This is a genomic window from Pseudomonas sp. P7758 (genome assembly GCF_013386485.1).
Classification (GTDB): domain Bacteria; phylum Pseudomonadota; class Gammaproteobacteria; order Pseudomonadales; family Pseudomonadaceae; genus Aquipseudomonas.
In genome coordinates this window covers 1-42,545 of the sequence record NZ_JACARS010000013.1, presented here as the reverse complement: position 1 = coordinate 42,545, position 42,545 = coordinate 1, and the positions used below count along the sequence as shown (strand labels likewise).

The window sequence follows — 42,545 nt, the reverse complement described above, 5'->3', positions numbered from 1 at the left end:
CCAACTACCCCGACCGCATGCTCCTGGCTGAAGCCAATCAATGGCCGGAAGACACCCAGCTGTACTTCGGGGACAAAAAGGGCGACGACGGCGATGAGTGCCACATGGCGTTCCACTTCCCGCTGATGCCGCGCATGTACATGGCGCTGGCCCAGGAAGACCGTTTCCCGATCACCGACATCCTGCGCCAGACCCCGGAGATCCCGGCCAATTGCCAATGGGCAATCTTCCTGCGCAACCACGATGAACTGACCCTGGAAATGGTCACCGACAAAGAGCGCGACTACCTCTGGAACTATTACGCTGCCGACCGCCGTGCACGTATCAACCTGGGGATTCGCCGCCGCCTGGCGCCGCTGATGGAACGCGACCGCCGGCGCATCGAGCTGCTCAACAGCCTGCTGTTGTCGATGCCGGGCACGCCGACCCTGTATTACGGCGATGAAATCGGCATGGGCGACAACATCTACCTCGGTGACCGCGACGGGGTGCGTACGCCGATGCAATGGTCCATCGACCGCAACGGCGGCTTCTCCCGCGCCGACCCGGCCAGCCTGGTATTGCCGCCAATCATGGACCCGCAATACGGCTACCAGTCGGTCAACGTCGAAACCCAGACCCAGGACCCGCACTCGTTGCTGAACTGGACGCGGCGCATGCTCGCGGTGCGTAAACAGTCCAAGGCGTTCGGTCGCGGCAGCCTGAAAATGCTCTCGCCCAGCAACCGCCGCATCCTGGCGTATACCCGCGAATACGCAGGCGCCGATGGCAAGAATGAAATCATCCTGTGCGTGGCCAACGTGTCCCGCAGTGCCCAGGCCGCAGAACTGGACCTCTCGGCGTTTGCCGGCATGGTTCCGGTGGAGATGCTCGGTGGCAATGCCTTCCCACCGATTGGCCAGCTGAATTTCCTGCTGACCCTGGCGCCGTATGGCTTCTACTGGTTCGTACTGGCTGCGGAAAACCAGATGCCAAGCTGGCACGTGGAACCGGCGCAAAGCATCCCGGACTTCACCACCCTGGTGCTGAAGAAACGCATGGAAGAATTGCTCGAAGCACCGTGCCGCACCACCCTGGAACAGAATGCGTTGCCGGCGTGGCTGCCCAAGCGCCGCTGGTTTGCCAGCAAGGATACGGCGATCGACGGCGTGCACATCGCTTATGGCGTGCGCTTCGGCGACCCGCAGCATCCGGTGCTGCTCAGTGAAATCGAAGTCACCAGCGCCGGCCAGGTCAGCCGCTATCAACTGCCGTTCGGCTTCCTTGGCGAAGACCAGTTCACCAGCGCCTTGCCGCAGCAACTGGCGCTTGCCCGTGTACGGCGAGTGCGTCAGGTAGGTTTGGTGACCGATGCCTTCAGCCTCGACACTTATATCCGCGGCGTGATCCAAGGCCTGCAGGCCAAAACCGTCCTCGACTCCACCGATGGCGAGATTCGCTTCGAGCCCACGGCGCAGTTGGCCAAACTGGAATTGAACGACGAGTCGGAAGTGCGCTACCTCGCGGCGGAGCAGTCCAACAGTTCCGTGGTGGTGGGCGGCAGCCTGGTGCTCAAGTTGATCCGAAAAGTCAGCGCCGGGGTTCACCCCGAGCTGGAAATGGGCGCCTACCTGACCGAAGCCGGCTACGAGCATATCTCGCCGCTGCTGGGCTCGGTGATCCGCCACGACGCCGATGGCCAGGACAACCTGCTGATGATCGCCCAGGGTTACCTGAGCAACCAGGGCGACGCGTGGGGCTGGACCCAGAATAACCTGGAGCGAGCGATTCGCGACGAACTGGCCGAAGCCATGTCCGAGCAGGAACAGCACTACAACGCCCTTGGCGAGCTGGCGGATTTCGCCGGCTTGCTCGGCCAGCGCCTGGGCGAGATGCACCTGGTGCTGGCGGCGCCCACCACTAACAAGGCGTTCAAGCCCGAGGTCACAACCCTCAAGGACAGCCAGGGCTGGGCCAGGCACGTAGGCGCACAAATCGACCACGCCTTGCAGTTGCTCAAACAGCATCAAACCAAGTTGAACCCTGCCGATCAGGCGTTGGTCAGTGCTTTACTGGAGCAGAAAAAGGCCATCACCAGTCACGTTCAGGACCTGGCGAAAGCCACGGTGGGCGGGTTGCGCATTCGCGTGCACGGCGACCTGCACCTGGGCCAGGTACTGGTGGTCAAGGGCGATGCCTACCTCATCGACTTCGAGGGCGAACCGGCGCGGCCGTTGCCTGAGCGTCGCGGCAAACACAGCCCGTACAAGGATGTGAGCGGGGTGCTGCGCTCGTTTGATTACGCGGCGGCCATGGCGGTGAATGTGCAGGGCGTCGACCAGTCGCTCGAGGCCAATGCGTCCCGGCAACGTGTGGCGGATCGCTACTTGCATGAGGCCAGGCAGGCATTTATCCAGGCCTATCACGCTGCCACGACTACACTGGCCCATGACTGGCAGGATGCCAAAGGCCAGGACGCAGCGCTGGCGTTGTTCAGCCTGGAGAAGGCCGCGTACGAAGTGGCCTACGAAGCAGAGAATCGCCCGAGCTGGTTGCCGGTGCCGTTGCAAGGTTTGCACGGGCTGCTCAGCGGGTTGAAACCAATATCGAAAACTGCACGCGGTGGGGAGACGTCATGAGTTTTACAAGCAAAGAACCGCTGCAGGAAAAGTTGAGTGTGATGCCCAAGCCTGCTGATATCGAAGCCCTGGTGCGGGCCGAGCACCATGATCCATTCTCGATCCTGGGTCCCCATGACGACGAGCAGGGCGGCCAGTTCATTCGTGCCTTCCTGCCGGAAGCACTGAGTGTCCAGGTCCTGGCCCGCGACAGCGGCGAGCACATCGGCAGCCTCGATGCGACCCAGGTACCGGGCTTGTTTGTCGGGCATTTCGGCAGCCGTCAGGCGTACTTGCTGAAGATCCAGTGGGCCGGTGGCGAACAGATCACCGAAGACCCTTACAGCTTCCAGCAACTGCTGCTGGGGGAGATGGACCTGTACCTGTTTGCCGAAGGCAATCACCGCGACCTGAGCAGTTGCCTCGGGGCACAAGTGACCAGCGTCGACGGTGTCCAGGGCGTGCGTTTTGCGGTATGGGCACCGAATGCCCGCCGGGTCTCGGTGGTGGGCGACTTCAATATCTGGGACGGGCGCCGTCATCCGATGCGCCTGCGCCATCCGTCCGGTGTGTGGGAGATTTTCATCCCGCGCCTGCAACCCGGCGCGGCCTACAAGTATGAAATCCTCGGTGCCCACGGGATTCTGCCGCTCAAGGCCGACCCCATGGCCCTGGCCACGCAGTTGCCGCCGGATACTGCGTCCAAGGTCGCTTCGCCGCTGCAGGTCGACTGGCAGGACCACGACTGGATGCAATCGCGCAGCGAGCGACAAAAGCCCAGCGCACCCTTGTCGATCTACGAGTTGCATGCCGGTTCCTGGCAGTGCGAGCTGGATGAAGTCGGCGAGGTGTCCCGCCAGTACAGTTGGCGCGAGCTGACCGAACGGTTGATCCCTTATGTACAGCAGTTGGGCTTCACCCATATCGAACTGATGCCGATCATGGAGCACCCGTTCGGCGGCTCATGGGGTTATCAGGCGCTGTCGCAATTTGCCCCGACGGCACGTTTCGGCTCGCCGGAGGATTTCGCGTTTTTCGTCAACGCCTGCCATCAGGCCGACATCGGCGTGATCCTGGATTGGGTGCCGGCGCATTTCCCCACCGACACCCACGGCCTGGCGCAATTCGACGGCACCGCGCTGTACGAATACGCCAACCCGCTGGAAGGCTTCCACCAGGATTGGGACACCCTGATCTACAACCTCGGCCGCACCGAAGTCCACGGCTTCATGCTGGCGTCGGCTTTGCACTGGCTCAAGCATTTCCATATCGATGGCCTGCGGGTGGATGCGGTGGCCTCGATGCTGTACCGCGACTATTCGCGCAAGGCCGGTGAATGGGTACCCAACCGCCACGGCGGGCGGGAAAACCTCGAGGCCATCGACTTCCTGCGCCACCTCAACGATGTCGTTGCCCTTGAGGCCCCCGGCGCGCTGGTGATCGCCGAGGAGTCCACCGCATGGCCGGGCGTAAGCCAGCCGACCCAACAGGGCGGCCTGGGGTTCAACTACAAGTGGAACATGGGCTGGATGCACGATTCGCTGCACTACATCCAGCAGGACCCGGTGTACCGTGCCCATCACCACAACGAGCTGAGTTTCGGCCTGGTGTATGCCTGGTCCGAGCGTTTTATCCTGCCGATTTCCCACGATGAAGTGGTGCACGGCAAACACTCGTTGATCGACAAGATGCCCGGCGACCGCTGGCAGAAATTTGCCAACCTGCGGGCGTACCTGAGCTTCATGTGGATGCACCCGGGCAAGAAGCTGCTGTTCATGGGCTGCGAGTTCGGCCAATGGCGCGAGTGGAACCACGATCAGCAACTGGACTGGTACCTGCTGCAATACCCCGAACACCGGGGCGTGCAGAAACTGGTGGGCGACCTCAACCGTCTGTACCGCGAAGAGCCGGCGCTGCATGACCAGGACGACGCACCACAGGGCTTCCAGTGGTTGATTGGGGATGACGCGATCAACAGCGTCTACGCCTGGTTGCGCTGGAGCAAGGATGGCAGGCCGGTGCTGGTGGTGGCCAACTTCACGCCGGTGCCGCGTGAGGCCTACAAGGTCGGCGTGCCGTTTGCCGGGCGCTGGAGCGAGGTGATCAACAGCGATGCCGACACCTATGCCGGTTCCAACTTCGGCAACGGTGGCGGGGCGTTTACGGAGGAGGAGCCCAGGCATGGGCAGCCGTTGTCGCTGTCGTTGAACCTGCCGCCATTGGGCGTGCTGATCCTGCGACCGGACGCCTGACTTCCAGCCGATGAAGACCCCATGTGGGAGCGGGCTTGCTCGCGAATGCGCAGTACCAGTGCCAGATTTTTTGGCTGACACACTGCATTCGCGAGCAAGCCCGCTCCCACAGTGGGGATGTGTTGTGGCTTAGAAGTCGACCCTTATGCCAATCGTGCCTTTTCGCCCATTCAGCTGATTACTGTCCAGATTGCTGTTGTACCCCACCTCGCCATACACACTGACCGTACTCGATACCTGCAGCGTTGCCCCGGTGCTGACGTCCAGCGTGGTGGACTTCTGTTCGGTGTTGATGTCCGTGCTGTCATTGAACGTGACGGTGTTATTCCCGGCGCTGGCGTGCCACACGTTGATACGCACGTAAGGCTGCAGGGGCATGCCGCTCACGCTGTAGCTGCCCTTGAGGCGGACACCGAGACGGGTGACGACGTTAGTGTCGGCGCGGAATGAGACATCCGAGATTCCGTCATTCTGGCTGTCCACATAGCTTCGATCGACAATCACCTGGGCCTGCGGCTCGACCTCCCACTGTTCAGACACCGCAAACGGCATTCCCACCTCCACAGACCCCAGCACGTTGTGGCCCTTGGTTGGGAGTTTGACGCCCCGGTCGGATTCACTGTGGCCATCGAACCGCGTGCCCATCAGCACGACATCGATATAGGCGCGGTTGGCGCCGATTAGCGTCCAATACGCGCCCAGGCTGTCACCGCGCAGGGTGGTGTTGCCGGCGTCCTTGCCCTGAAAACCGCCATTGAAACCCGCCACATTGCCGGTCAGGCGGCTGTGGCCGACAAAGAAGCCGAAGCGTTGGGTCAGGCCAGCGTCGTTGGTCCAGGCATACAGGTCAGTGCCAACCTGGAAACCGGACAGGGAGCTGTCCAGCGACGGGCTGACGGTGCCGGCGAATGATTGCCGCGTGCTGCTGCCATACACCCGGCCCCAACCGGCCGCTAGTGCACCAGGTTGGCGTTGCAGGCTTTGGTCGCCCATGCGTTCGTGGTAGGTGCCCAGCATGCCCTGGACCATCTGCTGCACGGCGGGAAACAACACGGCATATACCGGGACTTCCGGGCGATAGATGGGTATGGGGTCTTCTCCCGGGAAAATCCCCGGGAGGTCCGGCGTGCCATCGGCGGGGACGGGGGGGAGAATGCCCACTGGGTCGTCAGGATCCTCAGGGTTGGGCAGCGGCGGCGCCACCACCGAGGACCGCAGGAACCAGTTTTGCCCGGTGTCCGGCGTTACGCCTCCTTTGAACAGGTAGTACTCATAGGCGCCTGCGGAAACGGATCCACCGCGCAGGGTAAACGCCAGGTCGCTGCTCGTGGCACCGTTAAGCGCTTCAACCACCTGGATGCCGTTCTGCAGCGTCATGGCGCCGGGGCCGGCAAGGTTGGTGACGGTGATGGTAGTGCCGCCTTGCAGCGTGCCCTGGCTGACTACCAGCTTGTCACTGGCCGAGCCGTCGGCGCCGAGTACCGATTGCAGCGCGAGTTCGCCACCATTGCCGGTGTAGTTGCCGTTGACGGTCAGGCTGTCGGTGGCGCTGGAACTGCCGGTGGTCATGTCGATCAGGCCGCCGTTGTTCAGGTTGGCTTGTTGCCCGGCCGCGAAGGGGCTGATGCTGCCCTGTGTTACCTGCAGGGCGGCACTGCCAAAAATATTCAGGGTACCGGTGGCTGTAGCGCTGTCACCGAGCTTGAAGTCGCCGCCCAGGGTCAGGCGCGAATTGTTGTCCAGGTTGACGGTTTCCCAGTTGACATAGCGGGTTGGCGTGGCGGATCGGGTGTTGTCGAAGGTCAGGGTGTCGTTACCCAAACCACCGTCCAGAAGTGGTGTGGAGGCCAGGGTGGTTTCGGTCAGGTTGAGCAGGAAACCCCTGTCAGCGCCATCACCCATGAGGATTTCCTTATGGATCAGACCGCCGCCTTCCCAAGTGAACTCATCGTTGCCAAAGCTGGCGAGGATCTGCCCACTTATTTCCCCTCCGCTGACGTTGATGATGTCGTCGCCGCCGCTGACGCTGATGTTGCCACCAACCGTTCCTCCGGAAACCAGGATGGTGTCGTTTCCGAAGCCAGTAACGAGGTTGCCGATGATCGCTCCACCCCGCAGGTCAAACAGGTTGTTGTCGAGCTTCATGTCGACCCGCCCGATGCTGCCACCGGTCATCAGCGCTACATCTCCATCTTCAAAAGCACCGACAATCCTGCCACTGCTCATGGTGAACTCGTCACGGCCGTCGCCCTGAGCCAGTGAGGCGACGGTGCCACCGCTCTGGAAGTACTGGTCTACCCCGTCACCCTGGGAGATTGCACCGGAGCTGCCGCCGCTGATTTGCGCAATATCACCGCCCGCGCCTTGCGTCACCGTGCCGGAGATATTGCCATTGAACAGCTGGAAAATATTTCTTCCGTCACCTTGATTGATCGCACCGTTGATCGCGCCGGAATCCATCGTGACCCGATCATCTCCCGCTCCATAAGTCACGTTGCCGACGATGATGCCGGTGCCGCCGACGGGGAACTCCAGGACGTTGCTTCCTTGTAAATCCGTCAGCGCGCCAGCACTGCCATCGCTGCACAGGGTGGTGTCGTTGCCTGCGGTTATGACCAGCGTACAGGCTGCCTGCGCGGGGAGGGGCCAATTGAGCAACAGCGTCGTCACGCTGCAGACGCTCAGATACGTCACTGATGAAAACCGCGTGCTCATGATTCGCCCTCCCTGCAAGCCGGTGTTCCAAGCTAGCCACACAGAAAGAGCGTTCGCTACTGTCAGAAGTTACAGGTATAGACGAGTGGGTGCGCCTACAAAAATACAATCTCATAGGGCTCGCGCATGCGCTCCAGCAGCACCTGCGCCAGGATCGGCGCCAGGCCGATTTCCGGGTCGCCTGCCAGTTGGCTGGCATAGGCGTGGGCGGCGTGCAGCTTGCGGGCGACGCTCCAGGTGTCGAGCCGCACCTTGCGCGCGCGCTGCCAGGGGATGGCGGCGGTTTCCCGAAGCGGCCAGTGCCACGCCCAGATCGGCAGTTCGTGCAAGCGCACGCCCTTGACTGCGCAGGCTTTGGCAGCGGCACGGCCGACGGCGTCGTGGTCGTCATTGCCGTCGTTGCGCCAGGTGGTGAACACCACGTCGCCGGGTTGCAGGTAGCGCGCAATGAACTGGCTCATTTGCTGTTCCCGCGCGGCCAGGGCGTTGTCGGCGAAACCGCCGCGGATCCATTTCAGGCTGTGCAGGGGCACGCCCAGGCGGCGCAGGGCTTCGACACTTTCCTGGGGCCGCACCACGCTCAAGCGTTTGGCCGGCCACACGGCAGACCCCGGATGGCTGGCGCTGCCGTCGGTGATGGAGATCAGTTGCAGGGAGTATTCAAGGGTGCTGAGCAATTGCAGCAGACCGCCGCAGGCGATCACTTCATCGCCGGGATGCGGGGCGATGATCACCACGCGGGCGCCCTTGGGCACCAGGGTTGCGGGGTTGATGGCAGGGATTTGCGCGAGTTGCGGGGCGCTGTTCCAGATTTGCGCGGGGCCCCGGCGGTTGTCACTTAACAGTGCAGGCTTCATGGGTGTCACGTCCTTGTTTATCGGTGGTGCAGGCCGTACCCCGTTGACGGGACGGCTCTTGTGGTACGCGAGCGTCAGGTACTGCACGCTCGCGGCGCGACGGCGTTCCAACCCTGGATTGCCGTGCAAGGAACAGTGATGATAGTTATGAATTGCCGCTTTAACACCGCCGGGTGTCGCAATTTTTTCAGGAGGCCTGCATCAGGCTCTTCAGGTAATCACCGAAGCCGCCCTGGGCGCGACAATCCAGGCGGGCACTGGTAATCACCTGGGGCGAGTGGCTCCAGGCAATGGAAGCCCCGCAGCGCTCCAACTGGCGCACCAGCTCCACGTCTTCATGGCAGGGCAGGGGCTCGAAACCGCCGGCCCGCACGTAGGCGCCGGCACTGACGCCCAGGTTGGCGCCGTGGATATGCCGATGCCCGTCCCGGGCGGTGTAGGCCTGGTGATAGCGGATCTGCGCCGCCGGGTCGAAGCCCTCGCTCCAGGCGTCCACCGTCACCGTGCCGCACACCGCATCCACGCCCAGGGCCAGTTGCGCCACCAACCAATCGGGAGCGACGCGGCTGTCGGCGTCGGTGCAGGAAATCCAGCGCGCGCCGTTATTAAGCAGGTGCCGCGCACCCACGCCGCGCACGTGGCCCACGTTTCGCGCCTGCACTTCCAGGCTGTGCACCTGGTATTCGCGGGCGATCATGGCGCTGCGGTCGCTGCAGCTGTCGAGCACTGTCAGAATCTGCACCTCTTCACCCAGCAGGCCCGGATGACTGGCGGCGACCATCGCAGCTTTCAGGCATTCGGGCAGCAGTTTTTCTTCGTTATGCACGGGTATCAGGATGCCGATCATCGCAGTCCCTCCAGGGTCGCAACCGTGGTGCCGTCGCGGCTCCATAAATCCAGTAGAAAATCGCTTTCGTGATGCTGCGCCAGATGTGGCATGCCCAGGCGCTGGCCGAGGCGCGCATGCACCTGTTCGGCGGTCTGCGGGCAGCCTTCGATGATCGGGCGCCAGTGGCAGGCGAGGATTTGTCCATCAGGCGTCAGGGAGGCGAGCGCGCGATCGATCAGCCCATCGAAATCCTTCGGGTCCAGGTAGTAGCAAAGCTCGCTGAGCACGATCAGCTCGAAGGTTTCGCTGGGCCATTGCTGCGGCAGGCGGCTCTGCTGCACGGTGGCATGGCTGAAACCCCGCAGCCGCGCCTGTGCCAGGCTGACCGCCGCTAGCGCCGTGTCACAGCAGAGCAGGCGGTCACAGCGCGGGGCCAGCTCGAAGCTCAGCTCGCCGTTGGCGCAGCCGGGTTCAAAGATCGAGGCATAGCGCGGCCGGGTCAGCAGCGCCAGGGTCAGGGCCCGCTTGCGCTGTTCATACCAGCGTTGCCGAAAGGCCCATGGGTCGTCGTTGCCGGCAAACAGCTCGTCGAAATAGGGCGTGGCGACACTCATACGAACACCACTTCAAAAGGTTGCAGCAGGCGCTCCAGCACATAGGGCGCGAGCACCGGCGGCAGGCCGATCTGCGGGTCGCCTTCCAACTGGCTGGCGAAGGCATGGATGGCGTGCCGTTTACGGGCCACGGCTTCAGGTGTCAGGAGAATTTTACGAGCGCGATCCCAGGGCACCTGGCTGTCTTCCGGGGTTGCCCAATGCCAGGTCCAAACGGGCAACTCCAGCAAGGTTGCGCCCACCGCCCGGGTCGCCTTGGCACTGGCACGGCCCACAGCCTCGTGGTCGCAATGGCCGTCTTCGCGCCAGGTGGTGAAGACCACGTCGCCGGGCTTGAGGTAACGCTCGATAAAGCGGCTCAGGTCTTCTTCACCTGCGGCGACCTGGCTGTCGCTGAACCCGGCCCGCAACCATTTCAGACTGTGCAACGGCAATCCCAGCCGGTGCAGGGCCTGCGCCGACTCTTGCGGCCGCACCACGCTCAGGCGTTCCACCGGCCAGCGGCGCGAGCCGGGATGACTGGCGCTGCCGTCGGTGACGGAGATCAGCAGGATAGGGCGATCCAGCGCGGCAAGGCCTTGCAGCAGGCCGCCGCAGCCAAGGACTTCGTCATCCGGATGTGGCGCGATGATCACGGCGCGGCTGCCTTCAGGCACCAGTTCGGCAATGTCTACGCAAGGCAGCTCGGCCAGTCGCGACGAGCTTTGCCACACATGCAAGGGCGTGCCCTGGCCGACGATTGGATTGATCTTCATAGTTCCCATCTCCCTGGGCGCTCATCGGCGACTTGTTGACCAAGGGCGGCCAGGTCGCGCTCGGCATGACTTTGCCGCAGGTACACCGGCAAGTCGGCCATCAACTGGGCAAAATGCGGGTCCTTGCAATACGGCCCGGCGCCCAGTGCGCGGCCGACATGGTGAATCACCTGGTCGACGGTTTCTTCGATACAGGCCCGTGCCTGTTGTGCCAGCAGCCGGGCATCTGCCTTGGGCTGCCGGTCGATATGAGTGGCGCTGTCGCGCAGCACACAGGCCGCGCTGTGCAAGGCACTGTCGACGCTGCCAAGGTGCGCCAGGGCGTGGGGCTCCGGGCGTTTTGCACACTGCTCGCGCAAGGCCTCCGCCAGGCGTTGTGCCGCGCCGTACCAGCAGGCGGCGATGCCGATGCCGCCTTGCCAGAAGCCGGGGCGCGCCAAATAGTCCCCAGGCTTGCCGATGGCCAGGCCAACGGCGTCGTGGAAAAGCACTTCAACGCTGCCGGTAGCGGCCATGCCCACGGCGGCCCAGCCCTCATCGGTGACGGTTACACCGGGCTGGTGCATTTGCACTGCAACCAGTTGCTGGCGATCCTCTTCATCCCACGCCGTGAGCAAGCCGTGGCTGACCACCGCCGCGCCCGAGCACCAGGCCTTGCGGCCCTCCAGCCGCACACGTTGGCCGTCACGCCGGATCCGCACCTTGGCGGTGGGCGGCTCGGCCGCCCACATGCCCCACGTGCTGCCAACCGGCGGCAAGGGGCTGTCGAGTTCAGCGATGATCGCCAGGGCGTCCGTGTGGCCTTCAAACAACTTGCACAACCGCAGGTCATGGCCGGCGACTTGCGCCAGCCGGCTGAAGCGTTCCAACGTTTGCCCGCTGCCCGGCAAGGGCAACTGGTCCAGGCCTTCCTCCACCAAAGCCCTCAGCGCAGCGCCAAGGGCCTGGGTGTCCGGGTAATCCCGGTAGCCGCGAAGAAACTCATGCAAGGCCATGTCACACCTCGTCCTCATGCTGCAATTCAAACAGCAGCAGCGAACGCCCGGTGACCGCGTATTCGTGATCGAAATCGAAGCGTTCCTGGCCACGCACTGCCGGCTGGTTGGTGTCGAGCATGCAGGTCCAGAAGCCGCCATCCGGCACCGGTGGCAGGCGGAAATTGACCATGTCGTGGTGGGCATTGACCACCAGCAACAACGTGGCATCGGCCCCCGGGCGGCGAATCCCGGTTTCCTGGGCGCGGCCATCCATCAGCATGCCCAGGCAACGGCCATGGCTGTCCTGCCATTGCTCGATGGTCATTTCATCGCCGCTCGGCGCGAGCCAGGTGACGTCCTTGACCCCGATATCTTCGTTGTAGTCGCCCACCAGGAAGCGCCCGCGACGCAGGATCGGGTACGCCAGGCGCAACTTGATCAGGCGCTTGACGAACTTGAGCAGGGCCTTGCCGTCTTCATCCAGTTCCCAATTGATCCAGCCGATCTCGCTGTCCTGGCAGTAGGCGTTGTTGTTGCCGTGCTGGGTCCGGGCGAACTCGTCACCGGCCACCAGCATTGGCGTGCCCTGGGCCAGCAGCAGGGTGGCGAAGAAATTGCGCATCTGGCGCAGGCGCAGCGCGTTGATTTCCGGGTCGTCGGTAGGGCCTTCGACACCGTGGTTCCACGACAGGTTGTTGTTGCTGCCGTCCTGGTTGTTCTCGTCGTTGGCTTCGTTGTGTTTGTCGTTGTAAGACACCAGGTCGTGCAGGGTGAAACCGTCGTGGGCGGTGATGAAGTTCACCGAGCTGTACGGCCGGCGGCCACGCTGGTTGAACATCTCGCCCGAGGCGGTCATGCGTCCGGCGAAGTCGGCCAGTTGGCCGTCGTCACCTTTCCAGAACGAGCGCACGGTGTCGCGGAAACGGTCGTTCCATTCCACCCAGCCCGGCGGGAAACCGCCGACCTGATAGCCGCCGGGGCCACAGTCCCACGGCTCGGCAATCATTTTCACCTGGCGCAGCACCGGGTCCTGGCGGCAGGCCACGAGGAAGCTGTGGCGCTCGTCGAAACCGTCGCGGTAGCGGCCAAGGATGGTTGCCAGGTCGAAGCGGAAGCCGTCGACATGCATCTCGGTCGCCCAGTAGCGCAACGAGTCGGTGACCATTTGCAGCACGCACGGGTGGCTCAGGTCGAGGGTGTTGCCGGTGCCGGAATCGTTGATGTAGAAGCGCTTGTCATCGGGCATCAGGCGGTAGTACGAGGCGTTGTCGATGCCGCGCATGGACAGCGTCGGGCCTTGCTCGTTGCCTTCGGCGGTGTGGTTGTAGACCACGTCCAGGATCACTTCCAGCTTGGCTTCGTGCAGGTGCGCGACCATTTCCTTGAACTCGGCGATCTTGCCGCTGGCCAGGTAGCGCGGGTCCGGGGCGAAGAAGGCGATGCTGTTGTAGCCCCAGTAGTTGGTCATGCCTTTTTGCAGCAGGTGCTGGTCGTTGACGAAGGCGTGCACCGGCAGCAATTCGACCGATGACACACCCAACTGGCGAATGTGCTTGAGCACATCGTCGACCATCAGCCCGGCGCAGGTGCCGCGCACTTCCTCAGGCACCGAAGGGTGGCGCATGGTGATGCCGCGCAGGTGGGTTTCATAAATGATCGTGCGATCCCACGGCGTGCGCACTGGCTGGTCGTTGCCCCAGGTGTGGGCCGGGTCGATGACTTTGCACTTGGGCACGAAGGGCGCGCTGTCGCGCTCGTCGAAACTGAGGTCGGCGTCCGGATGACCGATGGTGTAGCCAAACAGGGCCTCGGACCATTTGAGCTCGCCCACCAGCTGTTTGGCGTAGGGGTCGATCAGCAATTTGTTGTGATTGAAGCGATGACCGTTGGCCGGGTCATAGGGACCGTACACGCGGTAGCCGTAGATCAGCCCGGGGTGGGCGTCGGGCAGGTAGCCGTGGAAGGTCTCGTCGGTGTATTCCGGCAGTTCGATGCGCTCCAGCTCGACTTCGCCGCTGTCGTCGAAGATGCACAGTTCGACTTTGGTGGCGTTGGCCGAGAACAGCGCAAAGTTGACCCCCAGACCGTCCCAGGTCGCGCCGAGAGGGAAGGGCAAACCTTCACGAATCCGCGACGGCTCGTTTTCCGGCGTCGAGTTGGGCTTGTTGGGTTTGCTCATTGAGATGCTCCTGCAAAAGGGTTTTTCCGGGCCGAACGGGGCCATTCCGGCGTGATGCCGGGTAGATATCGGTAGTTGGATAGCCTCCTGCGGTGCGGGCGCACCTGCAGGAGGATCTTTGGGTCAGGGGGCCTTGGGCTTCTTCGCAGCAGGCTTCTTCGCCGCCGGCACTGCGCTTGGCTTGGCTGCCGGTTTGGGCGCTGCCGCTGCGGGCTTGGCTTTTGGCTTGGCCTTGGCGGCGGCCTTCGGTGCCTTGGATGGCGTCAGCGCTTCGGCTTCCGCCAGTTTGCGCGCCATTTCCCAGTGTCGTGCGTCCTCGCCATGGGGTTTACCTTCAGATTCCCAGATCTGATGTGCCAGTTCGCGGATGCGTTTGTCTTCAGTACTCATCGCAATGCTCCTCACAGAAAATTTCAGCTTTCTTGATCATCAGGATTGATAAAGACATTGACCGGGAAATCCCCCAGGGCAGCGCTGATCATGAGCTCCTTGTTTGGTGTGACTGCGCCTGTTCGGAAAAGTCCCTTCCAATTTTGGGTTGGAGCGGCGAACGGTAATCGGACCCGGGTATCGCCCCAAATCTGCGCGTTGATCAGGGGATACACACCGTTTTCAAGCAGCCGGTGAGGCCAGCGTGGCACCACCACCAGCAGCTGTTTGCCCTGGTATTCGCGGTAGAAAGCGACCACCCGCTCGGCGTGTTCGCCCACTACTTCCAGAGGCTCGTACGTGCCCTGGCGAAACAGTTGCGGATGCGCCTTGCGCAACCCCAGGACCTGGCTGATCAACGCCTGTTTTATACGCCCGTCATGCCAGTTGAACATCAGCTCGCCGATGTCCGGTGGTGTGTGCAGGCCCTGTCGCCGTGCGGGGTAGTCCACCGGGCGGCGGTTGTCAGGGTCTACCAATGTGAAGTCCCAGAACTCATCGCCCTGGTACAGGTCCGGCACGCCCGGCACGGTGAGGCGAAGCAAGGATTGCGCCAGCCCGTTGAGCGCGCCGGCCGGGGCGATGGCCTGGGCGGCCTCGCCGATGGCATCGCGCAGGGTCTTGCCGGCGTCCTCCAGCAGCAGCCGTGACAGGAACGCTTCGACACCTTGCTCGTACAACTCGTTGGGTGCGCTCCAGCTGCTGTTGAGCTTGGCTTCACGCAGGGCTTTCTGCTGCCACTGCCACAGGCGCTGGTGATAGTCCGCCAGGCCCTCGGTATCGTCGCGGTGCAGGTCCAGCGGCCAACTGCCCAGCAGCACCTGATAGAGGATCAGTTCGTCACCCGCGGACGGCGTGTTGGCATCGCTGCGCAGGCGGGCGGCGAGGGGGCGCCATTGCTCCACCTGCTCGGCATACCAGTCGGCGGCCTCGCTGAGCACCGCCAGGCGCGCACGGGTATCTTCGCCGCGCTTGTGGTCGTGGGTGGCGGTGGCCAGCAGGTTGTCGGGGAAGGTGCGCAGTCGTTGCTGGTTGACCGCGTGGAAGTCTTCCAGCGGGGCGCTGAATTGTTCGGTGCTGAAACCCACGTCATTGCGCGACAACAACACACCCGAGCGGTAGAACGCAGTGTCTTCCACGGCCTTGGCCGCCGCCGGCGAGGTCAGTTGCTGGAAGCGTACGCAGGCGTGCTTGAGCATCTTGCGTTTGCGGCCCAGGGGGCGGTCGCGCCAGGGTTGGCCGCCGAGCCATTTTTCCAGGTAGTCGAGCACCGGCCAGTCGCCTTCGCTCAAGGTGCTGCGGGCACCGGCCAGGGCTTGCAGGAAAAACACGTCATCCAGTTCGCTGCGGCCCCGGGCGCTGATGTAGGTGCGGTACACCGGGAAATGCACGATCAGTTCCTGCAACGCGCGGCGAATTGCACCCAGGGTCAGGTCGCGGCTCATCACATCGTCCCGAGCCACTTGCAGCAGGGCCTGGGCCACACTTTCAAAATCCCCGGCCAGGGAACCGTTGAGGATCTGCTGCCGGGCCAGCCAGGCTTCTTCGATAAATGAAGACGGGCGCTCGGTGTGGCGGGTCCATAACTCGGCCAGGGGTTCGAAGCCCTTCGGGTCATGTTGCAGCAATGACAGCTGGTTCATGAATTCGTAGCCGGTGGTGCCGTCCACGCGCCAGTCTTCACGCAAGGTTTCGCCTTCGCCGAGGATCTTCTCGACGAAGATCGGCAAGTGCCGCCCACTCGCCAGCGAGTCCACCCGGCGGCGCAGCTTGCGGCAGTAACCGCGCGGGTCGGCGAGGCCGTCGATGTGGTCGATGCGCAGGCCGTCGATCAGGCCTTCGCTGATCAGCTGGAAGATCTTGCCGTGGGTCGCTTCGAACACCGCGCTGCGTTCAACCCGCAGGCCGCCCAGCTCGTTGACGTCGAAGAACCGCCGCCAGTTGATATCGTCCGCCGCCGTGCGCCAGCTGGCCAGGCGATAGCTTTGTTGTTCCAGCAAGTGGTGCAGGCGGGCGAAACCTTCGGGCTGGCGGGCGTCGTAGAGGTCGAGGTTCGCTTCGATGGCCTTCAGGGTTTCGGGGTCGCGGGCGGCCTCGATCAGTTCCTGTTTCAGCGCGGCGGCCTGGGGATAGGCGTCCGGCTGGTAGGCCAGGCTGCTGAAGCGATCGGCCAGCGGCTTGACAGGCACCAGCTCGCCATATTCCCGCGGGCAGATCGGGAAGCGATGTTCGTAATGCTCGACGTAGAAGCTGCCGCGCTGCGGGTCGAAGCGCAGCGGCAGGGCACCCGACTGCAGGGCTTCGCCGTAGTCGCTGCCCAGGAACGGCATCAGCAGTTGGCCCTTGAGCAGCGGGTCTGGCGAGTGCCATTGAATGTCGAAGAATTCGCTGTAGGGACTCAGGCGACCCCATTCCAGCAAGTCCAGCCACCACAGATTATCGGCACCGCCGACGGCCATGTGGTTGGACACGATATCGAGGATCAGCCCCATGTCATGTTCGCGCAATGCCGCAACCAATCGCCGCAGCGCCGGTTCGCCGCCCAGCTCGGGATTGACGGTGGTGGGATCGACCACGTCATAGCCGTGCATCGAACCGGCGCGGGCGCTCAGCAATGGCGAGGCGTAGAGGTGGCTGATGCCCAGTTCGGCGAAGTACGGCACCAGCGGCACGGCGTCGTCGAGGGTGAAGCCCTTATGAAATTGCAGGCGCTGGGTAGCCCGAAGCGTCAATGCTTTCATCGGTCACGCTCTTGGGCCTGGATGCGCGCCACGGCCAACAACTCAAGGCGGCGGGCGGCGTTTTCATCATCGAGCAGGGTGGCGGCATCGCCCGGCAGGCGGCGGCGCCAGTTCGGGTGGGTGTCGGTGGTGCCGGGCAGGTTGGATTGTTCCTCGACCCCCAGGGCGTCCTCCAGCGGCAGCAATACCAAGGGTGCGCGGGTGTGGCCCAGGTAGCGCACGCTGGCGTCGATGACGTGGTCGGTTTCGTTGCGCACTTCGTCGATGAAGTTCTGCGGGTCCTGGCTCAAGGCCTGGCGCAGTGCCTGGCGTTCCCGCAGGCGGTGTTCGCTCCATTGCTCGACGGTGGGTGCATCGATCAGGCCCAGCTGGACATTCCAGTCGATATCGCGGCTGTGCCACCAACCGTTGAGGGTCGGCAGGTCGTGGGTGCTGGTGGTGGCCAGCGCGTTGTCCGGCCAATCGAGGATCGGCTTGAACTGGCCGCCGTGGTCTTGTTCGAACAGCAGCACGCGCATCCCAAGGATTGAGCGCGCGATGAGTTTTTCCCGCAGGCCGTCGGGTACGGTGCCGAGGTCTTCGCCGAGGACGATCGCCTGGTGGCGGCTCGACTCCAGGGCCAACAGCCGCAGCAGGTCATCCACCGGGTAATACAGGTAGGCGCCGTCCCGTGGCGAGGCGTCCATCGGGATCACCCACAGGCGTTGCAGGCCCATCACATGGTCGATGCGCAAGCCGCCGGCGTGGGCGAAGTTGGCCCGCAGCATTTCGATAAACGCGCGAAAGCCGTTGCGCTTGAGGCCTTCGGGGGAAAACGCGGAGATACCCCAGCCCTGGCCGGCACGATTGAGGATGTCAGGTGGCGCACCCACGGTCAGTTCCGCCAACAGTTCATCCTGGCGGCTCCAGGCCTGGCTGCCGCCGCCGTCGGCGCCCACTGCGAGGTCGGCGATCAGGCCGACACCCATGCCGCTGCCGCGCGCCGCTTGTTGCGCGCGTTCCAGGCACCGAGCAATCAGCCATTGGCTGAAGGCGTAGAAGCCGATTTCGTCCCGATTGGCTTCGGCAAACTGCAACAGGGCCGGGCTTTGCGGGCTGTGCCAGTCCTCTGGCCAGTGGCGCCAGTCGAGGCTCTCGCCGTTGGCCGCGCGTTCGGCTTGTACGGCTTCGAAGCGGCAGTGGTTTTCCAGGGCTTCACCGCCAGCCTGGCGGAAGCTCAGGAAGTCGGCATGTTGCGGGTGGTCGCCCTGGCGGAAGTCGTCATACAGGGTGCGCAACAGGCGCTGCTTGGCTTTGGCCGCGGCCGGCCAGTCGATCAGGCTTTGTTGCTCAAGGTCATTCAATTCGTCGGCCAGCCCGCTGGCCTCGATGGCAGTTTGCACCGCACGTTCGCCGAGGATGCAGCCGGGGGACGCGTACAAACTGTTGAGGAACAGGCGGCTGGACGGGGAATAGGGGCTGAAGCGCTCGGTGTCGGCGCTGAACATCGCGTGCATCGGGCTGATGGCCAGGGCGTCGGCGCCGCGTTCGGCGGCGGCGCGGGCCAGTTGTTCCAGGGCCTGGGTATCGCCAAAGCCGCCGTCGCCGCTGCGGCGCAGGGAATACAACTGGGCGCTCAAGCCCCAGGCGCGGGCGGTCTGGGTGTCGACCGCTTCTGCAACGGTGTAGCAATGCGTCGGTGCCACGGCCAGGGTGAAATGCTGGTCGGCAATATGCACTTGTTGGTAGCCGACCGGAATCGAGCCGGGCAACACTGCGTTCTCGTCCAGGCTCAGGTCCAGCACGCTGGAGTCTTCGAGGTGAATCTGGCACGGCGTACCGGGGGCGAAGTAGCGCGCCAGGTCCAGGCCGGCGCCGCTGTCGACGGTCATCAGGGGCGGCAGGTGCTTGTCTTGTTGCACGCGTTCGAGGTCCAGCAGGCTGGCTTCGATCTCGGCGTCGCTGTCGGCCGGGTGGCCCAGGCCTTTGAGCACGGCGCGCAGGGCGTCGGGCTTTACATGTTGCGGGCGGCCATTCGCGTCGATCCAATCGACGGCCAGGCCCGCTCGGCTGGCGAGTATTTCCAATTGCGCGTCGCTCAAGGGTGCTCTCCAACAGGGGAATGGGTGAGGCTGACGCGGGCGCTGAGGGGAGCCAATTGTTCGGCCCCGCTGGCCTGCGTCACAAATAGGAGGTGCTCGGCAGCCGGGTAGTTCAGAGAATCGGCGCTCAGGTTGAGGTCGATCTGCAACAGGCTGCCATTGCCCAGGCGCCAGCGCGCCGTGACCGCGCCCTGCGCCAGCACGTGCGCACCCAGGGCCATGCTGCCGGGCAGGTGCGGCACGATATGTTGGTGGCGCAGGCTCAACAGGTGCCGGTAGAGCTGCGAGTCGCCGCAGTCGGCGAGGGCGGGTGCCGAGCGGCGGAAGGTCTGCAGGGAGTTGGGGTCGGGAATGCGTTCGCGGCGTTCGGGGTCGCTGAACGCGGCGAAGTCGGCAAACTCATTGCGCCGGCCTTCACGTACCGCCTCGGCCAGTTCGCCGTGATGGTCGGTGAAGAACAGGAACGGCTCCTCGGCGTTGACTTCATCGCCCATGAACATCAGCGGGATCATCGGCGACATCAGCAGCAAGGTCGTCGCGGCGCTCAGGGCCTGGGGCGAACACAGTTGATGCAGGCGTTCGCCCAGGGCGCGGTTGCCGATCTGATCGTGGTTCTGCAGGAACAGCACAAAGGCGCTGGGCGGCAGGTGCCCGCTGGGCTCGCCGCGCGCGTGGCCGTGGCGCGTGGTGTGGCCCTGGTAGATAAATCCTTCGCTCAGGCAGCGCGCCAGTTTTCCCGTGGGGTCCTGGGCGAAATCGCTGTAGTAGGCGTCGGTTTCGCCGGTGAGCAGCACGTGCAGGGCGTTGTGGCCGTCATCGTTCCACTGGGCGTCGAAACCGCTTTCCAGCAGGCTGGCCTGGTTGAATTCGTTTTCCAGCACCAGCCACACATGCCGCCCCGTGTCGACTTGCTGGCGTACTTTTTGCGCCAGCTCCTGCAGAAATTCGGGATCGTTGATGGCGTGCACGGCGTCCAGGCGCAGGCCGTCGAAGCGGTATTCCAGCAGCCACATCAGGGCGTTGTCGATGAAGAAATCCCGGACCTCCCGGCGATCAAAGTCGATGCCCGCGCCCCAGGGCGTGTGCACGTCTTCGCGAAAGAAACCCTTGGCGTAGGTGCCGAGGTAGTTGCCGTCGGGGCCGAAGTGGTTGTAGACCACATCGAGGATTACCGCGAGGCCATAGTGGTGCGCACTGTCGATCAGCTGTTTGAGCTGCTCGGGCGAACCGTAGGAGGATTGGGGAGCGTAGGGCAGGACACCGTCGTAACCCCAGTTGCGTTCGCCGGGGAATTGCGCGATGGGCATCAGCTCAATGGCGGTGACCCCCAGTTCGGCGAGGCGCGGCAGTTGTTTCTCGACCTCGGCGTAGCCCCCCAGTACGCCCACGTGTATCTCGTAGATCACCGCTTCGTGCCACGGCCGGCCTTGCCAGTGGCTTTGGCGCCACTGATAGGCCAGGGGGTCGACCACCACGCTGAAGCCGTGAACGTCCGTGGCCTGTGCCCGGGAAGCCGGGTCGGGAACGTCCTGTTCGCCGTCGATGTTGTAGCGGTAGCGGGTGCCCGGCGGGCATTGCAGCTGCACCACAAACCAGCCATCGGCCTGGGGCAGCATCGCTACCGATTTTCCTTCCTCAAATTCAACGCTGACATAAAACGCGTCTGGCGCCCATAACGCGAAGCGGGTGTGTTCCGCATCCAGCATGATCGCGCCGTGGGGCCAGGTTTCCAGAGTCCGTGACGGCATCTATGAAGACCTCTTTTTACTGTTTCCCCGATCTTCCCAGCGCTTTCGCTACCAGTTGCTCATAAAGTTCGGCATAGGGTTCCACTGCCTGGCACCAGTTGAACGGTGCGGCCATAGCCCGGCAACGCATGGCGTTGAGCAAGCCTGGGAAGGCGAAGACCTTGAACGCGCGGCTCAGGGCCGCTTCGTAGCTTTCGACAGTGGATTCGTTGAACAGGAAGCCGGTGACACCATCCTCGATAGTGTCGGCCAGGCCGCCGGTGTTGCGTGCAACCGGCAACGAGCCGAAGCGCTGGGCGTACATCTGGCTCAGGCCGCAGGGTTCGTAACGGGATGGCATCAACAGGAAGTCGCTGCCGGCGAACATGCGGCGCGCGTCGGTCTCGTTGAAGCCGATGCGCACGCCGATCTGGCCGGGAAAGCGCAGGGCCAGGGCACGCATGGCTTGCTCTTCTTCCGGCTCACCACGGCCGATGATCGCGATCTGGCCGCCATTTTCGACGATGAAACTGGCGACCGCTTCGGTCAGGTCCAGGCCTTTCTGGTAGACCAGGCGCGATACCACGGCGAACAGCGGGCCGGTGGAGTCGTGCAAGCCAAACAGGTTGCGCACATGGGCGGCGTTCTGTGCCTTGCCTTCCCAGTCACCAATGTTGAAAGGGTGGGTCAGGTGCGGGTCAGTGGACGACTCCCAGCTTTCATCAATGCCGTTGGGAATGCCGCTGAGCAAGCCTTGCTGGGTCTTGCTGGCGAGAAAGCCATCCAGACCGCAGCCAAATTCGGGGGTGGTGATTTCCTGGGCGTAGGTGGCGCTGACCGTGGTGATATGGCTGGAATACGCCATGCCGGCCTTGAGGAATGACAGCTTGCCGTAGAACTCCATGCCTTCTTGCTGCAAGGCGTGTTCGGGAATCCCCAGTTCCGGGCACGAGGCGAGGCTGACCACGCCCTGGTAGGCGAGGTTATGAATGGTGAACAGCGTTGGAGTGCGTGACCCACGCCAGTGCATATAGGCTGGCGCCAGGCCTGCTGGCCAGTCATGGGCGTGCACCAGGTCCGGGCACCAGTGGATCTGCGCCAGGTTGGCGGCAATATCGGCGGCGGCCAGGCCCAGGCGGGCGAAGCGGATATGGTTGTCGGGCCAGTCGCGGCCGTTGTTGGCGCCATAGGGCGTGCCTTCGCGCTCGTAAAGCTCGGGGCAGATCAGCACGTAGATAACCAGGCCGTCCTTGAGGTCCATGCGCCCGATCTTGCACGGTGGCAGCGCGGCGTGGCCCCCCAGCTCACCGATGATATGAATAGGGTTGTCGCTGTCCAGCACCTGCGGGTAGCCGGGGATCAGCACGCGCACATCGTGCAGGTGCGCCATGGCGCGGGGCAGTGCGGCGGACACGTCGCCCAGGCCGCCGGTTTTCACCAGGTCGGCCAGTTCGGAAGTGACAAACAGCACTTTTTTGCGATTGGGATTCACACGTGGGACCGGCCGCACCGTGTTGGGAAGGTCGGCCAATGAGGTCGGCCCGCCAACCGGCTGACTAAAACGCTCTCCCTGAGTATCTACAGCGGCACTGATCATAGTTCTCTCCCGAGTTCTGGTCGGCTGATGGCATATGGCAATCAGCGAAGGTTGACCGCGTCCTGCGGCCAGGCGCACAAGCGCTACACAGACTGGCAAGCCTTATGCCAGTTGTGCTGGAGTCTTAAATAGAGTGGATGGACGGGCGTTCGGTATGAACCGTCAGCACTCGCCTTACCTTAAACCTGACCTGTGGCAGAGTTGGAAAGTTTCGATTTTTTGCGGGGTTTTTGTTTTGGATCGGACCCATCGGTCATGAGTCTAGGACAGATCCCAGAGCCTGTGGGGTCTGTGGGGTATTTTTGTAGGACAAATTTTTTTCATGAGCCCCGTAGCAGCTGTCGAGCGCGCTCCGGTTCAGGATCGGCAGTGCGCCCGACGCAGCCTCGCTGGGGCTTGACAGCTGCTACAGGGGGGAGTGGGAGGTGAAATGTGTGCACTAGCTTAGTGCGCGAAGGGGCACTCCTTTGGCCCAGGCTTGGATGTCTTCGATCATTTGCTGGTAGAACTGGCGGTAGTTCTGCTCGCTGACGTACCCCACATGAGGGGTGGCCAATACGTTGGGCAACTGGCGGAATGGATGCCCGGCTGGCAGCGGCTCCTGGGCGTACACGTCCAGTGCCGCGCCCGCCAGCCGGCCATTGGCCAGGGCGTCAATCAAGGCGGCCTCATCGACAATCGGCCCGCGTGCCGTGTTCACCAAATGCGCCGTAGGTTTCATCCAGCCCAACGCTTCGGCGTCCACCAGCCCGCGGCTGCGGTCGCTGAGCACCAGGTGAATCGACAACACGTCCGCCTGTTCAAACAACTCGCGCTTACTGACCCAGGTCACGCCGCTTTCGGCAGCGCGCTCTGGGGTAAGGTTTTCGCTCCAGGCAATTACGCGCATGCCGAAAGCCTGGCCAAATTTGGCGACCTTCTGGCCAATGCTGCCCAGCCCGAGAATCCCCAGGGTCTTGCCGTACAAATCGCCGCCCAGGCCCACTTGCCAACCCCCGGCGCGCAGGGAATTGGCTTCGGCCAGCAGGTTGCGGGTGGACGCCATGATCAGTGCCCAGGTCAGTTCCGGGGCGGCGTGCTTGTAACTGTCAGTGCCGCCTACCTGGATACCCAGGGCCTTGGCCGCAGGAATGTCGATGGCGGCGTTGCGCATGCCGCCGGTCACCAGCAACTTGAGCCTGGGCAAGCCTTGCAACAGAGCCCGGTCGAAGGTGGTGCGTTCGCGCATCACGCAGATCACCTCGAACCCCTGCAAACGCTCGATCAACGTGGCGGTGTCCGCCGGGTAATCGTGGAGGAAGTGCACCTGGCCGACCGACGCCAGGACTGACCAGTCCACCACGCCACTGGCCACATTCTGCCAATCATCAATCACTGCGATCTGTACCGACATTCACGCATGCCTCGAAAAAGGTTGGATTAAAGGGCGTTCAGCCCTTGCAACAGTGCCTTGTGAAACTGTGACGGCTCTTCCATTTGCGGTGCATGGCCCAGGCCCGGGAATTCCACCAGGGTGGCGTGGGGAATCAGCTTGGCCACTTGCTTGCCCAGCACCGCGTAGTTGCCGAGCTTCGCCTTGACCGCCGGTGGCGCCAGGTCTTTGCCAATGGCGGTGTTGTCGGAGGTGCCGATCAGCAGCAGGGTGGGCATCTGCAGGTCCTTGAACTCGTAGTACACCGGCTGGGTGAAGATCATGTCGTAAATCAGCGCCGAGTTCCACGCCACCTGGGTGTGGCCGGGGCCTTTGTTCATGCCAGCGAGCATATCGACCCAGCGGTCGTATTCAGGCTTCCAGCGGCCGACGTAGTAGGTGTCGAGCTCGTATTGGCGGATGCCTTCGGCGGTCAGTTTCAACTCGCGCTCGTACCATTGGTCAACGCTGCGGTAGGGCACGCCGATGGCCTTCCAGTCTTCCAGGCCAATCGGGTTTACGAGGGCAAGTTGTTCGGTTTGCTGCGGATAGAGCAGGGCGTAGCGTGTGGCAAGCATGCCGCCAGTGGAATGGCCGAGCAGGGTAGCCTTCTGAATACCGAGTTTTTCCAGGAGTTGATGGGTGTTGATCGCCAGTTGCTGGAAGCTGTACTGGTAATTGTCCGGCTTGCTGGAGGTGCAGAAACCGATCTGGTCGGGAGCGATCACCCGGTAACCGGCGTCGCTCAGGGCCTTGATCGATTCATCCCAGGTGGCGCCGCAGAAGTTCTTGCCGTGCATCAGCACGATGCTGCGCCCGTTGGCCTTGCCCTTGGCCGGCACGTCCATGTAGCCCATCTGCAGGGATTTGCCCTGGGACTGGAAGGTGAAGTGCTCTACCGGGTACGGGTATTGGAAGCCTTGCAGCTCGGGGCCGTAGGTCGGACCTTCTTCGGCGGCGAAGGCGGGCAGGGCGCTGCCGAGCAACAGGCTGGCGACGCACAGAGAGCGGATCTTGGACATGGTTAGAGCTCCGGGAACAGTGCCCGGATGCTGTGGCGAGGGGATTAACGGGAGATTAAATCCAGTGCAGGGTGAGCATGGCCAGTACCCCGTAGCGCGCCCCTTTGGCCAGGGTCACCAGCACCAGGAACCGCCAGAACGGTTCGCGCATGACCCCGGCCACCAGGGTCAGCGGGTCGCCAATGATCGGCACCCAACTGAGCAGCAACGACCAATGGCCCCAGCGCTGGTAGTGGGTACGGGCCTTTTCCAGGTGCCTGGGGCTGACCGGAAACCAGCGTCGATCCTTGAAGCGCTCGACCGAGCGGCCCAGCAGCCAGTTGACCACCGAGCCCAATACGTTGCCGGCCGTTGCAACCCCGAGCAGCAACCACAGGCTGTAGTGCCCGCTGATCAACAGCCCCACCAGCACCGCCTCCGATTGCATCGGCAACAGCGTGGCGGCGCCGAAGGCGGCGAAAAACAGTCCCAGGTAACCGGCAAGCATCAATCAGCGTGCCGGATAGTCAGCCACTACCACGTCTTCGCCATCGCGAGTCAGGCCGATGACCTGATAGGCATCGCTGCTGCCGTCCATCTCCATGCCTGGCGAGCCCATGGGCATGCCCGGTGCTGCAATGCCCAGCAAGTCGTCGCGCTTGCGCAGGGCCAAGACCTGGTCGGCTGGCACATGGCCTTCGACGAACTTGCCGTCGATCACGCCGGTATGGCAAGACGCCAGGCGCGGCGCCACGCCCAGGCGTTGCTTGACCTCGCTCATGTTGCTTTCCACATGGTCGTTGACCTTGAACCCGTTGCTCTCCAGGTGGGCAATCCACTTTTTGCAGCAACCGCAGTTGGCATCACGGTGCACGTCAATCGGGATCAGCTCGGCAGCCTGGGCCAGGGTGCTCATGAGCAGGGCCGACAGTGCGGCCAGTCGCAGGGTGGTTTTCATCGTCATCTCATCGGATAAAGGGCAACAGCGGGGCATTCTCCCTGCTTTTTGGAAAAGGGTTTCCCGGGATTGTTACGAGGTTTTACGAAAAACCGACAGCACCAGAATAACCGCCTGGTGCTGTCGGAAAACTGAGAGGGATATGACGGTTTTGTCAGGCTGGCGGGGATTCCAGGCGCTGCTTGAGCTGATCAAGGGCCTGGTTGGACAGTGCGATCATGCGCTCATGCAGGGTGGTCAGTTGCAGTTCGGTTTCATAGGTGAGGATGCGCTTGAACAGCGTGCCGTTGCCCTGTACTTGCAGCAGATAATGAATACAGCCATCGACCGCCAATGAGGTGAACGCGGTCTTGAACTCCCGCGGTCGCTGCGCAATCTGCACGCGATAGCTCATGGGAACCCGCACACCCAGCAGGTCGATGGTTTCAGTGAAACGATGACCGGCAGGCAATGAGCCGGCGATACCGGTGTCGGCGCCCAGGGATGTCGGATGCCATTCATGCCAGCGATCCGGTTGGGTAACGTAGTCGTAAACATCGTCGATAGAGGCTTGTATATAGCGTTCCTGACTGATCCGCTCCAGACGGATCGGGTGCTCAACTGCGTGCATGACACACCTCCTGTGTGGCGGAGCGAACTGTCAGAATAGTCCGGCTCCCGCGCATTGCACGGGAGCTTTCAGGCTATTTTTTCAACGCACCTTGAAGCGACCCATCAATGCAATAACCCGGCCATTGGCATCCAGCAGGCTCTGGGTGTTGTGCTCCGTGGCGTGGCCGCTTTGCACCAGCTCTTCGACCATGTGGCGGATGTGCACCATGCTGCGGTTGATTTCCTCGGTCACTGCGCTTTGCTGTTCGGCGGCGGTGGCGATCTGGGTGCTGAGGTTGTTGATATGGCTGACGGAGCCGGCCATCTCGTCCAATCCCGTGTTCACCCGGGCCGTGGCGTCAGCCGCAGACTGGCAGCTGGCCTGGGTGGCTTCCATGGCCGTCACCGAGGAACTCACGCCCGTGGTCAGGCGCGCCAGCATCTCATTGATCTGCGAGGTGCTGGCCTGGGTGCGGGCGGCGAGGGCGCGGACTTCGTCGGCCACCACCGCAAAACCCCGGCCTTGTTCGCCGGCCCGGGCGGCTTCGATGGCCGCGTTGAGTGCCAGCAGGTTGGTCTGGCCGGCGATGGCACCGATCACACCAAGGGTTTCGGTGATGCGGGCGGCATCCTGGCGCATGTTTTCCACGGTGTGGGTGGCGCTGGAGACTTCGCCGATCAACGCGCTGACGCTGCGAGAAGCTTCCCCGACCACCACCCGCGAACGGTCGGCGTGCTCGTTGGCGCGCTGGGTGAACGCAGCCGTTTCGGCAGCGTTCTCGGCCACGGTGTCGGCGGTGGAACTCATCTCGGTGATGGCCGTGACGGTCTGGTCGGTTTCCGAGGCATGGCGGACCAGGATCTGGTTGGTCTGGGCCGACGTCTGCTGCAATTGCGCCAGGCTCGACGACATGGCGCCGGTGGCCAGGGTCACTTCTCCGATCATGTTTTGCAGGTAGACGATAAAGCGGTTCACCGAATGGCCAATCGCCCCCAGTTCATCCTCGGCGCGAATGGTGATGCGCCGGGTCAGGTCGGCATCGCCGTTGGACAGTGCGTCGATATTGGTCTTCAGCGCGGTCATCCGGTGCACCAGCTGGCGGATGGCGTACACCGCCAACAGCACCAACAGCAGGATCATCGGGATTTGCAGCATCGCCAACGTGCCCAGTACGTCATCACGTTGGGCGGTGATCAGCGAAGTCGGCAGCGCAGTAGCGAGGAACCACGGCGTGCCCTCGATCGGGCGCATGAAGAACGTGCTGGCCACGCCCTGGTTGTCGAACTCGCTGCGTTGCAGGGTTTGATCACGATGGGCCAGGCCGGCGCTGACCTGGGCGGCAAAGGCCGAGGTGCCGGCCAATTCGCTGATGTTCTTCAACACCACGGGGCCGCTGATGCGCGTGCTGTTGCTGATGATCTTGCCGTCGCCTTCGACGATCAGCATTTGCCCGCCGAGGTCTTTTTCCTTGCTGGCCACCAGGTCGTTGAAGAAGCCCAGGGTCACGTCGATGGTGGCGACGCCATAGGCTGCGCCGTCACGCTGGATCGCCATCGCGCAGTTGGTGCGTGGCTCCTGGCTGGCGTCATCCTTGTAGGCCGCCGCCCAGGCGCACTGGCCGCGGGGCGAAGCGAGGCCGCCCTTGTACCAGCTCTGGTCGTAGTAGTTGGGGGCCGCGTCGCTGTTCCAGAAGGTGTTCACCGCCAGCTTGCCCGAGGCATCGCGGTGCCAGAAGGTGCTGTGCTTGTTGCGTCCCGGGGTGCGTTGGTTGGGCAGGGGCCAGATGCCGCCGCCAAACACTTTCAATTCGCCGTACTGGTCCACCAGGCCTGGCAGCACCTTGTCGATGGCGTCGCTGTCCAGCAGCGGGATGGTTTGGGTGATGCTGCGTTGCTGGGCCTGAACCTTGTTCAGTTCGCCCTGGATCTGCTCGGCCACTTCGGCAATGCGATTGAGGGCCACCTGTTCTTCGGTGTGGCGCAGCTTGGGGGCCACCAACTGTCCGATGCCCACCACCGTCAAGACGAATAACAACAGGACGAACAGCACCAGGAACAGGGTGTAGCGGGCTTGGATAGAGCGCAATGAGGGCATGGGGTCGTCCTTACGAAGCGTTTATTGTGCGACGCGGCTTTGTTAGAGCTTCGAAGGGCTATCGGCTTGGGACGGGCGAGCTTGAGGCACTATCGTGCAAGAAAAACCAGGGCAGGGATTCAAGGCGCGGAGCTGGCGAGCCAGCCCCGATCCGGCGTGGCAGGATTATTTGTCCAGCATCTGCATGACCGCTTCCGGGTAGCGCAGCCCGGCTGTGGCGTTGGCCGGGAAGATGGCCTCCAGCGCCGCCAACTCGGTCGGGCTGAGCTTGACCTCCAGTGCCACGACGTTCTCTTCCAGGTATTTGCGTTGCTTGGTCCCCGGGATCGGGATCAGGTAATCCCCTTGCGCCAGCACCCAGGCCAACGCCAGTTGCCCGGCGGTCACGCCCTTGTCGGCAGCCAGGGCTTGTACCTGTTTCACCAGCAGCAGGTTCTTCGCAAAGTTTTCACCCTGGAAACGCGGGCTGAACCGGCGATAGTCATCCGCCGCAAAGTCATCCGGGCTTTTCAGCGCGCCGGTCAGGAAGCCGCGGCCCAGTGGGCTGTAGGGCACAAATGCGATTCCCAGGCGTTGGCAGGCCGCGAGGCAACCGTTGTCTTCCTGGTCGCGGCTCCATAACGAATATTCGCTTTGCAGGGCGCTGATGGGATGCACCTTGTGAGCGCGCTCCAGGGTAGCCGCCGACGCTTCACTCAAGCCCAGATAACGCACCTTGCCTTGCTTGACCAGTTCGGCCATGGCGCCAACGGTTTCTTCAATCGCCACTTCGGGGTCGATGCGGTGCTGGTAATACAGGTCCAGGGTTTCCACGCCCAGGCGCTTCAAGGTGCCGTCGATGGCCTCGCGAATGTATTCCGGGCGGCCGTTGACGCCACGCAGTGCCGGGTTCGCCGGGTCGCGCACGATGCCGAACTTGCTGGCGAGGAACACCTGGTCGCGCTTGCCGGCGATGGCCTTGCCGATCAGCGCTTCGTTGGTGTGGGGGCCATACATGTCGGCGGTGTCGAGCAGGTTGATCCCCAGTTCCAGGGCGCGGTGCAGGGTGTATATGGCTTCAGTGGTGTCGGTGCCGGTGGTGTAGAAATCGGTCATGCCCATGCAGCCGAGGCCGATGGCGGAAACCTGAGGGCCGTTCTTGCCGAGTTGACGTGTGTGCATGGGTCCAGCTCCTGTGTGGGAAGGGCTCCATTGTTGCCCTCGACAAAAGCGGGATAAACCGGCTAAAACCACTATCACTATTATGAAATTCTAAATAATCCCTGAAGGAAACCAGCCAGTGGACCGTTTCAACGCCATGCGCGTGTTTGTGCGGATTGTCGAGTTGGGCGGCTTTGCCAGGGCGGCCGACAGCCTGCAACTGCCGCGTGCCTCGGTGACCATCCTGATCAAGCAACTGGAGGCGCACCTTGGGGTGCAACTGTTGCAGCGCACCACGCGCCAGGTCAGCCCGACCCTGGACGGCGCCGCCTACTACCAGCGTTGCGTGAGCCTGTTGGCGGACCTTGAGGAGACCGAGGCGGTGTTCTCCACCAGCCGGCGCAACCCGCGCGGCACGTTGCGCATTGATATGCCGTCGGGGATCGGGCGCTTCCTGGTAATTCCGGCAATGCCCGAGTTCACCACGCGTTACCCGCAGATCGATCTGGAAATCGGCCTCAATGACCGCCCGGTGGACCTGATCCGCGAAGGCGTGGATTGCGTGTTGCGCGGCGGCCTGGCGCTGGACGAGTCGCTGGTGGCCCGGCCGCTGGCGATGATGGATCAGGTGACCTGCGCCAGTCCCGGCTACTTGCAGCAGTTCGGCGTGCCATCGACGCTGGATGAGTTGGCCGGCCATCAAGTGGTGGAGTATTTCTCCAGCACCAGCGGCAAACGCTATGGCCTGGAGTTTCAGATCGGCAGCGACATCCGCTTGGTCGACCTGCCCAAGCAAGTGGCGGTCAACAGTGCCGATGGTTACCTGGCGGCCTGTGAGGCGGGTTACGGCCTGGTACAGACGCCGTACTACCACGCCGTTCGCCAGTTGGAAGCGGGCACGCTGGTGGAGGTGCTGGCGCATCAGCCGCCGCCCAGGTTACCGCTGACGGCGCTGTACCCGCCGCATCGCCAGCTGTCGCAACGGGTGCGGGTGTTTGTCGATTGGCTGGTGGAGTTGTGTGCCCGGCCGGGCAATGGGTTGCAGCGTCAACCTTGAGCCTTGCGGTAGGCGCCGGGCTGGAAGCCGGTGACCTTATGGAAGGCCCGGGTAAATGCTGCCACCGATTGATAACCCACGGCGAGGGACACGTCCGCTACGGTCTGGTCCTGCTTGAACAGTTGGCAGGCGTGGCGCACACGCATCATCAGCAGCACTTGCCCCGGCGACTGCCCGCACAGTTCATTGAAGCGCTTGAAGAACGCCGAGCGCGACAGGCCGGTGCAGGCGGCCATGCTTTCCAGGGTCCAGGGCTCGGCCGGGCGTGCGATCAACTGCTCCAGCAGGTTGGCAAATGCCGGTTGCCGAGCCAGCGCCGCGAGGCCGCCGAGGTCGGTGTTGTCCAGCACCTGTTGGCGCAGCACATACAGGAACAGCAGGTGGCACAGGCGCTCCAGCAGGGCGGGCGAGGGCGCCGGCGTGCGCTCGCATTCCTGCAGGATCAGTTCGAACAGGTTGCGCGCGGCGGTCAGCGATGGATCACCGGCCCGCAGGATGATCCAGGCGGGCAGGGTGTCGACAATCATCGCCGACAGCCCGGACTGGAAGTGAAAGAACCCGCACACCAGGCCCACGCCGTCACTGGCTTGGCTGTCCAGTGGCAGCATCGGTTTGCGCGGGCATTCCTGGGCGCCGGTGGCGGTGCCATCGCTGGACAAGCGGTACGCCAGGTCTCGCAGCAGGAAGACTGCATCGCCGTTGTTCAATGGGTAAGGGGTCGAGTCGCCGTCGATGTGCATCCAGCACTGCCCTTGCACCACCAGATGAAAACTCGCGCTTGCCAGGCCATGGGTGCTGGCGTGCCAGTCGCCGCAGTAACGCCCGACGTGAAACAGGCTGGTGTTGAGTTCAAGGCTATCTAATAACCAATCGACGAGTGAACTGGACGAATTCATCTAACGGAAAGACTCTAGAGCAAGTAATCGCTACTTTAGACTATTGAGCGGATTTTTTATAACCAACAGACTTGGTACACGAATCCATGAGGAGACCACTCCATGTCCCGCGTACCGATGCTAACCCTGGAAACCGCTCCTGAGGCGGCCAAGCCCTTTCTGGAAAATGCCCTGAAGGGTTCCGGGTTCATCCCCAATCTGTTGGCGGTGCTGGCCAACGCCCCGGCAGCCCTGGAAACCTACATTACCGTGTCGGGCCTGAACGCCAAGTCTGACCTGAGCCTGGCCGACCGCGAAGTGGTGCAACTGATTGCCGCCACCAACCACGGTTGCGATTTCTGCGTCGCCGGGCACACTGCCGTAGCGCGCAACAAGGCCAAGCTGCCGGAAGACGTGATCGACGCCCTGCGCCAGCGCGGTGAACTGCCCAACGAGCGTTATGAGACACTGGCAGCGTTCACCCGTGAAGTGATCGCCACCCGCGGTGATGTCAGCGACGCCGGCTACACAGCGTTCCGTGAGGCAGGCTACACCGACGGTCATGCCCTTGAGGTTATTCTGGGTGTGAGCCTGGCCACCCTGTGTAACTTCGCCAACGTGTTTGCCCGTACCCCGTTGAACCCGGAACTGGCGCAATACCGTTGGGAAAAACCGGCTAGCTGAAGGCGCGCAAGCGTTCGCGATGGTAAACATGCTGCAACAAGGAGAAACATGAATGCTTGACCCAATCTTGAGCCGTTGGCTCGATGTTCAAGCGCAGGCCCTGGATGTGGGCAGTTGCGATCCGCAGGAAGTGCTGCCACGGCTGGCAGAGGCCAATGTATTACGTATCGGTGTGCCCAAGGACCTCGGTGGCCTGGGCGGCGATGTCACCGGCGCGGTGGAAGCTATCGCCGATGTGGCGAGCCATTCCCTGGCGTCGGCGTTTGTGTGCTGGGGCCAACGCTCGTTTATCGAATACCTGCTGCAAAGCCCGAACCAGCGCCTGCGCGAGCAACTGCTGCCGGACCTGCTGAGCGGCAAGCTGGCCGGGGCGACCGGGCTGTCCAACGCGATGAAGTTTTTGTCTGGCATCGAGTCGCTGCAAATCAGCGCCGAGCCGACCGACGACGGCTGGAATCTCAATGGCCGCCTGCACTGGGTGACCAACCTGCGCAAGAACGGGTTTGTGGTGGCTGCCGCCATCGAGCATGCCCAGGGCGGCGCGCCGTTTATCCTGGCGATCCCGGACTCGGTGTCCGGCCTGCAACGTTCCCGCGACCTGGAACTGCTGGGCCTGCAATCGAGCAATACCGCGGCCCTCGGCTTTGAAGCCGTGGAGCTGAGCCGCGACTGGTTGTTGCATGAGGATGCACGCAAGTTCCTGCCGGCCGTGCGCCCGGCGTTTCTGGGCTTGCAATGCGGCATGTCCATCGGCCTGGCGCGGCGCTCGCTGGCGGAGGTGGCCAATCACCTGGGCTCCAGCCGCACCGTATTGCGTGAAGAGCTGGAAGTGTTGCGTACCTCCCTGGAACAGGCGGTCAACGACCTGAAGAAAGGCCTGCTGGCCGGCCGCTTCGGCACTGAGCCGGTACCGTTGTTCCGCCTGCGCATCGCCCTCGCGGAAATCGCTGCCAGCGCTGTGCAACTGGAGCTGCAAGCCAGCGGCGGCAAGGCCTACCTGACGGCCCACGGCAGCGGTTTTGCCCGGCGCTGGCGCGAGTCGGCGTTTGTGCCGATCGTGACCCCGAGCCTGGTGCAGTTGCGCACCGAGTTGAACCGTCAGGCCAATCTATGAGCCAGGCGGTATTGCACGCCCAGGGAATTTGCCTGGGCTATGCGGGCAATTCGGTGCTGGAAGGTTTCGACCTGCAATTGCAGCCCGGCGAAGTGGTGTCGATCCTCGGCCCCAGCGGCGTTGGCAAGTCCAGCCTGCTGCGGGTGCTCGCCGGTTTGCAAGCGCCCCAGGGCGGCAGCATCCGCCTGTTGGGCGAGCCGTTGAATGGCCCGCACCCGCGGGTGGCGGTGGCGTTCCAGGACCCCAGCCTGCTGCCGTGGCTGAGCCTGGAAAAGAACGTCGCCTTCGGCCTGGACTTTGCCCGCCAGCCGCACCTCAGCCCTGAAGAACGTCGCAGCCGCGTCGACCATGCGATCCACGCCGTAGGCCTGGAACACGCCCGCCAGCAATTCCCGGCGGCGCTGTCCGGCGGCATGGCCCAGCGCACGGCGCTGGCGCGTTGCCTGGCACGCCAGCCGCAGGTATTGCTGCTGGACGAGCCCTTCGGTGCCCTGGATGAAGTGACCCGTGCCGACATGCAGCACCTGCTGCTCAAGGTCAATCGCGAGCAAGGTTCGGCGGCGGTGCTGATCACCCACGACATCGACGAAGCGCTGCTGTTGTCCGACCGGATTCTGCTACTGGGTAACCGCCCGGCGCGGACCCTCGGCGAATGGCGCATCGACTTGCCGCAACCGCGGGAAGAACAGGTGGAAGCCATTGGCACCCTGCGCATCGAGATTCTCAAAACCCTACGGCGGGCGAGCCGCACTGACCCCCAACCCCCTGAACTGCTGGAGCCTTGCCATGTGTCTGGATGACCTCACTCACTCGCGCCGTGACTTTCTCAAACTCTCGGCCGTGCTCAGTGCCGCCGGAGCCTTGCCATTGCTGAGCAGCTTGCAGGCCCGGGCGGCCAGTGAGCCGGACGCACCGGTACGCATCGGCTATTTGCCGATCACCGACGCCACGCCGTTGCTGGTGGCCCACAACAATGGCCTGTTCGAGGCCGAAGGCATCAAGGCCGAGCGCCCGGTGCTGCTGCGCAGTTGGGCCCAGGTGATCGAGGCGTTCATTTCCGGGCAGGTCAACGTGATTCACCTGCTGTCGCCGATGACCGTATGGGCGCGGTATGGCAGCAAGGTCCCGGCCAAGGTCGTGGCCTGGAACCATGTGGGTGGCTCGGGCTTGACCGTATCCCCAGGCATTACCGACGTGAAGCAACTGGGCGGCAAGTCGGTGGCGATTCCGTTCTGGTACTCGATTCACAACGTGGTGGTGCAGCAGTTGTTCCGCGACAACGGCCTGACCCCGGTGGCCCGTGCCGCCGGCAGTGCGATTGCCGCCAACGAGGTCAACCTGATCGTGTTGCCGCCCTCGGACATGCCGCCGGCCCTGGCCAGCAAGCGCATCGACGGCTACATCGTCGCCGAGCCGTTCAACGCCCTGGCGGAAAACCTCAACGTGGGCCGGGTGCAGCGCTTTACCGGCGACGTGTGGCGCAACCATGCGTGCTGCGTGGTGTTCATGCACGAGCATGACCTGACCAACCGCCCGGAATGGTCGCAGAAGGTGGTGAATGCAATCGTCAAGGCCCAGGTCTGGACCCGTGACAACCGTGAAGAGGCGGTGAAGCTGCTGTCCAAGGACGGCGAGAACCGCTACACCCCGCATGCCGAACCAGTGCTGCGCAAAGTCCTGGCGCCGGCTGCCAGCGACCGTGCGGCTTACCTGGCTGACGGCGCGATCCAGCACGCCAACTGGGACGAGCACCGCATCGACTTCCAGCCGTATCCATTCCCCAGCTACACCGAGGAACTGGTACGCCGCCTGAAAGACACGCTGATCGAGGGCGACAAGAAATTCCTCGCCGACCTGGACCCCGCGTTTGTCGCCAAGGACCTGGTGGACGACCGCTTCGTGCGCAATGCAATCGCGGCGGTGGGCGGTATGAAGACCTTCGGCTTGCCTGAGGGCTTTGAGCGAAACGAGGAGATTGGCGTTTGAACAACGGCAAAACCTTGGGGTTGCCGGGCTGGTTGCTTGGCTTGAGCGGGTTGGCGGGGTTGTTGTTGCTCTGGTGGCTGGGGGTGAAGGTCTTTGGCAGCGCGGACGGTTTGTCTGCGCGGTTTTCGCTGTCGGCGACCCTCGCCAGCCTGTGGGAGTTGCTGGGCCGCAGCGAGCTGTACCTGAACATAGCCGTGAGCCTCAAGCGGATCTTCGTCGGGCTGTTCCTGGCATTGCTGATTGGTGTACCGCTGGGCTTGCTGGTGGGCAGTTCGCGCAAGCTGGAGGCGGCAACCACGCCGGCGTTCCAGTTTCTGCGGATGATCTCGCCGCTGTCGTGGATGCCCATCGTGGTGATGTTGATGGGCGTGGGCGACCAGCCGATCTACTTCCTGCTGGCATTTGCCGCGGTGTGGCCGATTCTGCTGAATACGGCGGCGGGTGTGCGTCAGCTCGATCCGCGCTGGTTGCAACTGAGCAAGAGCCTGAGCGCCACGCGCTGGGAAACCTTGCGCCGGGTGATTATTCCCGGGGTGATGGGGCACGTGCTGACCGGCGTGCGCCTGGCCATCGGGATCCTGTGGATCGTGCTGGTGCCGTGCGAGATGCTCGGGGTCAGTGCCGGGCTGGGTTATTACATCCTCGACACTCGCGACCGGCTGGCCTATTCCGAGCTGATGGCGATGGTGCTTTTGATCGGTCTGTTGGGGTTTGCCCTGGATGCGTTTGCGCGGTGGCTGCATCAGCGTTGGGTGCATGGGGCCAACAGTTAGGCTCGGCCTTTTACAACAAACCCGACGTGATGTCGGGTTTGTTGGTTATGCCGCGTGATCAGCGATGGTAATACCCCGGTCCGCCTTCGCTGTAGCGATGGTCATGCCAACCGCCGCCGCCGTGGGGGAAAATAATGCAGCCGCTCATGCTCAACATGATCAGCAAGGGAATCAGCAGTGTGATTCGACGAAGCATTTCAAAATCCTCTAGGGTGCTCTCAGGTTCAATCAGGCGTTGGGCAAGCCAAAGTTTTTCATCGCCTGTAACATGAGACCCCGCCGACCCCAATCCATTCCCGCTAACAGGTATGTGCTTGGTGTGGTAGTCGATACAAAGTGGACACAATTTTTCAGCTTCAGGAACCCGTCATGACCCAAAAGCAACGTTTGAAATACTCGATTCTGATCTCCCTGCTGGTGCTGGGGACGATGTTTGGCCTGTCCTACTTGCAGAACAACGGGGTCATCAGCGAAAAGACGTTCCAGTACATCGCGATTGCGGTAGCGGTAACCGTGGTGGTGATCAACGGTGTGATGCGTCGCAAGGTCAAGCCCAACCTTTGAGTCAGGCCCGGCCTTCCAGGACTTTGGCAGCCTGCTCGTGCAGGCTGTAGCTCTTGTCGGCGTTCAGGATGATCACGCCTTCGGTGCACAGGCGCTTGAGCACCTCGCGCACGCTGAGAAACGACAACGGGATGCCCAGCTCCAGCAAATGGCTGTGCACGCCGCGCACGCCGAGGGTGCGCTGGTTGTCGGCGGCGGTCAGCAGGGCGTCGATGACCTTCAGCCGGATCAGGCTGGTGCGCAGGCCAAAGCATTTGAGCAAATGACGAATACGCTGGTTGCCATGTTCCGGCGCCTTGCCGAACGCCTGGTTGCCGGTGGCAAAACCTCCGTCATGCATGGGTGAGTGTCCTTCCGTGGGCAGTTGCGAGTTGTACATGCAGAAACTCCTTATCAGAGCCTGATCAGGAAAATGATGGCGCTCTTAGTTAATAAGACGTACGAGCTGCACAAATCATGAAGCGGGGGATGTAGAAATTTTGTCGGTAACATCCTGGAGACATACCGACCTGTCCGAATAAACGCCTGCGGCTGCTAAAATTATTCCCGGTATTTACGTCTTAACTGAGGTGTTGGCGAAGCTGTCCCTCGTCGCGGTGTTTAATTTGGCTGTGGAGTCTGCGTGATTATTTCCAACGGGTTGTTCAGGATGTGTGTGGCAGGGGCGTTGCTGGGGCTGAGTCTTTCGGCCACGGCGCGGGTGCAGGAGCAACAGGCCACCGCCGAGATCCGTCGCACCAGCTTTGGTGTCCCGCATATCCGGGCCAACGATGAGCGTGGGCTGGGGTTCGGCATCGGTTATGCCTATGCCCAGGACAACCTGTGCCTGCTGGCCAATGAGGTGGTAACGGTCAATGGCGAGCGTGCCAGGTACTTTGGTCCCGAGCAGGCGACCCTGGAAGGGCGTAACAACCTTGCCAACGACGTGTTCTTCACCTGGCTGAACACCCCCCAGGCCGTTGCGGCATTCTGGAAGGCCCAGCCCCCGGCGATGCAGCAGCGCATTGAAGGGTATGTTGCCGGTTACAACCACTACCTCAAGGAGCGCACTGCCCAGGGTTTGCCGGCGCAGTGCCAGGCGGCCTGGGTACGGCCGATCACGGCCGAAGACCTGGTCAAGCTGACCCGCCGGCTGCTGGTGGAAGGTGGCGTCGGACAATTTGCCGAGGCCCTGGTGGGGGCCACGCCGCCCAACACCGTCGCCCAGGTGGACAGCAAGGCGTTTGAGGTCGCGGCGGCCAACCAGCAACGTTTCGCCCTGGACCGTGGCAGCAACGCGGTGGCGGTGGGGCGTGACCGTTCGTTCAACGGCCGCGGCATGCTGCTGGCCAACCCGCATTTTCCGTGGGTGGGCGGCATGCGTTTCTACGAGATGCACCTGACCATCCCCGGCCAGCTGGATGTGATGGGCGCTGCGTTGCCGGGCCTGCCGGTGATCAATATCGGCTTCAACCAGCACGTTGCGTGGACGCACACCGTTGATACGTCCAAGCACTTCACCCTGTATCGCCTGACTCTGGACCCCAAGGACCCGACTCGCTATTTGCTGGACGGCAAGTCCGTGCCCATGGATAAAACCACGATCAAGGTAGCGGTAAAAACTGCCGACGGCGGTACCCGGGAACAGTCCCGCACGGTCTACAGCTCGCAGTTCGGCCCCATCGTGCAATGGCCGGGCAAACTCGACTGGGACGCCAAATATGCCTTCAGCCTGCGGGATGCCAACCTGGGCAACGACCGTGTGCTGCAACAGTGGTACGCGATGAACCGCGCAGCGAACCTCAAGGAACTGCAAACCTCGGTACACACCCTGCAAGGTATCCCGTGGGTCAACACGGTGGCAGCGGATGACCAGGGTCAAAGCCTGTACATGAACCTGTCGGTGGTGCCGAACGTCAGCGCGAAAAAGCTCGCACAGTGCAGTGACCCACGGGTCGGGCTGCAATTCATCATGCTCGACGGCTCTCGCAGCGCCTGCGCCTGGGACGTGGACCCGCGTGCCGCCCAGGCCGGGATCTTCCCCGCCGAGCAACTGCCGCAACTGGAGCGCACCGACTACGTGCAGCACTCCAACGACTCGGCCTGGCTGGTCAACCCCAAGGCACCCTTGACCGGGTTCTCGCCCGTTATCAGCCAGGACAAGATCGGCTTGGGCCCGCGTGCGCGCTTTGCCTTGCAACGCTTGCAGGAGCTCGACAAGCAACCGATCAAGGTCGCCGACCTGCAGAATATGGTCATGGACAACCAGGTGTATCTTGCCAGCCAGGTGATGCCGGACTTGCTGAAGTTCTGTGCGGGTGCCGATGCCAGCGTGAAATCGGTGTGCGACAGCCTGAAAAACTGGGACCAGCGCGCCAACCTCGACAGCGGCCTGGGCCTGGTGCACTTCATCAACCTGGCGGAGCAACTGGCGCAAGCGCCGGACGCGTGGAAGGTGGGTTTCGATCCGGCACAACCCCTGACCACACCACATGGGCTGGCGGTCGATCGGGCAAACGTGGCCAAGGCGCTGCATGAAGCGATGCTCGCGTCAGCCGCCGACGTGGCCAAGCGCGGGCTGACGGCGGACAGCCGCTGGGGTGATATTCAGGTCTCGGGCCTGACACCGATCCACGGCGGCCCGCAAGAGCTGGGCGTTTATAACGCCATGCAAAGCGTGCCTCGGGCCGATGGCAAGCGCGAGGTAGTCAGCGGCAGCAGTTACCTGCAGATCGTGACGTTCGACGAGAAGGGGCCCAATGCCGAAGGTGTGCTGGCATTCTCCTTGTCCAGCGACCCCGCGTCGAAATACTTCAAGGACCAGACCCAGGCGTTTTCCGAGAAAAAACTCAGCCCGCTGCCGTTTACCGAACAGCAGATCAAGGCGGACCCGCAGTATCAATTGCAGGTTATCCGTGACAAGGAAGAAGCCGGGCGGTAGGGTAGCCCACCAGGAATGCCTGCCCCTTGAGAGAATATTTTTTGAAATCAAGGGGTTGCAAGCCCTGGCAAATGAGTACATAATTGCGCCCATCGAACGCACTGAAGCATTAAAAACTTCAATGTTTTCAATGAGATAGAGTAGAGGCAAGCTTCACATAGCCCACTCAAGTTTGTATGCGGTGAATGTCGGTTGTAGGGCATTGATCGTTTGAGGCCGAGTAGCAAAATGGTTATGCAGCGGATTGCAAATCCGCCTACGCCGGTTCGATTCCGACCTCGGCCTCCACTCTTAAAGCCCCGTAGATCAATGATCTACGGGGTTTTTTATTGCCTGCGATTTGAGAACGTTTCCGCAACTTTTACAATCGTTTTCGCAACCCCCTGCACTTTGGGAGGCGTTGAGGGGGGGAGTCGCAACTGGTGGGGAGAGTTTGTGACGCGTTATTTCGTGGGCTTTACGATCTCACCCACGCGCCGATAGACCCGCTTGGTCATCTCTTCGGTGCTGTGGCCGAGCAGGCGGCTGGCATGTGTAAGCTCGATCTCGCTAGCGGCCTTTGGGCGGATGTCCTTGAACTGGAACTGGCGGATCAGCACGGCCAATGCAGGGTCACCGTCGGCGCCGGCTTTGACGGCTGCTTTTTCGCGGGCTTCATCCCAGCGGTTGCGCAGCATCTGCTGGCTCATTCGCAGGCCGGATGCGTTGGTGATCAACGTCGATGTTTTAATACCGTTCAGGGCCCTGCGTTCTAGGAGGTCGCTGATAAAAGCGCTCAGCCCAGATTGCACTCCGTCGTCTTCCAATCGCAGTCGAAGCTTCTTATCGGTTTTGCCTTGTGTCACCCCTAGGAATCCGCTGTTCAAATCTGTGGTGGCCACCTTGAGCACGTCGGCGGGGCGTTGGCCACTCAGGTAGGCCAGGTCCATGGCGTCCTTTAGTTCTTGGGCTGCCTCGGTATACACGGCGTTTCACACGGTATCGCCGGCATAACACTCGGCCCACGATCGGGCGCCGGGCGCCGGTCAGAACAACCACGGCTGTCGCTGGATTCATCAGAATATCGACGGGCGCGGAGGTCATGGGTGGTCTTGACAATAACTCTGCTGTGACCCCTCTGACGCTCAAGAATAGACTAGATGCCCTTTGGGTTTCGGCAACGACTGCTGTGGCTGGGGTACTGAAACTGTCTACTCAGGCTCAAGTGAACGCGGGCATCGACAACTCTACAGCCGTTACGCCGCAAACTCTGGGTGTTCGGTTGGCAACACTGATTGTAGGCGCAACAGAGGGGGTCGCAGGTATTATTAAAGTTGCGACCAATGATGTGATGGTTGGGTTAACTAACAATTCAGACGCAGTTACCGTGGCGAAGTTAAGGCTAGGGTTCTCTTTGTTGGGAGCGGCCAATGGTTATATCGTACTCCCGGTTTGGATGGGAGGGCTCATTTTTCAATGGGGTGAGACTGCTCACACTGGCTCTGACACCAAAATTACGAGTCTACCTATGGCCTTCCCTAATGGTGTAATGAAAGCTATAGGGGGGACCTTTGCTAATGCGTCTGTCGGACCGCAAGGCATTATCAAAACTGTAAGTTTGAATCAGATTACAACGTATTCGTCGGGCGGGTATAACGTGTCTTGGTTTGTAATTGGCTGGTAATTTAGGAGGGGTGCATGTCAAGACTATATAGCAAGTCCACCGGGAATCTTTATCTAGCGGGTGTGAATAAAGATATTCCAATGATGCAATAGAAATATCCGATGAGTTGGTTTTGTTAGTAATTGGGAATCCCGCACCAGGGGAAGTTCGTGCTCATGATGAAAATGGACTTCCTTTTCTCGTGGACGCTCCGCCGCCTACGGTAGAGCAGCTCGCGTCTATCGAGCGTGCTTGGCGCGATGCGCAGTTATTGGTTACTGACGGAATTATCAATCGGCACCGAGATGAGGTGGAGAGCGGCGAAGAAACCACGTTAACGATGGAGCAATACAGGGCGCTTCAGGGTTGCCGGCAGGGGTTGCGCAGTTGGCCAGAGACGCCAATTTTTCCTGACAGTACCGGTCGCCCCGTCGCGCCCACCTGGTTGATTGAGCAACTCAGCGAGTAAGAGGCTTTTCGTTATGCAAATTACAGAGCAGCAGCTACTGCTGATCCTCCCGAACGCCGGGCGCCAAGCCGGCGTTTATCAGCAGGCAGGCTTCCCGGCCACGATTAAGTGGCCTGTTGCACCAAGTTGATCTTTTCAGAATGTCAGGCGGCCGCCATTGAGCGTAACTGGCGAGATGGCGGGCTTCCATTGAGTGATGGTGCGGTGGACCGGCACCCCGACCAGGTGGAAGCGGGCTCTACCACATATCTGACGGCAAGGCGCTCCAGGCCGAGGCGCTGCGTGATTGGCCAGAGAGCGCACCGTTCCCGGACAACATAAAGCGTCCTAACGCCCCAGACTGGTTTATCCCGCCGTCCAGCAAGCCAGCCGGTGCCGATAAGTGCCGGAGCGCTTGTTTTGGCGTATGCTTCCTTCGCATCAAGAAATACCGGGTGCGGCGATCTGGTCTAGAATAAACCTGTTGCTGCAGGTTCTTATAGCTAAAGTGCATAGTTTTCGTATTTTAGGTTCCTGTTTTTTGATTTTTGGGAGGGTGTAACTCGTACCAATATATTAATGGCGCCGGAGATAATCTGACAGCTAAGGATGCACGAATTCACAAGGAGAGTTTTTTGATCATCACGCTAAGATCTAGAACATTTGAGTTTGTGTTGTTTTTGTCTGGATATTTTTTCTATAGGTTTCAATATGGAAGTGAAAATGAATACATATCGTTTAATCTGGGTGTTTTGCAAATCGCAGTTTCTATTTATGCCATAGTTAGATATCCGGTTAGGAGAAGGTCGCTAATTTTTGTATTGTTTTCATCTTTTTTTCTTCTTTTCTTGCAAATTGCATACTACGCTAATTTTGTAATACCCTGGTCCGGATTGCCAGGGGATGGGGCTGAATATCTTTATGCCGCTATAAGGC

General features: G+C 62.2%; 36 protein-coding genes and 1 tRNA gene. 14 read left to right on the top strand and 23 right to left on the bottom strand.

Features of this window, described 5'->3' with window-relative positions; genetic code table 11:
• On the top strand, window positions 1-2,618 hold a 2,618-nt coding region (locus HX873_RS03255), incomplete at its 5' end, for a putative maltokinase (protein ID WP_177122369.1).
• A complete protein-coding gene (gene glgB / locus HX873_RS03250) occupies window positions 2,615-4,849 on the top strand; it encodes a 1,4-alpha-glucan branching protein GlgB (RefSeq protein ID WP_003207521.1) in 2,235 nt (744 codons plus the stop codon). The genes HX873_RS03255 and glgB, both read left to right, overlap by 4 nt.
• Window positions 4,850-4,978: 129 nt before the next feature.
• Here glgB and HX873_RS03245 read toward each other — a convergent pair whose 3' ends face one another.
• The 19 genes from HX873_RS03245 to HX873_RS03155 all read right to left on the bottom strand — a co-directional run bounded on the left by HX873_RS03245 (window position 4,979) and on the right by HX873_RS03155 (window position 29,567).
• Window positions 4,979-7,564 (bottom strand): autotransporter outer membrane beta-barrel domain-containing protein, encoded by a 2,586-nt coding sequence (locus HX873_RS03245; protein WP_177122368.1) that lies wholly within the window; start codon window positions 7,562-7,564, stop codon window positions 4,979-4,981.
• A 95-nt stretch (window positions 7,565-7,659) separates the two neighbouring features.
• Complete coding sequence (locus HX873_RS03240) at window positions 7,660-8,421, bottom strand: PIG-L deacetylase family protein (protein ID WP_003207524.1); 762 nt, start codon at window positions 8,419-8,421, stop codon at window positions 7,660-7,662.
• A gap of 187 nt (window positions 8,422-8,608) precedes the next feature.
• Window positions 8,609-9,268: a glycosyltransferase family 2 protein gene (locus HX873_RS03235; RefSeq protein WP_003207526.1), complete on the bottom strand. Its 660-nt coding sequence runs from the start codon at window positions 9,266-9,268 to the stop codon at window positions 8,609-8,611.
• Entirely contained in the window at window positions 9,265-9,864 is a 600-nt protein-coding gene (locus HX873_RS03230; RefSeq protein ID WP_003207530.1) for an SAM-dependent methyltransferase, read from the bottom strand. The genes HX873_RS03235 and HX873_RS03230 overlap by 4 nt, the downstream gene beginning before the upstream one ends.
• The gene (locus tag HX873_RS03225) at window positions 9,861-10,619 is read right to left on the bottom strand and encodes a PIG-L deacetylase family protein (protein ID WP_177028191.1); all 759 of its coding nucleotides are present in this window, start codon (window positions 10,617-10,619) and stop codon (window positions 9,861-9,863) included. Before HX873_RS03225 ends, HX873_RS03230 begins: the two co-directional genes overlap by 4 nt.
• Window positions 10,616-11,614, bottom strand: a complete 999-nt coding sequence (locus HX873_RS03220; protein ID WP_102368888.1) for an acyl-CoA dehydrogenase family protein — start codon at window positions 11,612-11,614, stop codon at window positions 10,616-10,618. The genes HX873_RS03225 and HX873_RS03220 overlap by 4 nt, the downstream gene beginning before the upstream one ends.
• 1 nt (window position 11,615) lies before the next feature.
• Window positions 11,616-13,775 (bottom strand): glycogen debranching protein GlgX, encoded by a 2,160-nt coding sequence (gene glgX, locus HX873_RS03215; RefSeq protein WP_003207536.1) that lies wholly within the window; start codon window positions 13,773-13,775, stop codon window positions 11,616-11,618.
• Between the two features lie 123 nt (window positions 13,776-13,898).
• Complete coding sequence (locus HX873_RS03210) at window positions 13,899-14,165, bottom strand: DUF2934 domain-containing protein (protein ID WP_003207537.1); 267 nt, start codon at window positions 14,163-14,165, stop codon at window positions 13,899-13,901.
• 23 nt (window positions 14,166-14,188) lie between these two features.
• Complete coding sequence (locus HX873_RS03205; RefSeq protein ID WP_177122367.1) at window positions 14,189-16,945, bottom strand: malto-oligosyltrehalose synthase; 2,757 nt, start codon at window positions 16,943-16,945, stop codon at window positions 14,189-14,191.
• Window positions 16,942-19,026 (bottom strand): 4-alpha-glucanotransferase, encoded by a 2,085-nt coding sequence (malQ, locus tag HX873_RS03200; protein ID WP_177122366.1) that lies wholly within the window; start codon window positions 19,024-19,026, stop codon window positions 16,942-16,944. Before malQ ends, HX873_RS03205 begins: the two co-directional genes overlap by 4 nt.
• Entirely contained in the window at window positions 19,023-20,774 is a 1,752-nt protein-coding gene (treZ, locus tag HX873_RS03195) for a malto-oligosyltrehalose trehalohydrolase (protein ID WP_177122365.1), read from the bottom strand. Before treZ ends, malQ begins: the two co-directional genes overlap by 4 nt.
• Window positions 20,775-20,790: 16 nt before the next feature.
• Window positions 20,791-22,350: a glycogen synthase GlgA gene (glgA, locus tag HX873_RS03190; RefSeq protein ID WP_087692372.1), complete on the bottom strand. Its 1,560-nt coding sequence runs from the start codon at window positions 22,348-22,350 to the stop codon at window positions 20,791-20,793.
• A 439-nt stretch (window positions 22,351-22,789) separates the two neighbouring features.
• Window positions 22,790-23,743 carry a D-2-hydroxyacid dehydrogenase family protein gene (locus HX873_RS03185; RefSeq protein WP_102605557.1) on the bottom strand — a complete coding sequence of 318 codons (954 nt, stop codon included), beginning with the start codon at window positions 23,741-23,743 and terminating at the stop codon, window positions 22,790-22,792.
• Window positions 23,744-23,769: 26 nt separating this feature from the next.
• The gene (locus HX873_RS03180) at window positions 23,770-24,783 is read right to left on the bottom strand and encodes an alpha/beta hydrolase (protein WP_177122364.1); all 1,014 of its coding nucleotides are present in this window, start codon (window positions 24,781-24,783) and stop codon (window positions 23,770-23,772) included.
• Window positions 24,784-24,838: 55 nt separating this feature from the next.
• The gene (locus HX873_RS03175) at window positions 24,839-25,270 is read right to left on the bottom strand and encodes a YqaA family protein (RefSeq protein ID WP_177117078.1); all 432 of its coding nucleotides are present in this window, start codon (window positions 25,268-25,270) and stop codon (window positions 24,839-24,841) included.
• A gap of 3 nt (window positions 25,271-25,273) precedes the next feature.
• Complete coding sequence (locus HX873_RS03170) at window positions 25,274-25,720, bottom strand: DUF411 domain-containing protein (RefSeq protein ID WP_102368894.1); 447 nt, start codon at window positions 25,718-25,720, stop codon at window positions 25,274-25,276.
• A gap of 154 nt (window positions 25,721-25,874) precedes the next feature.
• The gene (locus HX873_RS03165) at window positions 25,875-26,330 is read right to left on the bottom strand and encodes an SRPBCC family protein (RefSeq protein ID WP_003207553.1); all 456 of its coding nucleotides are present in this window, start codon (window positions 26,328-26,330) and stop codon (window positions 25,875-25,877) included.
• An 81-nt stretch (window positions 26,331-26,411) separates the two neighbouring features.
• Window positions 26,412-28,406: a methyl-accepting chemotaxis protein gene (locus HX873_RS03160; RefSeq protein WP_087692367.1), complete on the bottom strand. Its 1,995-nt coding sequence runs from the start codon at window positions 28,404-28,406 to the stop codon at window positions 26,412-26,414.
• A 165-nt stretch (window positions 28,407-28,571) separates the two neighbouring features.
• The gene (locus HX873_RS03155; protein WP_177122363.1) at window positions 28,572-29,567 is read right to left on the bottom strand and encodes an aldo/keto reductase; all 996 of its coding nucleotides are present in this window, start codon (window positions 29,565-29,567) and stop codon (window positions 28,572-28,574) included.
• 118 nt (window positions 29,568-29,685) lie between these two features.
• Between HX873_RS03155 and HX873_RS03150 the strand changes: the two genes are divergently transcribed.
• Window positions 29,686-30,603, top strand: a complete 918-nt coding sequence (locus HX873_RS03150; protein WP_177067445.1) for a LysR family transcriptional regulator — start codon at window positions 29,686-29,688, stop codon at window positions 30,601-30,603.
• On the opposite strand, the gene HX873_RS03145 is transcribed toward HX873_RS03150, so the two are convergent.
• On the bottom strand, window positions 30,594-31,499 hold the full coding sequence (locus tag HX873_RS03145; RefSeq protein ID WP_087692364.1) for an AraC family transcriptional regulator: 906 nt from the start codon (window positions 31,497-31,499) through the stop codon (window positions 30,594-30,596). The genes HX873_RS03150 and HX873_RS03145 overlap by 10 nt on opposite strands.
• 102 nt (window positions 31,500-31,601) lie before the next feature.
• Between HX873_RS03145 and HX873_RS03140 the strand changes: the two genes are divergently transcribed.
• Genes HX873_RS03140 through HX873_RS03120 form a run of 5 tightly spaced genes read left to right on the top strand, consistent with a single transcriptional unit; the run spans window position 31,602 to window position 36,035 of the window.
• Complete coding sequence (locus HX873_RS03140) at window positions 31,602-32,162, top strand: carboxymuconolactone decarboxylase family protein (RefSeq protein WP_003207562.1); 561 nt, start codon at window positions 31,602-31,604, stop codon at window positions 32,160-32,162.
• Window positions 32,163-32,214: 52 nt separating this feature from the next.
• Window positions 32,215-33,276: an acyl-CoA dehydrogenase family protein gene (locus HX873_RS03135; protein ID WP_003207563.1), complete on the top strand. Its 1,062-nt coding sequence runs from the start codon at window positions 32,215-32,217 to the stop codon at window positions 33,274-33,276.
• The gene (locus HX873_RS03130; RefSeq protein WP_003207565.1) at window positions 33,273-34,076 is read left to right on the top strand and encodes an ABC transporter ATP-binding protein; all 804 of its coding nucleotides are present in this window, start codon (window positions 33,273-33,275) and stop codon (window positions 34,074-34,076) included. The genes HX873_RS03135 and HX873_RS03130 overlap by 4 nt, the downstream gene beginning before the upstream one ends.
• Window positions 34,063-35,262 carry an ABC transporter substrate-binding protein gene (locus HX873_RS03125; RefSeq protein ID WP_010171568.1) on the top strand — a complete coding sequence of 400 codons (1,200 nt, stop codon included), beginning with the start codon at window positions 34,063-34,065 and terminating at the stop codon, window positions 35,260-35,262. The genes HX873_RS03130 and HX873_RS03125 overlap by 14 nt, the downstream gene beginning before the upstream one ends.
• Before the next feature lie 14 nt (window positions 35,263-35,276).
• The gene (locus HX873_RS03120; protein WP_177122370.1) at window positions 35,277-36,035 is read left to right on the top strand and encodes an ABC transporter permease; all 759 of its coding nucleotides are present in this window, start codon (window positions 35,277-35,279) and stop codon (window positions 36,033-36,035) included.
• Between the two features lie 58 nt (window positions 36,036-36,093).
• Here HX873_RS03120 and HX873_RS03115 read toward each other — a convergent pair whose 3' ends face one another.
• Window positions 36,094-36,231, bottom strand: a complete 138-nt coding sequence (locus HX873_RS03115) for a hypothetical protein (protein WP_003207572.1) — start codon at window positions 36,229-36,231, stop codon at window positions 36,094-36,096.
• Window positions 36,232-36,404: 173 nt separating this feature from the next.
• Here HX873_RS03115 and HX873_RS03110 point away from each other — a divergent pair, with 173 nt between their 5' ends.
• The gene (locus HX873_RS03110; RefSeq protein ID WP_003207574.1) at window positions 36,405-36,599 is read left to right on the top strand and encodes a hypothetical protein; all 195 of its coding nucleotides are present in this window, start codon (window positions 36,405-36,407) and stop codon (window positions 36,597-36,599) included.
• Window position 36,600: 1 nt separating this feature from the next.
• Here the strand turns inward: HX873_RS03110 and HX873_RS03105 are convergent, their stop codons facing one another.
• Window positions 36,601-36,978, bottom strand: a complete 378-nt coding sequence (locus HX873_RS03105; RefSeq protein ID WP_177028199.1) for a fe2+ zn2+ uptake regulation protein — start codon at window positions 36,976-36,978, stop codon at window positions 36,601-36,603.
• 243 nt (window positions 36,979-37,221) lie between these two features.
• On the opposite strand from HX873_RS03105, the gene HX873_RS03100 reads away from it, so the two are divergent.
• The gene (locus HX873_RS03100; RefSeq protein WP_177122362.1) at window positions 37,222-39,519 is read left to right on the top strand and encodes an acylase; all 2,298 of its coding nucleotides are present in this window, start codon (window positions 37,222-37,224) and stop codon (window positions 39,517-39,519) included.
• 214 nt (window positions 39,520-39,733) lie between these two features.
• Window positions 39,734-39,807: transfer RNA gene (locus tag HX873_RS03095), tRNA-Cys, on the top strand.
• 155 nt (window positions 39,808-39,962) lie between these two features.
• Here the strand turns inward: HX873_RS03095 and HX873_RS03090 are convergent.
• The gene (locus HX873_RS03090) at window positions 39,963-40,484 is read right to left on the bottom strand and encodes a tyrosine-type recombinase/integrase (RefSeq protein WP_371318391.1); all 522 of its coding nucleotides are present in this window, start codon (window positions 40,482-40,484) and stop codon (window positions 39,963-39,965) included.
• A gap of 116 nt (window positions 40,485-40,600) precedes the next feature.
• On the opposite strand from HX873_RS03090, the gene HX873_RS03085 reads away from it, so the two are divergent.
• The 3 genes from HX873_RS03085 to HX873_RS31620 form a co-directional block, all read left to right on the top strand.
• Window positions 40,601-41,182, top strand: a complete 582-nt coding sequence (locus HX873_RS03085; protein WP_008435096.1) for a hypothetical protein — start codon at window positions 40,601-40,603, stop codon at window positions 41,180-41,182.
• Between the two features lie 181 nt (window positions 41,183-41,363).
• Window positions 41,364-41,630, top strand: coding sequence for a phage tail assembly chaperone (locus HX873_RS31690; RefSeq protein ID WP_008435093.1), 267 nt, complete (start codon window positions 41,364-41,366; stop codon window positions 41,628-41,630).
• 614 nt (window positions 41,631-42,244) lie between these two features.
• The coding region (locus HX873_RS31620) for a hypothetical protein (RefSeq protein ID WP_218170277.1) at window positions 42,245-42,545 on the top strand (301 nt) is incomplete at its 3' end.

What these genes read in the sequence shown, in the direction of transcription:
- glgB (WP_003207521.1), top strand. Translation starts at nt 2,615, where the DNA reads ATGAGTTTTACAAGCAAAGAACCGCTGCAGGAAAAGTTGAGTGTGATG.
- HX873_RS03245 (WP_177122368.1), bottom strand. Translation starts at nt 7,564, where the DNA reads ATGAGCACGCGGTTTTCATCAGTGACGTATCTGAGCGTCTGCAGCGTG.
- HX873_RS03240 (WP_003207524.1), bottom strand. Translation starts at nt 8,421, where the DNA reads ATGAAGCCTGCACTGTTAAGTGACAACCGCCGGGGCCCCGCGCAAATC.
- HX873_RS03235 (WP_003207526.1), bottom strand. Translation starts at nt 9,268, where the DNA reads ATGATCGGCATCCTGATACCCGTGCATAACGAAGAAAAACTGCTGCCC.
- HX873_RS03230 (WP_003207530.1), bottom strand. Translation starts at nt 9,864, where the DNA reads ATGAGTGTCGCCACGCCCTATTTCGACGAGCTGTTTGCCGGCAACGAC.
- HX873_RS03225 (WP_177028191.1), bottom strand. Translation starts at nt 10,619, where the DNA reads ATGAAGATCAATCCAATCGTCGGCCAGGGCACGCCCTTGCATGTGTGG.
- HX873_RS03220 (WP_102368888.1), bottom strand. Translation starts at nt 11,614, where the DNA reads ATGGCCTTGCATGAGTTTCTTCGCGGCTACCGGGATTACCCGGACACC.
- glgX (WP_003207536.1), bottom strand. Translation starts at nt 13,775, where the DNA reads ATGAGCAAACCCAACAAGCCCAACTCGACGCCGGAAAACGAGCCGTCG.
- HX873_RS03210 (WP_003207537.1), bottom strand. Translation starts at nt 14,165, where the DNA reads ATGAGTACTGAAGACAAACGCATCCGCGAACTGGCACATCAGATCTGG.
- HX873_RS03205 (WP_177122367.1), bottom strand. Translation starts at nt 16,945, where the DNA reads ATGAAAGCATTGACGCTTCGGGCTACCCAGCGCCTGCAATTTCATAAG.
- treZ (WP_177122365.1), bottom strand. Translation starts at nt 20,774, where the DNA reads ATGCCGTCACGGACTCTGGAAACCTGGCCCCACGGCGCGATCATGCTG.
- glgA (WP_087692372.1), bottom strand. Translation starts at nt 22,350, where the DNA reads ATGATCAGTGCCGCTGTAGATACTCAGGGAGAGCGTTTTAGTCAGCCG.
- HX873_RS03185 (WP_102605557.1), bottom strand. Translation starts at nt 23,743, where the DNA reads ATGTCGGTACAGATCGCAGTGATTGATGATTGGCAGAATGTGGCCAGT.
- HX873_RS03180 (WP_177122364.1), bottom strand. Translation starts at nt 24,783, where the DNA reads ATGTCCAAGATCCGCTCTCTGTGCGTCGCCAGCCTGTTGCTCGGCAGC.
- HX873_RS03175 (WP_177117078.1), bottom strand. Translation starts at nt 25,270, where the DNA reads ATGCTTGCCGGTTACCTGGGACTGTTTTTCGCCGCCTTCGGCGCCGCC.
- HX873_RS03170 (WP_102368894.1), bottom strand. Translation starts at nt 25,720, where the DNA reads ATGAAAACCACCCTGCGACTGGCCGCACTGTCGGCCCTGCTCATGAGC.
- HX873_RS03165 (WP_003207553.1), bottom strand. Translation starts at nt 26,330, where the DNA reads ATGCACGCAGTTGAGCACCCGATCCGTCTGGAGCGGATCAGTCAGGAA.
- HX873_RS03160 (WP_087692367.1), bottom strand. Translation starts at nt 28,406, where the DNA reads ATGCCCTCATTGCGCTCTATCCAAGCCCGCTACACCCTGTTCCTGGTG.
- HX873_RS03155 (WP_177122363.1), bottom strand. Translation starts at nt 29,567, where the DNA reads ATGCACACACGTCAACTCGGCAAGAACGGCCCTCAGGTTTCCGCCATC.
- HX873_RS03145 (WP_087692364.1), bottom strand. Translation starts at nt 31,499, where the DNA reads ATGAATTCGTCCAGTTCACTCGTCGATTGGTTATTAGATAGCCTTGAA.
- HX873_RS03140 (WP_003207562.1), top strand. Translation starts at nt 31,602, where the DNA reads ATGTCCCGCGTACCGATGCTAACCCTGGAAACCGCTCCTGAGGCGGCC.
- HX873_RS03135 (WP_003207563.1), top strand. Translation starts at nt 32,215, where the DNA reads ATGCTTGACCCAATCTTGAGCCGTTGGCTCGATGTTCAAGCGCAGGCC.
- HX873_RS03130 (WP_003207565.1), top strand. Translation starts at nt 33,273, where the DNA reads ATGAGCCAGGCGGTATTGCACGCCCAGGGAATTTGCCTGGGCTATGCG.
- HX873_RS03125 (WP_010171568.1), top strand. Translation starts at nt 34,063, where the DNA reads ATGTGTCTGGATGACCTCACTCACTCGCGCCGTGACTTTCTCAAACTC.
- HX873_RS03115 (WP_003207572.1), bottom strand. Translation starts at nt 36,231, where the DNA reads ATGCTTCGTCGAATCACACTGCTGATTCCCTTGCTGATCATGTTGAGC.
- HX873_RS03110 (WP_003207574.1), top strand. Translation starts at nt 36,405, where the DNA reads ATGACCCAAAAGCAACGTTTGAAATACTCGATTCTGATCTCCCTGCTG.
- HX873_RS03105 (WP_177028199.1), bottom strand. Translation starts at nt 36,978, where the DNA reads ATGTACAACTCGCAACTGCCCACGGAAGGACACTCACCCATGCATGAC.
- HX873_RS03085 (WP_008435096.1), top strand. Translation starts at nt 40,601, where the DNA reads ATGGGTGGTCTTGACAATAACTCTGCTGTGACCCCTCTGACGCTCAAG.